This is a genomic window from Pseudomonas sp. NY15364, from assembly GCF_048068235.1.
In the GTDB taxonomy this organism is placed as follows: domain Bacteria; phylum Pseudomonadota; class Gammaproteobacteria; order Pseudomonadales; family Pseudomonadaceae; genus Aquipseudomonas; species Aquipseudomonas mendocina_D.
This window is the reverse complement of record NZ_JBLUPX010000025.1, coordinates 1-56,180: the sequence shown is the minus strand read 5'-3', so window position 1 is coordinate 56,180 and position 56,180 is coordinate 1. Positions and strand designations below refer to the sequence as shown.

At 62.4% G+C, this 56,180-nt stretch carries 52 protein-coding genes, 1 other RNA gene and 2 pseudogenes (1 of these 55 running past the window's edge); 17 read left to right on the top strand and 38 right to left on the bottom strand.

The genetic code is table 11. The features are described 5' to 3' along the window. Positions 1–719, top strand: partial view of a pilus assembly protein gene (locus tag ACNFCJ_RS18685; protein ID WP_416772966.1) — the 3' portion only. Its footprint begins 3,112 nt before the window's first position; only the last 719 of its 3,831 coding nucleotides appear in the window; the start codon falls outside the window, past its left edge; the stop codon is at positions 717–719. A gap of 39 nt (positions 720–758) precedes the next feature. Then, positions 759–1,175 (top strand): type IV pilin protein, encoded by a 417-nt coding sequence (locus ACNFCJ_RS18680; protein WP_003459398.1) that lies wholly within the window; start codon positions 759–761, stop codon positions 1,173–1,175. A gap of 133 nt (positions 1,176–1,308) precedes the next feature. Here ACNFCJ_RS18680 and ispH read toward each other — a convergent pair whose 3' ends face one another. The 8 genes from ispH to murJ all read right to left on the bottom strand — a co-directional run bounded on the left by ispH (position 1,309) and on the right by murJ (position 9,148). Then, positions 1,309–2,253, bottom strand: a complete 945-nt coding sequence (ispH, locus tag ACNFCJ_RS18675) for a 4-hydroxy-3-methylbut-2-enyl diphosphate reductase (RefSeq protein WP_416772964.1) — start codon at positions 2,251–2,253, stop codon at positions 1,309–1,311. Positions 2,254–2,304: 51 nt separating this feature from the next. Further along, entirely contained in the window at positions 2,305–2,580 is a 276-nt protein-coding gene (locus tag ACNFCJ_RS18670; protein WP_084341184.1) for a type II toxin-antitoxin system mRNA interferase toxin, RelE/StbE family, read from the bottom strand. Then, positions 2,580–2,774: a hypothetical protein gene (locus ACNFCJ_RS18665; protein WP_003459395.1), complete on the bottom strand. Its 195-nt coding sequence runs from the start codon at positions 2,772–2,774 to the stop codon at positions 2,580–2,582. Before ACNFCJ_RS18665 ends, ACNFCJ_RS18670 begins: the two co-directional genes overlap by 1 nt. 29 nt (positions 2,775–2,803) lie before the next feature. Next, positions 2,804–3,250: an FKBP-type peptidyl-prolyl cis-trans isomerase gene (locus ACNFCJ_RS18660; RefSeq protein ID WP_416772961.1), complete on the bottom strand. Its 447-nt coding sequence runs from the start codon at positions 3,248–3,250 to the stop codon at positions 2,804–2,806. Further along, complete coding sequence (lspA, locus tag ACNFCJ_RS18655; RefSeq protein WP_416772959.1) at positions 3,247–3,756, bottom strand: signal peptidase II; 510 nt, start codon at positions 3,754–3,756, stop codon at positions 3,247–3,249. The genes ACNFCJ_RS18660 and lspA overlap by 4 nt, the downstream gene beginning before the upstream one ends. Then, on the bottom strand, positions 3,749–6,580 hold the full coding sequence (gene ileS / locus ACNFCJ_RS18650; protein ID WP_416772957.1) for an isoleucine--tRNA ligase: 2,832 nt from the start codon (positions 6,578–6,580) through the stop codon (positions 3,749–3,751). Before ileS ends, lspA begins: the two co-directional genes overlap by 8 nt. Then, a complete protein-coding gene (gene ribF / locus ACNFCJ_RS18645) occupies positions 6,577–7,527 on the bottom strand; it encodes a bifunctional riboflavin kinase/FAD synthetase (protein ID WP_416772955.1) in 951 nt (316 codons plus the stop codon). Before ribF ends, ileS begins: the two co-directional genes overlap by 4 nt. 79 nt (positions 7,528–7,606) lie before the next feature. Beyond that, positions 7,607–9,148, bottom strand: a complete 1,542-nt coding sequence (gene murJ / locus ACNFCJ_RS18640) for a murein biosynthesis integral membrane protein MurJ (protein ID WP_416772954.1) — start codon at positions 9,146–9,148, stop codon at positions 7,607–7,609. Positions 9,149–9,339: 191 nt separating this feature from the next. On the opposite strand from murJ, the gene rpsT reads away from it, so the two are divergent. After that, on the top strand, positions 9,340–9,618 hold the full coding sequence (rpsT, locus tag ACNFCJ_RS18635; protein WP_003243036.1) for a 30S ribosomal protein S20: 279 nt from the start codon (positions 9,340–9,342) through the stop codon (positions 9,616–9,618). A gap of 133 nt (positions 9,619–9,751) precedes the next feature. On the opposite strand, the gene ACNFCJ_RS18630 is transcribed toward rpsT, so the two are convergent. Then, complete coding sequence (locus ACNFCJ_RS18630) at positions 9,752–10,039, bottom strand: PA4642 family protein (RefSeq protein ID WP_092380120.1); 288 nt, start codon at positions 10,037–10,039, stop codon at positions 9,752–9,754. Between the two features lie 172 nt (positions 10,040–10,211). Here ACNFCJ_RS18630 and dauA point away from each other — a divergent pair, with 172 nt between their 5' ends. Then, positions 10,212–11,951, top strand: coding sequence for a C4-dicarboxylic acid transporter DauA (gene dauA, locus ACNFCJ_RS18625; RefSeq protein ID WP_416772952.1), 1,740 nt, complete (start codon positions 10,212–10,214; stop codon positions 11,949–11,951). Positions 11,952–12,011: 60 nt separating this feature from the next. Here the strand turns inward: dauA and ACNFCJ_RS18620 are convergent, their stop codons facing one another. Further along, on the bottom strand, positions 12,012–12,569 hold the full coding sequence (locus ACNFCJ_RS18620; protein WP_179575653.1) for a hypoxanthine-guanine phosphoribosyltransferase: 558 nt from the start codon (positions 12,567–12,569) through the stop codon (positions 12,012–12,014). 238 nt (positions 12,570–12,807) lie between these two features. On the opposite strand from ACNFCJ_RS18620, the gene upp reads away from it, so the two are divergent. Beyond that, the gene (gene upp / locus ACNFCJ_RS18615) at positions 12,808–13,446 is read left to right on the top strand and encodes a uracil phosphoribosyltransferase (RefSeq protein ID WP_041977009.1); all 639 of its coding nucleotides are present in this window, start codon (positions 12,808–12,810) and stop codon (positions 13,444–13,446) included. A gap of 1 nt (position 13,447) precedes the next feature. Next, complete coding sequence (locus tag ACNFCJ_RS18610) at positions 13,448–14,710, top strand: uracil-xanthine permease family protein (protein ID WP_416772949.1); 1,263 nt, start codon at positions 13,448–13,450, stop codon at positions 14,708–14,710. Positions 14,711–14,771: 61 nt separating this feature from the next. On the opposite strand, the gene ACNFCJ_RS18605 is transcribed toward ACNFCJ_RS18610, so the two are convergent. Next, complete coding sequence (locus ACNFCJ_RS18605; protein ID WP_416772947.1) at positions 14,772–15,785, bottom strand: DUF481 domain-containing protein; 1,014 nt, start codon at positions 15,783–15,785, stop codon at positions 14,772–14,774. A 129-nt stretch (positions 15,786–15,914) separates the two neighbouring features. Continuing rightward, complete coding sequence (locus ACNFCJ_RS18600; RefSeq protein WP_416772945.1) at positions 15,915–16,907, bottom strand: DUF481 domain-containing protein; 993 nt, start codon at positions 16,905–16,907, stop codon at positions 15,915–15,917. A gap of 17 nt (positions 16,908–16,924) precedes the next feature. Here ACNFCJ_RS18600 and ACNFCJ_RS18595 point away from each other — a divergent pair, with 17 nt between their 5' ends. Both ACNFCJ_RS18595 and ACNFCJ_RS18590 read left to right on the top strand, forming a co-directional pair. Then, on the top strand, positions 16,925–17,299 hold the full coding sequence (locus ACNFCJ_RS18595) for an MGMT family protein (RefSeq protein WP_100548086.1): 375 nt from the start codon (positions 16,925–16,927) through the stop codon (positions 17,297–17,299). A gap of 40 nt (positions 17,300–17,339) precedes the next feature. Beyond that, entirely contained in the window at positions 17,340–19,136 is a 1,797-nt protein-coding gene (locus tag ACNFCJ_RS18590; protein WP_416772943.1) for an AmpG family muropeptide MFS transporter, read from the top strand. A gap of 55 nt (positions 19,137–19,191) precedes the next feature. Here ACNFCJ_RS18590 and ACNFCJ_RS18585 read toward each other — a convergent pair whose 3' ends face one another. Then, the gene (locus ACNFCJ_RS18585; protein WP_416772942.1) at positions 19,192–20,019 is read right to left on the bottom strand and encodes a mechanosensitive ion channel family protein; all 828 of its coding nucleotides are present in this window, start codon (positions 20,017–20,019) and stop codon (positions 19,192–19,194) included. A gap of 103 nt (positions 20,020–20,122) precedes the next feature. After that, a complete protein-coding gene (locus ACNFCJ_RS18580) occupies positions 20,123–20,602 on the bottom strand; it encodes a YajQ family cyclic di-GMP-binding protein (RefSeq protein WP_013714167.1) in 480 nt (159 codons plus the stop codon). A gap of 135 nt (positions 20,603–20,737) precedes the next feature. Here ACNFCJ_RS18580 and ACNFCJ_RS18575 point away from each other — a divergent pair. The 4 genes and pseudogenes from ACNFCJ_RS18575 to ACNFCJ_RS18560 all read left to right on the top strand — a co-directional run. Further along, a pseudogene (locus ACNFCJ_RS18575) lies at positions 20,738–21,703 on the top strand (response regulator); the annotation flags it as partial. Continuing rightward, entirely contained in the window at positions 21,700–22,611 is a 912-nt protein-coding gene (locus tag ACNFCJ_RS18570; protein WP_416772940.1) for a putative 2-dehydropantoate 2-reductase, read from the top strand. The pseudogene ACNFCJ_RS18575 and the gene ACNFCJ_RS18570, both read left to right, overlap by 4 nt. Before the next feature lie 71 nt (positions 22,612–22,682). Beyond that, a complete protein-coding gene (locus ACNFCJ_RS18565) occupies positions 22,683–24,701 on the top strand; it encodes an ATP-binding protein (protein ID WP_416772938.1) in 2,019 nt (672 codons plus the stop codon). Positions 24,702–24,704: 3 nt separating this feature from the next. After that, positions 24,705–25,280: a cob(I)yrinic acid a,c-diamide adenosyltransferase gene (locus ACNFCJ_RS18560; protein WP_416772936.1), complete on the top strand. Its 576-nt coding sequence runs from the start codon at positions 24,705–24,707 to the stop codon at positions 25,278–25,280. A gap of 68 nt (positions 25,281–25,348) precedes the next feature. On the opposite strand, the gene ACNFCJ_RS18555 is transcribed toward ACNFCJ_RS18560, so the two are convergent. From ACNFCJ_RS18555 to ACNFCJ_RS18535, 5 genes are all read right to left on the bottom strand, one after another. Further along, on the bottom strand, positions 25,349–26,290 hold the full coding sequence (locus ACNFCJ_RS18555) for a Nudix family hydrolase (RefSeq protein ID WP_416772935.1): 942 nt from the start codon (positions 26,288–26,290) through the stop codon (positions 25,349–25,351). Next, positions 26,287–26,919, bottom strand: a complete 633-nt coding sequence (locus ACNFCJ_RS18550; RefSeq protein ID WP_416772934.1) for a glutathione S-transferase family protein — start codon at positions 26,917–26,919, stop codon at positions 26,287–26,289. Before ACNFCJ_RS18550 ends, ACNFCJ_RS18555 begins: the two co-directional genes overlap by 4 nt. Before the next feature lie 131 nt (positions 26,920–27,050). Then, positions 27,051–28,268, bottom strand: coding sequence for a bifunctional glutamate N-acetyltransferase/amino-acid acetyltransferase ArgJ (argJ, locus tag ACNFCJ_RS18545; protein WP_416772932.1), 1,218 nt, complete (start codon positions 28,266–28,268; stop codon positions 27,051–27,053). 140 nt (positions 28,269–28,408) lie between these two features. Then, the gene (gene secA, locus ACNFCJ_RS18540; protein WP_416772930.1) at positions 28,409–31,144 is read right to left on the bottom strand and encodes a preprotein translocase subunit SecA; all 2,736 of its coding nucleotides are present in this window, start codon (positions 31,142–31,144) and stop codon (positions 28,409–28,411) included. A 238-nt stretch (positions 31,145–31,382) separates the two neighbouring features. Then, complete coding sequence (locus ACNFCJ_RS18535; RefSeq protein ID WP_416772929.1) at positions 31,383–32,303, bottom strand: M23 family metallopeptidase; 921 nt, start codon at positions 32,301–32,303, stop codon at positions 31,383–31,385. A gap of 78 nt (positions 32,304–32,381) precedes the next feature. Between ACNFCJ_RS18535 and ACNFCJ_RS18530 the strand changes: the two genes are divergently transcribed. Beyond that, positions 32,382–32,837, top strand: coding sequence for a DUF721 domain-containing protein (locus ACNFCJ_RS18530; RefSeq protein ID WP_125873812.1), 456 nt, complete (start codon positions 32,382–32,384; stop codon positions 32,835–32,837). Positions 32,838–32,991: 154 nt separating this feature from the next. Here the strand turns inward: ACNFCJ_RS18530 and lpxC are convergent, their stop codons facing one another. From lpxC to rsmI, 18 genes are all read right to left on the bottom strand, one after another. Continuing rightward, on the bottom strand, positions 32,992–33,903 hold the full coding sequence (gene lpxC / locus ACNFCJ_RS18525) for a UDP-3-O-acyl-N-acetylglucosamine deacetylase (protein ID WP_108233555.1): 912 nt from the start codon (positions 33,901–33,903) through the stop codon (positions 32,992–32,994). Between the two features lie 111 nt (positions 33,904–34,014). Further along, complete coding sequence (gene ftsZ, locus ACNFCJ_RS18520) at positions 34,015–35,208, bottom strand: cell division protein FtsZ (protein WP_084341757.1); 1,194 nt, start codon at positions 35,206–35,208, stop codon at positions 34,015–34,017. 42 nt (positions 35,209–35,250) lie between these two features. Continuing rightward, complete coding sequence (ftsA, locus tag ACNFCJ_RS18515; protein WP_084341758.1) at positions 35,251–36,498, bottom strand: cell division protein FtsA; 1,248 nt, start codon at positions 36,496–36,498, stop codon at positions 35,251–35,253. A gap of 15 nt (positions 36,499–36,513) precedes the next feature. Continuing rightward, positions 36,514–37,380, bottom strand: a complete 867-nt coding sequence (locus ACNFCJ_RS18510; protein WP_092380089.1) for a cell division protein FtsQ/DivIB — start codon at positions 37,378–37,380, stop codon at positions 36,514–36,516. Between the two features lie 3 nt (positions 37,381–37,383). After that, positions 37,384–38,325: a D-alanine--D-alanine ligase gene (locus ACNFCJ_RS18505; RefSeq protein ID WP_416772926.1), complete on the bottom strand. Its 942-nt coding sequence runs from the start codon at positions 38,323–38,325 to the stop codon at positions 37,384–37,386. Next, positions 38,322–39,722: a UDP-N-acetylmuramate--L-alanine ligase gene (gene murC / locus ACNFCJ_RS18500; protein ID WP_416772977.1), complete on the bottom strand. Its 1,401-nt coding sequence runs from the start codon at positions 39,720–39,722 to the stop codon at positions 38,322–38,324. Before murC ends, ACNFCJ_RS18505 begins: the two co-directional genes overlap by 4 nt. Before the next feature lie 34 nt (positions 39,723–39,756). Further along, positions 39,757–40,827, bottom strand: a complete 1,071-nt coding sequence (gene murG / locus ACNFCJ_RS18495) for an undecaprenyldiphospho-muramoylpentapeptide beta-N-acetylglucosaminyltransferase (protein WP_179575639.1) — start codon at positions 40,825–40,827, stop codon at positions 39,757–39,759. Further along, the gene (gene ftsW, locus ACNFCJ_RS18490; protein ID WP_099522447.1) at positions 40,817–42,034 is read right to left on the bottom strand and encodes a putative lipid II flippase FtsW; all 1,218 of its coding nucleotides are present in this window, start codon (positions 42,032–42,034) and stop codon (positions 40,817–40,819) included. The genes murG and ftsW overlap by 11 nt, the downstream gene beginning before the upstream one ends. Then, positions 42,034–43,380, bottom strand: coding sequence for a UDP-N-acetylmuramoyl-L-alanine--D-glutamate ligase (murD, locus tag ACNFCJ_RS18485; protein WP_416772975.1), 1,347 nt, complete (start codon positions 43,378–43,380; stop codon positions 42,034–42,036). Before murD ends, ftsW begins: the two co-directional genes overlap by 1 nt. Positions 43,381–43,385: 5 nt before the next feature. Then, the gene (gene mraY, locus ACNFCJ_RS18480) at positions 43,386–44,468 is read right to left on the bottom strand and encodes a phospho-N-acetylmuramoyl-pentapeptide-transferase (RefSeq protein WP_416772924.1); all 1,083 of its coding nucleotides are present in this window, start codon (positions 44,466–44,468) and stop codon (positions 43,386–43,388) included. Further along, the gene (locus ACNFCJ_RS18475) at positions 44,469–45,839 is read right to left on the bottom strand and encodes a UDP-N-acetylmuramoyl-tripeptide--D-alanyl-D-alanine ligase (protein WP_416772923.1); all 1,371 of its coding nucleotides are present in this window, start codon (positions 45,837–45,839) and stop codon (positions 44,469–44,471) included. Continuing rightward, entirely contained in the window at positions 45,832–47,295 is a 1,464-nt protein-coding gene (locus ACNFCJ_RS18470; RefSeq protein ID WP_416772922.1) for a UDP-N-acetylmuramoyl-L-alanyl-D-glutamate--2,6-diaminopimelate ligase, read from the bottom strand. Before ACNFCJ_RS18470 ends, ACNFCJ_RS18475 begins: the two co-directional genes overlap by 8 nt. Next, positions 47,295–49,022 (bottom strand): penicillin-binding protein 2, encoded by a 1,728-nt coding sequence (locus ACNFCJ_RS18465; protein WP_316913796.1) that lies wholly within the window; start codon positions 49,020–49,022, stop codon positions 47,295–47,297. The genes ACNFCJ_RS18470 and ACNFCJ_RS18465 overlap by 1 nt, the downstream gene beginning before the upstream one ends. Next, entirely contained in the window at positions 49,019–49,312 is a 294-nt protein-coding gene (gene ftsL / locus ACNFCJ_RS18460) for a cell division protein FtsL (protein WP_099522452.1), read from the bottom strand. The genes ACNFCJ_RS18465 and ftsL overlap by 4 nt, the downstream gene beginning before the upstream one ends. After that, positions 49,309–50,253, bottom strand: a complete 945-nt coding sequence (rsmH, locus tag ACNFCJ_RS18455; RefSeq protein WP_099522453.1) for a 16S rRNA (cytosine(1402)-N(4))-methyltransferase RsmH — start codon at positions 50,251–50,253, stop codon at positions 49,309–49,311. The genes ftsL and rsmH overlap by 4 nt, the downstream gene beginning before the upstream one ends. A gap of 2 nt (positions 50,254–50,255) precedes the next feature. Continuing rightward, positions 50,256–50,711, bottom strand: a complete 456-nt coding sequence (gene mraZ, locus ACNFCJ_RS18450; protein ID WP_003459315.1) for a division/cell wall cluster transcriptional repressor MraZ — start codon at positions 50,709–50,711, stop codon at positions 50,256–50,258. 308 nt (positions 50,712–51,019) lie between these two features. Further along, positions 51,020–51,367: RNase P RNA component class A (rnpB, locus tag ACNFCJ_RS18445), an RNA gene on the bottom strand. A gap of 233 nt (positions 51,368–51,600) precedes the next feature. Then, a complete protein-coding gene (gene rsmI, locus ACNFCJ_RS18440) occupies positions 51,601–52,500 on the bottom strand; it encodes a 16S rRNA (cytidine(1402)-2'-O)-methyltransferase (protein ID WP_416772918.1) in 900 nt (299 codons plus the stop codon). A gap of 89 nt (positions 52,501–52,589) precedes the next feature. Between rsmI and ACNFCJ_RS18435 the strand changes: the two genes are divergently transcribed. Genes ACNFCJ_RS18435 through ACNFCJ_RS18420 form a run of 4 tightly spaced genes read left to right on the top strand, consistent with a single transcriptional unit; the run spans position 52,590 to position 55,903 of the window. After that, positions 52,590–54,398 (top strand): penicillin-binding protein activator, encoded by a 1,809-nt coding sequence (locus tag ACNFCJ_RS18435; protein WP_416772917.1) that lies wholly within the window; start codon positions 52,590–52,592, stop codon positions 54,396–54,398. Next, positions 54,395–54,754: a YraN family protein gene (locus tag ACNFCJ_RS18430; protein ID WP_099522456.1), complete on the top strand. Its 360-nt coding sequence runs from the start codon at positions 54,395–54,397 to the stop codon at positions 54,752–54,754. The genes ACNFCJ_RS18435 and ACNFCJ_RS18430 overlap by 4 nt, the downstream gene beginning before the upstream one ends. A 25-nt stretch (positions 54,755–54,779) precedes the next feature. Then, entirely contained in the window at positions 54,780–55,373 is a 594-nt protein-coding gene (locus ACNFCJ_RS18425; protein ID WP_099522457.1) for a phosphoheptose isomerase, read from the top strand. After that, positions 55,370–55,903 (top strand): BON domain-containing protein, encoded by a 534-nt coding sequence (locus tag ACNFCJ_RS18420; protein WP_416772915.1) that lies wholly within the window; start codon positions 55,370–55,372, stop codon positions 55,901–55,903. The genes ACNFCJ_RS18425 and ACNFCJ_RS18420 overlap by 4 nt, the downstream gene beginning before the upstream one ends. 127 nt (positions 55,904–56,030) lie before the next feature. Here the strand turns inward: ACNFCJ_RS18420 and ACNFCJ_RS18415 are convergent. After that, positions 56,031–56,180 (bottom strand): annotated as a pseudogene (locus ACNFCJ_RS18415) (IS5/IS1182 family transposase); the annotation flags it as partial.

The window sequence follows — 56,180 nt, the reverse complement described above, 5'->3', positions numbered from 1 at the left end:
TCTTTGTTGCCACTGACGGCAGCACCCGACAACCGATAACAGCCCCACTGGCATCGACCTTCAATGAAAAAGGTCAACACATGGTGCTGTTCGGCACAGGTTCCTACATGAACGTTGGCGACAATGAAATTTCCGACTCGCCGCCCATGCAGAGCTTCTACGCGATCATTGATGACGGCACCACCGTAACCAGATCCCAATTGCTCGCTCAGGAGATTCTCTCGGAAGTCCAAGCCAATAACTTCCAGGGGCGCGCGCTCAGCAACAACAACCTGACCAACCAGAAAGGCTGGTATTTGGATTTGGCATGGAAAGCTAGCCGTGGCGGCGCAGGGGCTAAAGGTGAGCGGGTAATTTCCAAGGCCACATTGCGTTCGGACAGGGTCATCTTCACCAGCATGACGCCGTCGCGAGACCCCTGTAAGGCAGGTGGTACAAGCTGGGTCATGGCGCTGAATCTCTCCAGCGGGTCTCGGCTCAATTACACCTACTTCGATACCAACAACGACGGCAGCCTGAGTGAGGCTGACAACATCACCATAGGAGATGAGAAAATTCCTGTTTCCGGGATCTCTGACCCTGATATCGGCGTGATCAAAGGCGCTACCCCTCTCTACCGATGGCTGTGCTATGCAGGCTCAGCGGGAGCCGCACCGCAATGCATTATGGTTGCAGGGTCACAACGCTATGGACGCCATGCCTGGCAGGAATCGCGATGACAGCTACTCAACCTCGTACGCACACAAGAGATAAGTGCAATGAACAGGAATAAAGGGTTCACCTTAATCGAACTGATGATCGCGGTTGCCGTCATTGGCATTCTCGCGGCGATCGCGTACCCGTCTTACCAAGAACATGTGCGCAAAGGCAAAAGGGCCGATGCGCAGGCTGCCCTTATGGAGCTCTCCCATTTTATGGAGCGCTACTACACAGCCAACGGTAAATATCTTAAAGCTGACGGCACTAAACCAGACTTGCCTTTTACAAAAGCCCCGAAAGACGGTGCAGCAGAAAATTACGGGCTCACTTTGAGCGCGGTGGATGCATTCAGCTACACGCTCACAGCTACCGCAAAAAACTCAATGGCAGACGACAAATGCGGAAATCTAACGCTGACAAACACCGGCGTCAAAAACAGCAGCAAAGGAAATATGGCAGACTGTTGGCGACGCTAGAGCAAAACAATCACCCATATCGTGGCAACCAGATTGAGCCGTAGGACCTACTGCTTGCCTGTTACTGCGTCTCGCAGCTTCTTCAGCTTGGCTGAAGAAGCTGTTCGTGTCGTTCCTAATCATGAGGCACGATCTAAACTTGCTTCACCCGCAACTCCTTCGGCATGGAGAACGTAATGTTCTCTGGCCTACCGTCCAGCTCCGTCTCTCCTTCTGCGCCCCAAGCACGTAACTGATCGACAACCCCGAGCACCAGCACTTCCGGCGCGGAAGCACCCGCAGTAATGCCGATACCTTTCACCCCCTCGAACCACTCGAGTTTGAGGTCTTCGGCGCCATCGATCAGGTAAGCCGGAGTCCCCATGCGTTCGGCCAGCTCACGCAGGCGGTTGGAGTTGGAGCTGTTCGGGCTGCCGACCACCAGCAGTACATCGCACTCGCTGGCCAATTGTTTGACCGCGTCCTGGCGGTTTTGCGTGGCGTAGCAGATATCGTCCTTGCGCGGGCCGCCAATGGCGGGGAACTTGGCGCGCAGGGCGTCGATCACTTTGCTGGTGTCATCCATGGACAAGGTGGTCTGGGTGACGAATGCCAGGTTCTCGGGGTTGCGCACCTGCAGTTCGGCGACGTCGGCCTCATCCTCGACCAGGTATATGGCGCCGCCATTACTGGCGTCATACTGCCCCATGGTGCCTTCGACTTCCGGGTGGCCCTCGTGACCGATCAGGATGCACTCGCGCCCTTCCCGGCTGTAGCGCACCACTTCCATATGCACCTTGGTCACCAGCGGGCAGGTGGCGTCGAATACCTTGAGGCCACGCCTGGCCGCCTCGTCGCGCACGGCCTTGGAGACGCCGTGAGCACTGAAGATGACGATGACGTCATCCGGCACCTGATCCAGCTCTTCGACGAATACCGCGCCGCGGGCGCGCAGGTCCTCGACCACGAACTTGTTGTGCACCACTTCATGGCGCACGTAGATCGGCGGACCGAAGACTTCCAGCGCGCGGTTGACGATTTCGATGGCGCGATCGACGCCGGCGCAGAAGCCACGGGGATTGGCGAGTTTGATAAGCATGTTGATTGTCTCGATTTACACCGCACATTGAATGCAGAGTGATTCAAAGGCTCAAGGATATTCTTGGCGAGAATGAAGGACGCTGACCACTTCTATGCACTCGGCCGCCACCCTGTAGACCAAGACATAGTTGGGATGGGCGACCAGCTCGCGAGTGCCGGGAACCCGACCGGAACGATACAGATAGGGGTGTTCAGCCAACGGCAAGACGGCAGATTCAAGGTAATTCTTAAGCTGCCTGGCAGCCTGTGGGGCTTCATCAGCGATATAACGGATGATTTCCGCCAAGTCGGCTCTGGCGCTATCGCGCCAGATGATTGGCAACATCAGCCACGGCCTCGCTGCCGAGCTTCAGCCTGAACAATGATGGCTTCCATTTCTGCCATCACTTGGTCATGCGGAACACCAGGACGCGAGTCATCCAAAGACTCCTTTACCTTGCGGCGAAACCAGCGATCATGACTATCCGCCTGCTCCTGCGTCTCGAACTCCGACACGATAGGGGAAAGTTGCACACTCATAAGGGCGGCCTCCGTGTTAGAGGTTCAGTCTACACCGCATCCAGCGCCTTGACCTCGATGATTTCCACATCGAACTGCAGCGTCTTGCCGGCCAACGGATGGTTGAAGTCGATGGTGACCTGCTTGTCGTCGAACGCCTTGACCACGCCCGGCAGCTCGGCATTGGCGGCGTCGTTGAAGATCACCAGCAGGCCTTCGGAAAGCTCCATGCCGTCGAACTGGCTGCGCGGCATGATCTGCACGTTCTGTGGATTGGGCTGGCCGAAGCCCTGCTCCGGCTGCACCTGCACGCTGCGCTTGTCGCCGGCCTTGAAGCCGTAAAGCGCCTGTTCGAAACCGGGCAGCAGGTTGCCGTCGCCGACCCTGAAGGTTGCCGGTTGCTTGTCGAAGGTACTGTCGACCACATCGCCGTTTTCCAGCTTGAGGGCGAAATGCAGGGTCACTTCCCTGTCCGGACCGATGCGTACGTCTGTCATTGCGCAGCCTCCTTCGCGGACTTGTCGCTCTTGAACATATCCAGCGCCAGCAGGATGGCGCCGATGGTGATGAAGGTGTCGGCCAGGTTGAACGCCGGGAAGAACCAGCGGCTCTGCCAGTGCACCAGGATGAAGTCGACCACGTGGCCCAGCACCACGCGGTCATAAAGGTTACCCAGCGCGCCGCCCAGAACCATAGCCAGCGCCACGGCCAGCAACGTCTCGTGACGCTTGAGACGCTTGAGCCAGACCACTAGCACGACGCTGACGACGATGGCGATGGCGGCGAAGAACCAACGCTGCCAGCCGGCGGCATCGGCCAGGAAGCTGAATGCCGCGCCGGTGTTGTAGGCCAGGGTCCAGTCGAAGTAACCCGGTATGACTTCGATACGCTGATACATGCTCAGCGTGCCCTCGAAGATGTCCTTGGTCACCCGGTCGACCACCAGGATCAGCACGCTCAGCACCAACCAGGGCAGATGCCCGAAACGCGAGGACTCAGGCATGCTTGCGCACCTCTCCCTCGCCTTCGATGTTGCTCACGCAACGGCCGCACAGCTCCGGATGTTCAGCATGGCTGCCGACGTCGGCGCGGAAGTGCCAGCAACGGCCGCACTTGGCGTGGGCGGACTTGAGAATCTTCAGCTTCAGGCCCTCGACCTCGGTCACCACCGCATCGGCCGGCGCATCGGCCAGCGGCGCGGTCTGCGCCGCCGAGGTGATCAGGGCGAAACGCAGCTCGTCGCCGAGCCTGGCCAGGTCGGCCTGCTTGGCGTCGTCGCAGAACAGGGTGACCTCGGCCTGCAGGCTGGCACCGATGGCCTTGGCTGTGCGCAGGTTCTCCAGCTCCTTGTTGACCGCAGCCTTGACCTCCATGACCCGGTCCCAGTAGGCACGATCCAGCTCGAAGCCTTCCGGCAGACGCTGCAGACCGGCGTACCAGGTGTTGAGCATCACTGATTCGTTGCGCTCGCCCGGCAGGAACTGCCAGATTTCCTCGGCGGTAAAGGCCAGGATCGGCGCAATCCAGCGCACAAGCGCCTCGCTGATATGGAACAGCGCGCTCTGGCAGGAGCGACGCGCCACGCTGTCGGCGGCGGTGGTGTACTGGCGGTCCTTGATGATGTCCAGGTAGAAGCCGCCCAGCTCCTGCACGCAGAAGTTGTGCACCTTGGAGTAGACGTTCCAGAAGCGGTAGTCGGCGTAGGCCTCGATGATCTCTTCCTGCAGGCGCAGCGCCGCGTCGACGGCCCAGCGGTCGAGGTCGAGCATCTGCTCGGGCTGCAGCAGGTCCTTGGCCGGATCGAAACCGTTGAGGTTGGCCAGCATGAAGCGCGCAGTGTTGCGGATGCGGCGGTAGGCATCGGCGCTGCGCTGCAGGATCACCTTGGACACCGCCATCTCGCCGGAGTAGTCGGTGGACGCGACCCACAGGCGCATGATGTCGGCGCCCAGGCTGTCGTTGACCTCCTGCGGCGCAACCACGTTACCCAGCGACTTGGACATCTTGCGGCCGTTCTCGTCGACCACGAAGCCATGGGTCAGCAGTGCCTTGTACGGCGCGTGACCGTCGATGGCGCTGCCGGTCAGCAGGGACGAGTGGAACCAGCCGCGGTGCTGGTCCGAACCTTCCAGGTACAGGTCGGCGCGCGGGCCGGTGGTGTGGCCGAGGCCGTGCGAGCCACGCAGCACATGCCAGTGGGTGGTACCGGAGTCGAACCAGACGTCGAGAGTGTCGTTGATCTTGTCGTAGTCAGCTGCCTCAGCGCCCAGCAGGTCGGCAGCGTCGAGTTTGAACCAGGCTTCGATGCCCTCTTGCTCGACACGCTTGGCGACTTCCTCCATCAGCTCGACGGTGCGCGGGTGCAGCTCGCCGGTGGCCTTGTGCAGGAAGAACGGGATCGGCACGCCCCAGTTGCGCTGACGCGAGATGCACCAGTCCGGCCGGCCGGCGATCATGCTGTGCAGGCGCGCCTGGCCCCAGGCCGGGACGAACTGGGTCTGCTCGATGGCGGCCAGCGCACGCTCACGCAGGGGCGCACCTTGCTTCGGCTGGGTATCCATGCCGACGAACCATTGTGCGGTGGCGCGGTAGATCAGCGGCGTCTTGTGGCGCCAGCAGTGCATGTAGCTGTGCTGGATCGGCTGGTGCTTGAGCAGCGCGCCGACTTCGGCCAGCTTCTCGACGATGGCCGGGTTGGCCTTCCAGATGAACTGGCCGCCGAAGAACGGCAGATCCGCGGTGTACACGCCATTGCTCTGCACCGGGCTGAGAATGTCGTCGTTGCTCATGCCGTAAGCTTTGCAGGTGCGGAAGTCGTCCTCACCATAAGCCGGCGCCGAGTGGACGATACCGGTACCGGCGCCCAGCTCGACGTACTCGGCCAGGTACACCGGCGAGAAACGCTCGTAGAACGGATGGCGGAAGCGGATCAGATCCAGTGCGGCGCCCTGCGCGGTGGCGATTACTTGACCTTGCAGGCCGTAACGCTGCAGGCAGGATTCAACCAGTTCTTCAGCCAGCAGCAGCAGGCGCTCGCCGGTGTCGACCAGGGCATAGGTAAATTCCGGGTGGACGTTGAGCGCCTGGTTGGCCGGGATGGTCCAGGGCGTAGTGGTCCAGATGACGATGGCGGTCGGCTTGCTCAGCTCGCTGAGGCCAAAGGCGGCGGCCAGCTTGTCTGCATCTTCGATGGGGAAGGCAACGTCGATGGCATCGGACTTCTTGTCCTGATACTCCACCTCGGCTTCGGCCAACGCCGAGCCGCAGTCGAAGCACCAGTTCACCGGCTTCAGGCCCTTGAACACGAAGCCCTGCTTGACCATCTCGGCCAGGGCGCGGATCTCGCCGGCCTCGTTGGCAAAGTCCATGGTCTTGTACGGATTGTCCCAGTCACCCAGCACACCGAGGCGGATGAAGTCGGCCTTCTGCCCTTCGATCTGCTCGCTGGCGTAGGTGCGGCAGCGCTCGCGGGTCAGGTCCGCCGGCTGGTTCTTGCCGAAGGTGGTTTCGACCTTGTGCTCGATCGGCAGGCCGTGGCAGTCCCAACCCGGCACGTAGGGCGCGTCGAAGCCGGCCAGGGTCTTGGAGCGGGTGATGATGTCCTTGAGGATCTTGTTCACCGCATGACCGATGTGGATGCTGCCGTTGGCATAGGGCGGGCCGTCGTGCAGGACGAACTTCGGCCGATTTTCGCCAATCTTGCGCAGCTTGCTATACAGGCCAATCTCGTTCCAACGCTGCAGGGTCTGCGGCTCGCGTTGCGGCAGGCCGGCCTTCATCGGGAACTGGGTATCGGGCAGGTTCAGCGTGGCTTTGTAGTCGGTCATTTCGGGCTCTTCATCAGCGGGTGGCTCTGCCAATATTCACGGGCAGCGGCGATATCGGCGGCAATCGCCGCCTTCAAGGCCTCCAGCGAGGCGAAACGCTGCTCATCACGCAGCTTGTGGTGGAAAGCCACCGAGAGACGCCGGCCATACAGATCGCCGGCAAAATCCAGAAGGTGCACTTCCAGATGGGCGCTGCCGTCACCGGCAACGCTGGGGCGCACGCCGATATTGGCGACGCCCGGTTGAATCACGCCATCGATTTCGCAGCTCACCAGATACACGCCGGTCAGCGGCACCTTGCGCCGCTTGAGCTGGATGTTGGCAGTGGGCGCATCGAGCTGGCGGCCGAGCTTCTGCCCGTGCAACACCCGCCCGGCGATGCGAAACGGCCGGCCGAGCAAGGCTTCAGCAAGTTTGAAATCGCCATCGGCCAGCGCCTGGCGCACGCGTGTGCTGCTGACCCGGCCACCGAGCACTTCGACGGTGGTCGAGGCATCGACGCTGAAGCCGTAACGCTGGCCGGCGGCCTGGAGAAATTCGAAATCCCCTGCACGGTCGCAGCCGAAGCGGAAATCGTCGCCGATCTCCAGATCCTTCACGCCCAGGCCTTCGACCAGCACACGCTGGACGAACTCGGCGGCCGACAACTCGCGCAGGCGGCGGTTGAAGGCCAGGCACAGCACCAGGTCGACGCCTTCGCCGGCCAGCAGGGCAAGCTTGTCACGCAGGCGAGTCAGACGCGCCGGCGCCGTGTCCGGGCCGAAGAACTCACGCGGCTGCGGCTCGAAAATCACCACGCAGCTGGGCACGGCCAACTCCGCCGCGCGCTCACGCAAGCGCGCCAGGATGGCCTGGTGCCCACGATGAACGCCGTCGAAATTACCGATGGTGACCACACAGCCCCGCGCCTGGGGCTGCAGGTTATGAAGACCTCGAACCAGCTGCATAGCACGCTTCTTGTTCACAAAGTGGCCGATTATACGCACAGCACGCCATGCACAACAGGCATCGTGACGCCTGGAACCGCTACAAGGCCCGCCGGGCAAAATCGCGCGGACGAAAGCCCAATATCAGCAGCATGCCGAAGTAGGCGACCAGCCCAGCCGCTACCAACGCGCCGAGACGCAACAGGCGTACGAGCATCTCCCCTTCTGCCCAGGCGGGCATGACCTTCAGCAGCCCCAGCAACACCGCGACCATCACCGCCACCGCGACCACCAGCTTGAGCAGAAACAGTCCCCAGCCCGGCAGCGGCTGGAAGATAGCGGCGCGGCGCAGTTGCCAGTACAGCAGGCCGGCATTCAGGCAAGCCGCCAGACTGATCGCCAGCGCCAGGCCGACGTGCGCCATGCCCAGGCCAAAGACGAACAGCGCATTCATCACCTGGGTCGCCAGCAGGCTGACCACGGCGATGCGTACCGGTGTCTTGATGTTCTGCTGGGCATAAAAGCCTGGCGCGAGGATCTTGATCAGAATCAACGCCAGCAAGCCGACCGAGTAAGCTACCAGCGCCCGCTGGGTCATCAGCGCATCCTCTGCACCGAACTTGCCATACTGGAACAGCGACACCACCAGCGGCTCGGCGAGAATCGCCAGCGCCAACGTGCAGGGCAGCACCAACAGAAAGCACAGGCGCAGCCCCCAATCGAGCAGACGACGGTACTCGTCGCGATTCTTGCTGGCATAGGTCTTGGAGAGTGCCGGCAGCAAGATGGTGCCCAGCGCCACGCCCAGCACACCTGAGGGCAGCTCCATCAGACGGTCGGCGTAATACATCCAGGACACAGAGCCAGCTACCAGGAAGGAGGCGAATATCGTGTTGATGATCAGCGAAATCTGGCTCACCGAGACGCCGAAGATCGCTGGCCCCATCTGCTTGAGCACGCGCCAGACCCCCAGATCACCGAAACTCAGGCGCGGCAGCACCAGCATGCCGATCTTTTTAAGGTGCGGCAGTTGCCAGAGCAATTGCGCCAGGCCGCCGACCAGCACCGCCCAGCCCAGCGCCATGATCGGCGGGTCGAAATAAGGTGTCAGAAACAACGCGAAAACGATCATGCTGACGTTGAGCAGCGTCGGCACGAACGCCGGCACCGAAAAACGGTTCCAGGTGTTGAGAATGGCGCCCGCCAGCGATGACAGGGAGATCAGCAATATATAAGGAAAGGTCACCCGCAGCAGATCGACGGTCAGCTCGAAGCGCTCGGCCTCATCGGCAAAACCCGGCGCCGTGGCCCAGACTATCCAGGGCGCTGCGAGCACGCCGATGGCCGTGACCAGCGCCAGCACCAGGGTCAGCAACCCTGATACATAAGCAATGAAGGTGCGCGTAGCCTCCTCGCCCTGCTGCATCTTGTACTCAGCCAGAATCGGTACGAAGGCCTGAGAGAATGCCCCTTCGGCAAAAATACGGCGCAGCAGATTGGGCAGCTTGAAGGCCACCACGAAGGCGTCCGACGCCACTCCAGCCCCGAAGGTGCGGGCGATGATGGTGTCGCGCACGAACCCCAGCACGCGCGAAACCATGGTCAGTGAACTGACGGCAGCCAGGGACTTGAGGAGATTCATGGGGTATTTCGGCTTCCATAAAGAGGTGCAGTAGCGGACAATCCGCCGCCCAACGAAGGCGTCGAGTGTAGCGAGCCACCACTGGTCAGGCCAGCACAGGAAAGCGTCATCAGACTTGACAGCAGGCAGATGGATCGGCATGATTCGCGGCCTTATTTGTCGTAACCCCCCAGTTTTCGAGGAGCTTGACGGTGGCCAACTCACCTTCTGCCAAAAAACGCGCCAAACAGGCTGAGAAGCGCCGTAGCCATAACGCCAGCCTGCGCTCGATGGTTCGTACTTACATCAAGAACGTAGTCAAGGCTATTGCTGCCAAAGATCTCGAGCTTGCCAAAACCGCTTACACTGCAGCTGTTCCGGTCATCGACCGCATGGCTGACAAAGGCATCATCCACAAGAACAAAGCCGCTCGTCACAAGAGCCGCCTGAACGCGCACATCAAGGCGCTGGGTGAAGCTGCTGCCGCTTAATCGCGACAGGTTCTTGAAAAACCGGCCCTGGTGGCCGGTTTTTTATTGCCCTAAATTCAAGTCCGCAGCCGTGCAGCCATGAAAAATGCCCGCCTCCTTGCGGAATGCGGGCATTTCTCGAAAACAGCGAAAATCAGCCGCGAGCAGCCTTGATCACCTCGATGTAAGGCTCGGCATTGCGCTGATCCTGAATCAGCGCGATGAAATCATTACCCTGTGCATCGGTGGCCGAGAGATCGTAGCCTTCGGCGACGAAGAAACCCACGAAACGCTCGAAGTCATCGATACGCAGACCGCGATAAGCCTTGACCAGCTTGTGCAGCGAAGGCGGCGTGGCGTCCGCTGGCTCCACCGCAAGGAACAGCTTGATCGAGTCGTCGCTGATTTCTTCACCAATCACCTGCTTCTTGTCTTTACGCATCGCCCGCTCCCGCCAGCATTACAGAGGGCCGGCAGTCTAACGCCGAGCCGCGCGCGGCTCAACGCGCAGCCGGGCAGGCTAACACGCGATCAATCGACACAACAGCCGACCTAGGTCATGCCGCGCCCGACGAACTGGCTCCTATAATGCGCCAAGCCATTAGGGAGCCAGCATGTCACGTCTATCGTTGCCGCTGTTCGCCGCCTGGCGCCAGACCCTGCGCGCGGGCTACTCCTGGAAGGCCCTACGCGGCGACCTGAGCGCCGGCCTGACGGTGGGCATCATTGCCATTCCACTGGCCATGGCGCTGGCTATTGCCGTGGGCGTGGCACCGCAGCACGGCCTCTACACCGTGCTGATCGCTGCACCACTGATCGCCCTGTGCGGCGGCTCGCGCTTCAATATTTCCGGCCCCACCGCCGCCTTCGTGGTGATCCTGCTGCCGATCACCCAGCAGTACGGTCTCGGCGGCTTGCTGCTTTGTACGCTGATGGCTGGCGTGATCCTGATCACCCTGGGGCTGCTACGCGCCGGACGCCTGATCGAGTTTGTGCCTTATCCGGTAACACTGGGCTTTACCGCCGGCATTGGCATCGTCATTGCCGTTCTGCAGATCAAGGATCTGTTCGGCCTGCACCTGGCCGGCACATCCCAGCATCTTCTGGAACAGGTGAACCTGCTGATCCGCGCCTTGCCCAGCCTGCAGCCGGGCGACACGCTGGTCGGTATCGCTTGCCTGGCAACATTGCTGCTCTGGCCGCGCCTGGTGCCGAAGGTCCCCGCGCACCTGGTAGCCCTGGCGATGGGCGCGCTGCTAGCACTGGCCCTGGAGCGCCTGGGGCTGCCCGTGGCGACATTGGGCGAGCGCTTCAGCTATCAGCTCGACGGCATCGAATATCCCGGTATCCCGTCCTTCTTGCCGGATCTGGCGTTACCCTGGAACCTGCCGGGCGCCGACGGCCAACCCCTTGTATTGTCATTCGAGCTGATCCGCCGACTGCTGGCGCCGGCATTCGCCATCGCCATGCTCGGCGCCATCGAGTCATTGTTGTGCGCCGTCGTCGCCGACGGCATGACCGGCAGCAAGCATGACCCTAACGCCGAACTGATCGGCCAGGGCCTCGGCAACCTGGCCGCGCCGTTCTTTGGCGGCATCACCGCCACCGCTGCCATCGCCCGCACCGCCGCCAACGTCCGCGCCGGCGCTTTTTCCCCGCTGGCGGCATTGATTCACGCGGGCGTGGTGCTAGCGGCGATTCTGTTGCTCGCGCCGCTGTTCAGCTATCTGCCCATGGCCGCCCTGGCAGCACTGCTGCTGATGGTGGCGTGGAACATGAGCGAACCCCACCACGTCGTCCACACCCTGCGCATCGCCCCACGCAGCGATGTGCTGGTGCTGCTCACTTGCCTGGTACTAACGGTGCTGTTCGACATGGTGCTGGCCGTGGCCGTGGGCCTGCTGCTGGCGGCCGGCTTGTTCATCAAGCGCATGAGCGAGCTGACCGACACCGCGGCGCTGAATCGGCAGCAACGTCAGGCCTTGCTGGATCTGCCCGAGCACGTGCTGGCTTACGCCATTCGCGGCCCGCTGTTCTTTGGCGCGGCAGAAAAGGCGTTGAGCGTGCTGCGGCGTTTCACGCCGGGGGTGAAGATAGTCATCGTCGATATCAGCGCCGTGCCACTGCTGGACATGACGGCCATTGCCGCGCTGGACAACGTGCTGCGTGACTATCGCCAGCAGAATGTGGCACTGATTCTGAGCGGGCCAACGGCGCAGGTACGGCTGCAACTACGCCGCGCCGGCATTCACCGACGCGCCGGGCAATTGGCCTACGTGCACGATCTACCACAAGCGCGGGAGAAAGCCTTGCGCTGGCTGGATGACACAGCGCCAAAACCGCTAGCCGAATAGGCTCGCCTTGCGCACCGAGGAAATCAGGTGCGCGTAGCGCACCCTACGCGTTACAAGCGCTTACAGCCCCTTGACCGCGTAGATGCCAGCGGCGTTGCGCCAGTAGCCCTTGTAGTCCATGCCATAACCGAAGATGTAACGGTCAATGCACTGCAGGCCCACGTAATTGGCTTTCAGATCCGGACGCGCCTTGCGGTCATGCTCCTTGTCGATCAACACCGCGGTATGCACGGCACGTGCACCGGCATGGCGGCAGAAATCGATGATCGCACCGAGGGTGTGCCCTTCATCGAGGATGTCGTCGACGATCAGCACATCGCGGTCGATGAAGGAAACTTCCGGCTTGGCCTTCCAGAACAGTTCGCCACCGCTGGTTTCATTGCGATAACGGGTCGCGTGTAGATAGGACGCCTCGAGCGGGAAGTTCAGCTTGGTCAGCAGTTTGCCGGAGAAGATCAGGCCGCCGTTCATCACGCAGAACACCACCGGATTGCGCTCGGCCAGCTCGGCGTTGATCTGGCTGGCAACCCTGTCGATGGCCGCTTCCACCTCGGCTTCGGTGAACAGGCAGTCGGCTTCCGCCATGATTTGGCGAATGTGCGCGAGATCGGCGGACATGGTGTGCTCTCTCTTGATCGGACTGATGAATGGCGGCGAACAGCCTGAAAGCTGATCGAGCCGTCAAATAAAAGCGGGCAAAGGTACAGACCCGTGCAGCACTTGCCAAGTATCGACTGACCAGCGTAGCCGATGCACAGCGCAGGGCATCGTGACTCATCAGTCACCCACCACTTGGCATGAGCAATGCTTTAATCTAACGCGATTTTTCCCAGAGCCCCGTTGGAGATCCCAGCCCATGCCCACTCGCGAGATCCGCCACCCGCTGATCCGTCACAAGATCGGCCTGATGCGCCGCGCCGATATCAGCACCAAGAATTTCCGTGAGCTGGCCCAGGAAGTGGGCGCCCTGCTGACTTATGAGGCCACCAACGACTTGCCTCTGGAAGCCTACGACATCGAAGGCTGGGCGGGCACCGTTCAGGTAGAGAAGATCGCCGGCAAGAAGATCACCGTAGTCCCCATCCTGCGTGCCGGCATAGGCATGCTCGACGGCGTGCTCAGCCTGATTCCCGGTGCCAAGGTCAGCGCAGTGGGCGTGGCGCGCAACGAAGAGACGCTCGAAGCACACACCTATCTGGAAAAGCTCGCTCCGGAAATCGACTCGCGCCTGGCCCTGATCATCGACCCGATGCTGGCCACCGGTGGCTCGATGGTCGCCACCATCGACCTGCTGAAGAAGGCCGGCTGCAAGGACATTCGCGCCATGGTCCTGGTTGCCGCTCCCGAAGGCATCAAGGCAGTCGAGCAGGCTCATCCGGACGTGACCATCTTCACCGCCTCAATCGATCAGTGTCTGAACGAACACGGCTACATCATTCCGGGCCTGGGCGATGCCGGCGACAAGATCTTCGGCACCAAGCAAAAGGACGCCTGACATGTCGCAAACGGAATTCAACGATCCACTGTGGCGCCAGGGCATCTCCGGCGCACAGATGCTGTTCGTGGCCTTCGGCGCGCTGGTACTGATGCCGCTGATCACAGGCATGGACCCCAACGTCGCGCTGTTCACTGCCGGCATCGGTACCCTGCTGTTCCAACTGGTCACCAAGCGTCAGGTACCGGTGTTCCTGGCTTCGAGTTTTGCCTTCATCGCGCCGATCCTGGCAGCCAAGGGCGAGTTCGGCCTACCCGCCGTGATGGGGGGCGTGATCGCCGCCGGCCTGGTCTACATCCTGCTGTCAGCGCTGGTCAAACTGCGCGGCCCCAACTTCATCGACCGCCTGCTACCCCCCGTAGTGATCGCGCCCGTGATCATTTCCATCGGCCTGGCGCTGTCGCCGGTCGCGGTCAACATGGCCATGGGCAAGGCCGGTGATGGCAGTGTCGAGCTGGTGCCCTACAGCACCGCGATGATGATCTCGATGCCCGCTCTGATCACCACCCTGCTGGTCGCCGTGCTGGGCCGTGGCATCTTCCGCCTGGTGCCGATCCTGGCCGGCATCGCGGTCGGCTGCGCCATCGCTGCCGTGCTCGGGGTGATCGACACCAGCGCCGTTGAACAAGCCGCCTGGCTCGCCGTACCCAACTTCATCGCACCGGAACTGCACTGGGGCGCGATCCTGTACATGGTACCGGTCGCTCTGGCGCCAGCCATCGAGCACATCGGCGGCGTGGTCGCCATCGGCAACGTCACCGGCAAGAACTTCGTCAAGCAGCCCGGGCTGCACCGCACCCTGCTTGGCGATGGCCTCGCCACGTCGGCAGCCGGCCTGTTCGGCGGCCCACCCAACACCACCTACGCCGAAGTCACCGGTGCGGTGATGCTGACCAAGAGCTACAACCCGAAGATCATGACCTGGGCTGCGGTATTCGCCATCGCCCTGGCCTTCATCGGCAAGTTCGGCGTGGCCCTGCAGAGTATTCCGGTCCCGGTAATGGGCGGCATTCTGTGCCTCCTGTTCGGCTCCATCGCCGTGGTCGGCCTCAACACCCTGATTCGCCACCAGGTCGACCTTTCCGAAGCGCGCAACCTGATCATCGTTTCGGTGACCCTGGTATTCGGCATCGGCGGCATGGTCATCGGCGGCAAGGAATTCGCCCTGTCGGGGATTTCCCTGTGCGCCATAAGCGCGCTGCTGCTCAACCTGGTGCTGCCAGGTGGCGCAGGCTGGAAGAAGCGGGACGCGGAAGAAGCCTGATTACGCCGACCAATAAAAAGCCCGCGAGCAGATCGCGGGCTTTTTCGTTTACCGGGGGCGGTTACCAGCCGACACCGAAGCCAAGGGTATAACGGGTTTCGTCCAGATCCCCCTCGGCACCGCTGACCATATCCTTCTCGGCCTTCATGTTCAGCGACGCCCAATCGGTCACCTTGTAACGCAGACCAACTTCGGCATCCAGGGTGTAATCGGCAACCCCTTCGAGGGGTTTACCCAGCTCACCGACACTGAACAGCTCGACGGTCTTGCCGATCAGGTAGCGGTTGTAGTCCCACTTCACGCTCATCGCATAGAAGCGGTCCTGCTCACCATTGCTATAGCGGTAATCGCTACGGTTGACCAGGGTGGCGATGGAGAACGCGCCCAGCTCGTCATCCCAGAACTGGTAACCGGGACCGGTACCGAGGGTACGCTGACGCTGCACTTCCTCAATGCGGTCGCGCTTGTACTCGAAGCGTCCCTGCCAGAACCATTTCTCGGTAAGGAAACGGTCGAGCGCGTATTCGGCGCTCCAGTTGTCGGTGCTGACCACGTCGTTCTTCAGCTCGCGGTTATAGTCGGCAATTGCGTTATGCCGCCAAAGACCGTGACGGGCCTGGGTCTTGATATCGACGTCGTAGTCGTCGGAGTCACGCTCGCCGCGCTTGTAGTCCAGACCAAGGTCGATATTACCCTTCCAGGTGAAATCCTCCACCAGCGGTTTGGGCTTCATGATCTGTTCGATCTGCGTCAGCTCGATGGTCTTCGGCGCTTCGCCATTGGCCAGGGTCACCTTGCCAGGTTCGGCAGCCAGCAGCGACTTGGCGCGCTCGCCATCCACCGGACCTAGCTTGACCAGCAGCTCGTGATCACTTTCCAGGGTGGCGATTTTCTTCCAGTCCAGCGGAATGGAGCCGCCATAGTCGGTTTCCAGCAGCAGCTTACTGCCGTCGAAGAAGCGGATGGTGCCGGAGAGACGGTCTCCATTCTTCAGCCAGACGGTATCGGCGAAGGCGGCGGAACTGCACAGAGCGATGCTCAGGCCTAGCAGGGACAGCGATATAGAGCGCGACATAAGTTGGGCAACGGCGTTGGTGGACGAAAGCCGGGCATTATCCGCAACCCCGGCGCCAGAGCAACAGCTGACCGGGCCTGATTCGCAGAGTTCAGCTTTTTCCGTCGAGCGGTGCTCTGTAGAGGGGCGTCACCAACCGACGCCCACACCGATCAGGTAATGCCGGTCCGACACCGTACGCCCCTGTCCACGCAACTGGTCCAGTTCATACAAAAGAGAAAGGCGCGTCCACTGATTGAGCCGATAGCGCAAGCCGAACTCACTATCAAGCACGTAGTCGATCTCATCGATTTGCGGAACCTGCAATTCGGCATTGGCGTAGAACTCCAGTCGCGTGCCCCACAGCAGGCGCTTGTAATCCAGTTCCAGCGACGTCGTGTTGAAGGCCAGGTCGGCTATATCAGACTCAAGGCGTACACGGTTGAACTGGCCGATCAGGTCAAAACGCCCCAGCTCGTCATCCCAGAAACGATAACCCGGGCCAGTACCGACGATGCGCTGACGGTCGATGGCTTCGAACTCGTCCTCGGCCTGCTCCACGCCAACCCGCCAGAACCAATGCTCGGAGAGAAAACGATCGAGGTCGTATTCCAGCTCCCAATTGTCCTCGACCTTCCTGTCGTTCTTGGTTTCGCGCTCCAGTTCGCCACTGAGCACATGGCGCCAGCGCCCGTGTTCGATCCGGGTGTCACCCTTGAGCTTCCATTCATCGACATCGTTCTGGTTGCGCTTCATATCCAGCTTGGCGTCGAGGTTGCCCTCCCAGAGGCGGTCTTCCAGCACTGGCCGCGGCGGAATCAGCCGTTTGATCTGCGCCAGCGGCAGGGTGTACTCGCGCTCCCCCTGCACTCGGACCATGCCCGCCCCGGCTGCTGCCAACCTTTCGCTGCGTTCGTTGTCGAAACCGCTGCGGCGCACCAGCAGGGGTTTGTCCGAGCTGAGGGTATCGATATCCTTCCAGTCGATCAGCACCTGGCCGGCATACTTGGTCTTGAGCGCCAGCTTGCCGCCATCGAGCAGGATAATCTCACCGCTGAGACGGTCACCGTTGTTCAGCCAGACGGTATCGGCCCAGATCGGGGCTGCCAGGGTAGAAAGGAACAAGGCGAGTAGTACGCGCATGATGAAGGACGAACCCTATGGGCAAGACGAAACCGCCAGAGTCTGCATGGCCGGCACCACCACCGGCAAGCGTGGAAGCGCGTCGCGAGGCGCTGTATCTGGTACTGGCACAGGTGCCTGAGGGCAAGGTCGTCAGCTATGGTGAACTGGCACAGCTCGCCGGCCTTGGCCGCGCCGCACGTTGGGTCGGCCGCACGCTGAGCCAGTTGCCGGATGGCACCACACTCCCCTGGCATCGTGTGATCGCCGCTGGCGGACGCCTCAGCCTGGCTGCCGGCAGCCCCTCTGGTAACGAACAACGGGCACGTCTGCGCGCGGAGGGCATCAACATCCTGAACGAACGTGTGGATATGCGTCGTCACGGCTGGCGCCCGATGGAGCACAGCAGTTAGAGTGCGCCCTACGAACCACCCCTGCCCAGATTCGAGCCTGATGCCACGCAAATCCTGGCGAGACGCCCTCGCCACCTACGCCAACCCCGCCACACTGGCTCTGCTGCTTCTGGGTTTCGCCGCCGGCCTACCCTACATGCTGGTGTTCTCGACCCTTTCGGTATGGCTGCGCGAAGCCGGAGTAGCACGCGAGACCATCGGTTTCGCCAGCCTCATTGGCCTGGCCTACGCCTTCAAATGGGTGTGGGCGCCAATGCTCGACCAGTGGTGCCTGCCGCTACTGGGCAAACTTGGCCGGCGCCGCTCCTGGCTGGTGCTGTCGCAAGGCCTGGTCGCCATCGGCTTGATCGGCATGGCCTATTACGATCCGCAGACGCATCTGTCGACGCTGATCGCCCTCGCCGTGCTGGTGGCCTTCGCATCGGCCACCCAGGACATTGCCATCGACGCCTACCGCCTGGAAATTCTCGGCGATGAGCATCAGGCTGCGCTGGCCGCCGCTTACATGACCGGCTACCGCGTCGCCGCGCTGCTGGCAACAGCCGGTGCGCTGTACTTTGCCGAAGGCTTCGGCTCGACCGCCAAGAACTACCAGTTCAGCGCCTGGACCGGTACCTATATGCTTTTCGCCCTGCTGATGCTGCCAGGCCTGCTCACCTCCATTTGGATGCGCGAGCCGCCAGCACCACCGCACATCCATGCCGCACCGCCCAAGCACGGATTTTTCCACCAGTTGCTGGCGATCAGCGCGGTCATCATGCTGATCATCGCCGTGCCGACCATGTTCATCCAGTTCTACCAGAGCGATCTGATGCTCATGCTGCTCGGCGACGTCAGCATGCACGAGTTGCTCTACAACGACCGCGCCTTCCTGCGTGCGCTGCTCTACAGCACTCTGGCCTGCGTCTGCGCATCCGGGCTGTTCTGGGGCGGGCTGGCGCCGGTGCTGAAAACGGCTGCCGCCAGGTACGGGTTCTTCCACCAGCTGCTTTCCGTACTGCTGCTGATCATTCTGCTGATCGCCATCCCGGCCATGGTCACCCAGTTCTACGAAAGTGACCTGATGCTGGTGTTCCAGGGCCAGATAAGCCTGCAGGAGCTGCTCTACTACGACCGCGCCTTCCTGCGTGCACTGCTCTATACCCTGCTCACCGGCCTGTCCATCTCCAGCCTGTTCTGGGGCGGCATGGCCCCGGTGCTCACGCCGGTCAATGACTTTATCGTGCGCTATCGCTGGCAGGCGCTGCTGCTGCTAAGCCTGATCGCCACCTATCGCCTGTCCGATACGGTAATGGGCGTGATGGCCAACGTGTTCTACATCGACCAGGGCTTCACCAAGGAACAGATTGCCAGCGTCAGCAAGATTTTCGGCCTGGTGATGACCCTGCTCGGCGCCGGTGTCGGCGGTCTGTTGATCGTGCGCTTCGGCATCATGCCGATTCTGCTGATCGGTGCTGCCGCATCGGCGGCCACCAACTTGATGTTCATGCTGTTGGTGGGCATGGGTCCGCACCTGAACATGCTGATCGTCACCATCAGCTGCGACAATTTCAGCGCAGGCCTGGCTACCTCGGCGTTCGTGGCCTATCTGTCGAGTCTGACCAACCTGAAGTTCTCCGCCACCCAGTACGCCCTGCTCAGTTCCATCATGTTGCTGCTGCCGCGCCTGATCGGCGGCTATTCCGGGGTGATGGTGGAAAGCCTGGGCTACGCGCACTTCTTCCTGGCCACAGCGCTGATGGGAATACCGACACTGCTGCTGATCATCGTCCAGTGGCGGCGTGACAAGCGCCAGCCGTTGCCGGATGCGACGCCACCTGCGCTCGACAAGGCCTGATTGGCAGACAGAAAAAAGCCCCGGATCGACCGGGGCTTTTTCATTTCAGCGCGCCTCACTCGGCCTTGGCTAAATGCACCACCCGCTGTGGGAAGGGAATTCCGATACCCGCCTCGGTCAGACGCTCCTTGGCCAGCTCGGTAAAGGCGAAGGTCACCGGCCAGAAGTCGCCAGTGGCCACCCACACGCGCAGCGACAGGTTCACCGCACTGTCACCCAGCCCGGTCACGAACACAACCGGCGCAGGATCGACATGTACACGCGGGTCCTGGGCGATTTCCAGCAGCACCTCGCGCGCTTTTTTGATGTCGCTGGAGTAATCGATACCGATATTGATATCGGCGCGCCGACGCGGCTCACGCGAGTAGTTGGTGATGTGGCCGTTGGACAGGCTGCCATTGGGCACGATGACGACCTTGTTATCGCCGGTTTTCAGCGTGGTATGGAAGATCTGGATGCTATCGACGCTACCGGAGACACCCTGTGCCTCGATCCAATCACCAGCCCGAAACGGACGGAACAGCATGATCAGCACGCCACCGGCGAAGTTGGCCAGGCTGCCCTGCAACGCCAGGCCGATGGCCAGACCCGCGGCACCGATCATGGCGATGAACGAAGTGGTCTCCACACCGATCATCGAAGCCACGCTGATCAGCAGCAGAATACGCAGCACGATGCTGACCAGGCTGCCAATGAAGCTGCTCAACGCGCGGTCCACCTTACGCGCTGCGAGCATGCTCTCGATGCTCGACGTCAGCCGGCTGACCAGCCACCAGCCGATCAGCAGAGTGATCACTGCCAGGGTCAGCTTGCCGCTGTACTCCAACACCACCGGCAGCCAGGCCTCGGATATTTTCACCAGTTCCTCGACGTTCATCTCCATAGGGTGCTCCTGTTTTCCCGTACATGAAACGAAACCGCCATGGCAAGCCATGGCGGTCAGAATGCTATCAACCTAGCCTGCGACGCCTCAGCATCACAAAGGTTCAATCGCGGAAGTTGTTGTACTGTAGCGGCATGCCGAACTCGTGACCGCGCAGCAGGGCGATGGCTTCCTGCAGATCGTCACGTTTCTTGCCGGTCACGCGTACCTGCTCGCCCTGGATAGCGGCCTGCACCTTGAGCTTGGCGTCCTTGATGTGAGCGACGATCTTCTTCGCCAGCTCCTTGTCGATGCCCTCACGGAAGGTGACCTCCTGCTTCATCACCTTGCCCGAGGCATAGGGCTCCTTGGTTTCCATGCACTGGCAGTCGATCTTGCGCTTGACCAGACTGCTGCGCACGATGTCGAGCATCTGCTCGAGCATGAATTCGGCTTCGGCGGTCAAGGTCAGCGCCTTGTCCTTGCTCTCGATGCTGCACTTGCCGCGCAGGTCGAAACGGCGGTCGAGTTCCTTGATGGCGTTATCGACCGCATTGGTCAGTTCGTGTTTATCCAGTTCGGACACGACGTCGAACGAAGGCATGAGTGGGCTCCTGATGGACGGCGCGATCCTCTTCACGGAGTGAACGCGCCTGACTTGACGATAACTATGGCGGCCTCATTATAACCAGTCTGATAAACGCCGTTTGGCGTCCTTCCCTCCTGCCTGCGAGCCAGTACCATGCCCAACCCCCATCTCAGCATCCTGGTGGTGGACGACGCCAAGTTCTCCAGCGCCATGATTGGCCGTGCACTGAGCCAGGCTGGCTACCAGGACGTGCGCTTTGCCAGCAGCGCCAGCGAAGCCCTGCAGCAGCTGGAGCAGCGCCCGGCCAGCGTATTGCTGGCCGACTGGCTGATGCCCGAGATCGACGGCCTGGAACTGACCGCGCGGGTACGCCAGCTGGACGAGACCGCCGACCACTACACCTACATCATCCTGCTGACCGGCAAGGAAGGCGAAAACGTGCTGGGCGAAGCCTTCGATCGTGGCGTCGATGACTTCATCAGCAAGGCGGCCATGAACGAGCAGCTGGTGCCACGTGTGTACGCCGCCGACCGGTTGTGCAATACCCTGCAGCGCCTGCTGCACGAAAACCGCATGCTCACGCAGAATGTCGCCAGCCTGGAGCGCCGCAACCTGGTCGACCCGCTGACGGGGCTGGGCAACCCGCGCTATTTGCGGCAGAAGCTCTCCGACAGCTTGCGCCAGATCGAATCACGCGGCGGCGCCGTCTGCTACCTGTTGATAGGCCTGCCCGAAGCCACGCAGCTGCGTAGCCAGTATGGAGAACGCTTCTTCAACGAGCTGCTGCGCAGTGCCGCCCGCCGCCTGCAGCAGCTGGTCAGGCCGCTGGATGTGCTGACCCGTCTGGATGACAACCATTTTGGCCTGATCACGCTGCTCGAGGATCTGCAGGAATGCTCGCCGAGCAGTTTCAAGCGTCTGCACGAGGGGCTGAACCTCAAGGCATTCAAGACCAGTGAAGGCTTCATCACCCTGAAGGCGGGCATCAGCCTGGTCGGCATCGATGCAAAGGCACTGCCCAACGACCCCGAGCAACTGATCCTGCATGCACAAAAGCTGCTGGCCGAGTCCTACGCCAGCGGTCGCGTCGCAGCCATGCGCCTGCCTCTGCCGTGACCTGGCACATCCTCGGCGCCGGTAGCCTCGGCAGCCTGTGGGCTACACGCCTGGCCCGTGCCGGTCTGCCGGTCAGGTTGATTCTGCGCAACCGGCAACGCCTCGCGGCCTACCAGCAGGCCGGCGGCCTGACCCTGATCGAAGCGGGCCAGGCCCAGCAGTACGCCATTGCCGCGGAGTTACCACAGGCCGACGCGCCCATCCATCGTCTGCTGCTGGCTTGCAAGGCCTATGACGCGCAAAGCGCGGTGGCGACCATCGCCGAGCGTCTGGCCCCGGGCGCCGAACTGCTGCTGTTGCAGAACGGACTGGGCAGCCAGGATGAAGTCGCCCAACGCCTACCCGGACAGCGTTGCCTGTTCGTCTCCAGCACCGAAGGGGCCTTTCGCCCTGCCGACTTTCAGGTGGTGTTCGCCGGCAACGGCTACAACTGGCTGGGCGACCCGAACAATCCCCAGCCGCCAGCCTGGCTGGACGACCTGCAGCGCGCCGGCATCGCCCACCAGTGGAGCACGGATATCCTCGCGCGCCTGTGGCGCAAGCTGGCGCTCAATTGCGCGATCAACCCGCTCACTGTGCTGCACGACTGTCGCAATGGCGGCCTGAGCGAACACCCGGCCGAAGTCGCCATCCTGTGCACTGAACTCACGGAGCTGCTGCAGCTCTGTGGCCAACCGGCTGCGGCGGACAACCTGCACGAGGAAGTGCAACGGGTGATTCATGCCACCGCGGCAAACTACTCCTCCATGCACCAGGATGTAGCCCTGGGTCGCCGCACCGAGATCAGTTATCTGCTTGGCTACGCCTGTGCCGCTGCGCAGCGCCATGGGTTGCAGTTGCCGCACCTGCAGCATGTGCAACAGCGCTTGCTTGAGCATCTGCAAGCACGTGGCCTGCCAGTGAACTAGCGGGCCAGGCCGTGGCAATGACAGCCCTGGCGCGCTAACCTGCCCGCTCTACTCGCCACAGCGATAAGCTCATGAGATTGCGTCAGCGCCTCGAAAACCTGCCGGTTGGCCGCAAACTGCTTGCCGCGCTGCTGGTGCTGCTCGCCGCGGTGATGCTGGTGGCCAACCTGGCGTTCATCAGCGCAGCCTACTGGATCACCCAGGAGAGCATGGCGCCACAGGCCCTGCACACTCTGGGTCGACTCATCGCCAGTCCGACACTGAGCAAGGAGGCCCTGCACTCATCAGCCTCGGCCGAGGCGGTGCTCAAGCGCCTGGACGATTATGCGCCGCTGCGTGCAGCGGTCATCTATGACAGCAACGGCAACAGCCTGGCACAACTGCAGCGAGGGGAAAAACTGCAGCTGCCACAACAGCTCGGCCAGCTGCAGAACTGGCGTGACACCGCCTTTCGCACCAACCTGCTGGTTGACCTGCCGCACCCCAGCGGTCGCCCCGGAGCGCTGCTGCTGGTCGCGTCCAGCGAGCTGCCCAGTGTCTTCTATACCGGCACCCTGACCGCCAGCCTGGTAATCCTGGCGTTCAGTGTGCTGCTCTGGCTGCTGGTGGCCAAACAGATCAAACGCCTGGTAACCAAGCCCATCCGCCGCCTGGAGGAACTGTCCCGCCAGGTTACCCGCGAAGAAAACTATGCGCTGCGCGCCAACCGCGGTCACCAGGATGAAATCGGTAGCCTGGCCGACGCCTTCAATACCATGCTGATGCGCATGGAAGCGCGTGAACAGCAACTCAAACGCGCGCGCGACGACGCCCAGCAGGCCTTTGACCAGGCACAGAGCCTGGCCGAGGAAACCCGCCACTCCAACCGCAAGCTGGAGCTGGAAGTCCAGGTGCGCAGCAAGATCGAGAAGAAGCTCACCGGCTTCCAGAATTACCTCAACAGCATCATCGACTCCATGCCTTCGGCGCTGATTGCCCTCGACGAGCAGCTGTACGTAACGCAGTGGAATCAGGAGGCCAGCACGCTATCCGGCACGCGCCTGGAAGAGGCTCTGAACCAGCCAGTGTTCCTCGCCTTTCCACCACTCAAGCCGTTCCTCCCCCAACTCAAGCGCACCGCCGAACAGCACCGGGTGGAAAAGATCGAGCGCGTAACCTGGCACAAGGACGAAGAGCCCCATCACTACGCCCTGACCTTCTACCCACTGATGGGTGGTGCCGGGCGCGGTGTGGTGATCCGCATCGACGACATCACCCAGCGCCTGGCTCTCGAAGAAATGATGGTGCAGTCGGAAAAGATGCTCTCGGTCGGCGGCCTGGCCGCAGGCATGGCACACGAGATCAACAACCCGCTCGGCGCCATCCTGCACAACGTGCAGAACATTCGCCGACGTCTGTCACCGGACCTGGAGAAGAATCTCGAACAGGCCGAGCAGGCCGGCATCAGTCTGGATGCCATCCAGCAGTACATGGCCGCGCGCGAGATACCACGCCTGCTCGACGGCATCCAGCAGGCCGGCCAGCGCGCGGCCAAGATCGTCAGCCACATGCTCAGTTTCAGCCGCCGTAGCAACCGCCAGCTATCGCCTTGCGATCTGCCGGCGCTGATCGATCAGGCCCTGGAGATCGCCGGCAATGACTTCGATCTGACCGATAGTTTCGACTTCAAGACCCTGGAGATCGTGCGTCAGTTCGACCCGTTGCTAGGCCCGGTGGCAGGCACCGCCAACGAGCTTGAGCAGGTACTGCTTAACCTGCTGAAGAACGCTGCCCAAGCCATTCACCAGCGCGATGAGGGGGCCGAATCAGGCCGCATCACCCTGCGCACGAGGCAGGTCGGCAGTTGGGCAGAAGTACAGGTGGAGGACAACGGCACCGGCATGAGCGAGGCGGTACGCAAGCGCATCTTCGAGCCTTTCTTCACCACCAAGGAGGTCGGTCAGGGCACCGGGCTCGGCCTGGCGGTCTCCTACTTCATCATCACCAACAATCACAAAGGGCAGATGGAGGTGCACTCCACGCCAGGCCAGGGCACCTGTTTCACCCTGCGCCTACCGCTCGCCTCGCTGCCCGCCCACACAGGACTCTGAGCCATGGGCTTTCGCCTCTCGAAGATCTATACCCGCACCGGCGACAAGGGTGAAACCGGTCTGGCCGACGGCCGCCGGGTCGGCAAGGACCACCCACGTATCGAGGCCATCGGCGAGCTGGACACACTCAACAGTCAGCTCGGCCTGCTACTCGCCGAACTCGACGAGGCGGCCACGACCTGGCCAGGGCTCAAGGAAATCAGCGAAGTGCTGAGCCCCTGCCAGCACCGCCTGTTCGACCTCGGTGGCGAACTGGCGATGCCCGAGTATCAGGCCCTGCAACAGGGGGAAGTGCAGCGCCTGGAGGCCGCCATCGACAGTTGGAACGAAGAGGTCGGGCCTCTTGAGAACTTCATCCTGCCTGGCGGCTCTAGGCTGATCGCCCAGGCCCACGTGTGTCGTAGTCTCGCGCGCAGCAGTGAGCGCCGCTGCCAACACATCAATGCCGTCGAGCCGCTACGCGCCGAGGGCCTGGCCTACGTCAACCGCCTCTCTGATCTGCTGTTCGTCGCCGCCCGCCTGATCGCCAAGCGCCAGGGCATTGCCGAAGTTCTGTGGAAAGCTGCGGACAAGCCTTGATCACTCGGTAAGCCGTAGGGTGCGCCGTGCGCACCGGGAAAATACCGCGCTGAATGCTAGGCACGCCCCTACCGCGGCCAGAACGCGCGGATGCCCGCCACACCCTGGGCGCCAATCTGCCAGGCGCGCTCGATATCGGCCGGGCCGACGCCGCCCAACAGGTAAGCCGGCAGGTTGAAATGGGTCAGCATCTCGCTTGCTGCCTCCCAGCCCAGCGGCAGTGCTTCGGGATGCGTTGCGGTCGCCTGCAGCGGCGACAAGGTGACGAAATCCACACCCATCTGCGCTGCCAACACCAGCTCCTCGGCATTGTGGCAGGACGCTGCCAGCCAGCGATGCTCCGGGAAAGGCCGGCCGCCAGCGGCATGCTTGCGCAGCTGCTCGGCAGTCAGATGCCAGCCTGCCGCCGGAAAGTCGCCCAGCCATTCCAGCGGTCCTTTGAGCATCAGTTGCGCCTTGCCGGCGCACAGGCCCTGCACGTCGACTGCCAGGTCGCGGTACTGCGGGTCGAACATGTTCGGCGCACGCAGCTGAATCAACCGGACACCTTGCGCCAGGGCACTGCGGATGCCGGCGAGCAGCTCGCTCGGTTCCAGGCCGTCAGGGGTGATCAGGTAACGATCCGGCAGGCGCGCGGCGGCGACGATGGGCTTGTTGGCAGCGGGAAACTCGTACTCCAGCAGTTGCCGCTCGCTGACCCAGGCCAGCGGCTGGCCTTCGGCGCCATGGGGCTCACCGCTGAAAGTCGAGACTTCCCAGACGTCCAGCAACACCTGCTTGTCCGGGTAATCGTGGCGAATCTGAATCAGCGCACGCGCCGCTTGCGGACGGATGCCCAGCTCTTCCTGCAACTCACGGTCGAGGGCGACGCGCACTGCCTCGCCCTCTTCCACCTTGCCGCCGGGAAACTCCCACAGACCACCCTGGTGCTTATCCTGCGGGCGCTTGGCAATCAGGATGCGTCCATCGACACCCCGAATCACCGCTGCGGCGACATGAACACGCTTCACCCCTTCACCTCCTGCAATGCTGCCTGATACCAGCGTTGGAACGCCGGCCAACGATAGATGGTTTCGACATAGGCCGCTGCCGCTGTCGGTAGCGCCACACGATAGCTGCGCAGTCGCGCGGCGACCGGCGCGTAGAAGGCATCGGCGATGCTGGCCTGGCCGAACAGATAGTTGCCGGTACTGGCGTAACGCTCACGGCAGCCAGCCCAGATCGCGCAGATGCGATCGATATCGGCCTGCGCCTCGTCAGGCAGTTCGGCCAGCGCCTTGTCCCGCGCCAGGTCCATGGGCAGATGACTGCGCAGCGCCGTGAAGCCGCTGTGCATCTCCGCACAGATACTGCGCGCCAGCGCGCGAGCCTGCTGCTCCTGCGGCCACAGCTGCGCTTCTGGATAGCATTCGGCCAGGTACTCGGCAATCGCTAGGGAGTCCCACACCGCACCCTGCTCGGTCAGCAGAACCGGCACCTTGCCGGTGGGCGAATAGCGCAACAGTTGTGCGCGACTGTCTGGCTGAAACAAACGCACCCGCAGCTCTTCGCAGTCGGCACCGGCCAGATCGACCGCCAGCGCCGCACGCAGAGACCAGGAGGAATAGTTCCTGTCACCAATCACCAGTTGCAGTGCCATCTCGCGTGTCCTCGCCTACGTTCCTGGAAATACCCCGAAGTCGATCGACGTTAAAAGCCCGCCCCCCGAATAGCAAATTCCCGCGCGTCATGGGGTCATGAGGCGCGGGAATAATGGACGGCCGGGACTGATCAGGTGCGGTATTCGGCGTTGATCTTGACGTACTCGTGGGACAGGTCGGTGGTCCAGATGGTCTCGCTGCAGCTGCCGCGACCCAGCTCGATACGGATGGTGATCTCCTCACGCGCCATCACTGCTGCGCCCTGCTCTTCGGTATAGGTGGTCGCACGGCAACCCTTGCTGGCGATGCAGACTTCGCCGAGGAAAACGTCGATCTTGCTCACATCCAGTTGCGGTACGCCGGCATAGCCGACAGCAGCGAGGATACGCCCCCAGTTGGGATCGGAGGCGAACAGCGCGGTCTTGATCAGCGGCGAATGGGCCACGGCATAAGCCACGTCCAGGCACTCCTGATGGGTGCCACCGCCGTTGACCTGCACGGTAACAAACTTGGTCGCGCCTTCACCGTCACGGACGATGGCCTGCGCCACTTCCATGAACACTTCGAACACCGCCTGCTTGAGCTTGGCGAACAGCTCACCGGAGGCGTCGCTGATCTCAGGCAGTGCGACCTGGCCGGTAGCGATCAGCATGCAGCAGTCGTTGGTCGAGGTGTCGCCGTCGATGGTGATGCGGTTGAACGACTTGTTGGCCGCGTCGCGCACCAGATCCTGCAGCACACCCTGGGCGACCTTGGCGTCGGTGGCGATATAGCCGAGCATGGTAGCCATGTTCGGACGAATCATGCCGGCGCCCTTGCTGATGCCGGTAACGGTGACGGTCACGCCATCGTGCTGGAACTGGCGGCTGGCACCCTTGGGCAGGGTGTCGGTGGTCATGATGCCGGTGGCGGCAGCTTCCCAGTTGTCGGTCTTGAGATCGTCCAGTGCAGCCTGCAGCGCGGATTCGATCTTCTCCACCGGCAGCGGCTCACCGATCACCCCGGTGGAAAACGGCAGCACGGCGCTTTCGGCCACACCGGTCAGCTCGGCCAGGCGGGCACAGGCGCGGCGCGCACGAGCCAGGCCATCGGCACCGGTACCGGCATTGGCGTTGCCGGTGTTGGTCAGCAGGTAACGCACCTCGCCACCCAGGCGCTCGCGCGTGATCAGCACAGGTGCCGCGCAGAAGGCGTTGGTGGTGGTCACCCCGGCGATACGCGAGCCTTCGGCACAGCGCATCACCACCACATCCTTGCGCCCAGGACGCTTGATGCCGGCCGAGGCGATACCGAGCTCGAAACCAGGAACCGGGTGCAGGGTAGACAGCGGGCCAAGACCAACAGCCATGAGATGCGCTCCTTCAGATATACGGTGATCGCTTCGGCGACCGAATGAGATGGTAAAACGCCGCGAGCGGCTGGGCCGTTCGCGGCGTTGTCAGGGCGCTGGCAGCATAGCCGAAGCGCCCGCCACTGCAAGCGGTCCGATCAGCCGATCTGACCGTGGCAGTGCTTGTACTTCTTACCCGAACCGCAAGGGCACGGCTCGTTACGGCCAACCTTCTGCTCGGCACGTACCGGAGCGGCGGCCATCGCAACGTCGCCTTCTGCGCCATCGTTCTCTTCAGCCGCCAGTGCCGAGGCCTCGGCGTGCTGGAACTGCATGCGCTCGGCCATGGCTTCGGCTTCGCGGCGCAGACGAGCTTCTTCTTCGGCCGGATCTTCGCGCCGCACCTGAACGTGGCTGAGTACACGGATGGTGTCGCGCTTGATCGACTCCAGCAGTTCCTGGAACAGGGCGAAGGACTCGCGCTTGTATTCCTGCTTGGGGTTCTTCTGCGCATAGCCACGCAGGTGAATGCCGTGACGCAGGTGATCCATGGTCGACAGGTGGTCTTTCCACAGATCGTCGAGCACGCGCAGCAGAATCTGCTTCTCGAAGGTGCGCAGGGCCTCGGCGCTGGCCTGGGTTTCCTTCTCGTTGTAAGCCGCCAGCAGCTCGGCGAGGATGCGCTCGCGCAGGGTTTCCTCGTACAGCTTGTCGTCTTCGTCCAGCCACTGCTGGATCGGCAACTTCAGGCCGAAATCGCTCTGCAGGGTGGACTCCAGACCGGCGACATCCCACTGTTCCGGCATCGACTGCGGCGGAATATGGTTATTGATGGCGGCGGTCAGCACTTCCTCGCGGAACTCGGCGATGGTGTCGCCGACGTTCTCGGCAGCCAGCAGGCTGTTGCGCATGTGGTAGATCACCTTGCGCTGCTCGTTGGCCACGTCGTCGAATTCGAGCAGTTGCTTGCGCATGTCGAAGTTGCGACCTTCGACCTTGCGCTGGGCCTTCTCGATGGCATTGGTGACCATGCGGTGCTCGATGGCCTCGCCGGACTGCATGCCCAGAGCCTTCATGAAGTTCTTCACCCGATCCGAAGCGAAGATGCGCATCAGGTTGTCTTCCAGCGACAGGTAGAAGCGGCTGGAACCCGGGTCACCCTGACGGCCGGCACGGCCACGCAGCTGGTTGTCGATACGGCGCGATTCGTGACGTTCGGAAGCGATCACGTGCAGGCCGCCGGCTTCGATCACTTGCTGATGACGCTTCTGCCATTCGGCCTTGATCTGCGCGATCTGCTCGTCGGTCGGGTTTTCCAGCGCAGCAACTTCCACTTCCCAGTTGCCACCGAGGAGGATGTCGGTACCGCGACCGGCCATGTTGGTAGCGATGGTCAGCGCCCCCGGACGACCGGCCTGGGCGATGATCTCGGCCTCCTTGTCGTGGAACTTGGCGTTGAGCACCTTGTGCTCGATGCCTTCCTTGCTTAGCAGCTGGCTGACGTACTCGGAGGTTTCGATGGTGGCGGTACCGACCAGAATCGGCCGGCCCTGGGCCTGGCATTCCTTGATGTCGGCGATGATCGCCTGGTACTTCTCTTCCTGGGTCAGATAGACCAGGTCGTTGAAGTCCTTACGCGCAATCGGCTTGTTGGTCGGGATGACCATCACGTCCAGACCGTAGATCTGACGGAACTCGAAGGCCTCGGTGTCGGCGGTACCGGTCATGCCGGACAGCTTGTTGTAGAGACGGAAGTAGTTCTGGAAGGTGGTCGAGGCGAGGGTCTGGCTCTCGGCCTGGATATTCACCCCTTCCTTCGCTTCGATGGCCTGGTGCAGGCCCTCGGAGAGGCGGCGGCCCGGCATCGTACGGCCGGTGTGCTCGTCGATCAGGATCACCTGACCGTTCTGCACGATGTACTCGACATTGCGATTGAACAGCTTGTGCGCGCGCAGGCCGGCGTAAACATGGGTCAGCAAGCCAAGGTTGTGCGCGGAATAGAGGCTCTCGCCTTCAGCCAGCAGGCCAGCTGCGGTAAGCATCTCTTCGACATACTGGTGGCCAGCTTCGTTGAGCTCGACCTGGCGGGTTTTCTCGTCGACCTTGTAGTGACCTTCCTGAGTCACCACGCCTTCCTCTTCCTCGATGTGCTGCTTGAGGCGCGGGATCAGCTTGTTGATCTCGATGTACAGCTTGGAGCTGTCTTCAGCCTGACCAGAGATGATCAGCGGGGTACGGGCTTCGTCGATGAGGATGGAGTCGACTTCGTCGATCACGGCGAAATTCAGCTCGCGCTGGAATTTGTCTTCCAGGCTGAAGGCCATGTTGTCACGCAGGTAATCGAAACCGAATTCGTTGTTGGTGCCATAGGTGATGTCGGCGGCGTAAGCAGCACGTTTCTCTTCAGGCGGCTGGAAGGGGGTAACGATGCCCACCGACAAGCCCAGGAATTCATACAGCGGACGCATCCAGTTGGCGTCGCGGCGAGCCAGGTATTCGTTGACCGTGACCACGTGCACGCCCTTGCCGGACAGCGCATTGAGGTAGACCGCCAGGGTACCTACCAGGGTCTTGCCCTCACCGGTACGCATCTCGGCAATCTTGCCTTCATGCAGGGCCATGCCGCCGATCAGCTGCACATCGAAGTGGCGCATGCCCATCACTCGCTTACCGGCCTCACGGGCCACAGCAAAGGCTTCGGGAAGCAGCTTATCGAGGGTTTCGCCCTGAGCCAAACGGCCCTTGAACTCTTCGGTCTTGCTACGCAGTTGCTCGTCCGACAGGGCGATCATCTGCTCTTCGAGGACGTTGACGGACTGCACCGCCTTGACCAAGCGTTTGACTTCACGCTCATTCTTGCTTCCGAAAAGTTTTTTAAACAGAGGCGCAAACATATCGACAGGATCTTCCGGCGAATGGATGGAGGTCGGCGCAAATCGCGACCTGGCAGCCAGCATGGCTGCGGGCAAAGGAGGCATTCTACCCGGAAAACTCAGGGAGGAAAGTGACGTTGTCAGCCCGTTGCTGCCGCATAATGGCGCAGGCCACGCATCCCCGGTCAGCCAGGGGCGCGGCGTGAAACTTTATATGGGGATCAATGCTGGCAATTCAAGGTCAGCCTGTTGCCCCGACTCACTCGACGCCGTTGGCGCGCGCGATATAAAGGGCAGGATTGACCTGTCGGCCATCCTTGCTGACTTCGAAATGCACGTGATAACCGGTGGAGCGACCACTGCGACCGACCTTGGCGATGGTCTCGCCGCGCTGCACCAGATCACCGATCTGCACAGTGTTGCTCTGATTGTGGGCATAGAGGGTGACGTAGCCATCGGCGTGACTGATCTCAACCACGTTGCCATAACCGTTCTTCTTGCCGGAGAAGGTGACGATACCCGCCGCCACCGACACCACATCGCTCCCCGGCTTGGAGGCAAAGTCGACGCCCTTGTGGACACTTACACGACCGGTCAGCGGGTGCACGCGACGCCCGAAAGGCGACGACACATAACCTTGCAAAACCGGGCGACCAGAAAGTGTTTCAGCTTCACTCAGGCGACGCTCGCCAAGCAGCTGCTCCAGCACTTCCAACTGCTGCTCGCGGCTTTCCACTCGCAGCGCAAGGCTGTCAAGCGCGTTCATGAAAGGTGGCGGTGCATAGGCCGAAGCGCCCAGCGCATCTTCCGCGCCACCCTGCCCGACACTAAGGGAAAAATCGAACTCGCCTGCGTCCAGCTCCGCCAATTCGGTCAGGCGCTCGCCCAGAGCATCGAGCCGCGTGAGGCGCGCCTGCAGCTCCGCGACATGCACGGCAAAGGCGTCGAGCTGACGTTGTGCGTCCTGGCGTACCACGCCAACCTGTTCACGCTGCAGATCGAGTGCTTCGGCCAGCGAGGTGTCGACCACCGGCTCGGCAGTCAACCACTTGGCGCCCATTGCAGCACCGGCACCCAGGCTCAGGACCAGCAGCAGGACAACCGACAGCAGCAACCAGCGCAGGTTTAGATGGATTGTTCGCGCCGAACCGTGACGGCTATTTAGCAGAATGATATGCATGGCTTCCCCTTTTCGCAGAGCACAGGCCGGTAGCACGCTCTGCTACCATGACGGCTCTGCAACTTAAGGCTTCCTGCCATGACGTTTCGTCCCTTGCCGGCTCAGGCACCCGCTAAGCTGTTACGCGAAGCCAAGCCCCTGAAAGCGCTGTTCGGTCAGGCGCAACGCCTTACTCACCTACAGCGTCTTGTCGATAGCCAGCTACAGCCTGCCGCCCGGGAACACTGTCATGTAGCGTCCTGGCGAGACGGCTGCTTGCTATTGATCGTGACCGATGGCCACTGGGCAACACGCCTGCGTTATCAGCAAAGAAGACTGCAACGACAACTACAGGCACTCGAAGAGTTCGCGACCTTAACGAAAATCATGTTCAAGGTGCAACCTCAAGGGGGCCAGAATCGTGGAACCGTTCGCACCCTGCACCTGTCCAATAGCGCCGCACAAAGCATCCAGGCGACAGCCGAAGGCATCAGCGACCCCAGGTTACGCGCCGCGCTTGAGCGCCTGGCCAGCCATACGCAGAAAGACGAATGACCCCTCATTCCGTTCGTCGGTAAACGTCTTTTTTGCCGCTTTCGCCAGATGATTGGCGCCATGAATCGTTGCAGCACTCACCACCGACTTAACCACGCGCCATAAAAAAGGCCACCCGAAGGTGGCCTCAATTGAAGCTGGAAAGAGAGTGTATTTACACCGCCGCAACCGGGCGCATGTAAGAGATCGGTGCGAGTTTGGCGTCCTCGAAGGTCACCATTTCCCAGGCATCAGTCTGCTCAATCAACGTGCGCAGCAAACGATTGTTGAGCGCGTGACCAGACTTGAGGCCCTTGAACTCGCCGATCAGGCTGTTACCCAGCAGGTACAGGTCACCGATGGCATCGAGAATCTTGTGTTTGACGAATTCGTCCTCGTAACGCAGGCCGTCTTCATTGAGCACACGATGTTCGTCGACCACGATGGCGTTCTCCACACTGCCACCGAGCGCCAGGTTCTGCGATCGCAGGAACTCGATGTCACGCATGAAACCGAAGGTGCGGGCCCGGCTGACTTCCTTGACGAAAGACGTACTGGAGAAATCCACACTGGCGCTCTGCGTGCGATTGCGGAACACGGGGTGATCGAAGTCGATCTCGAAGCTCACCTTGAAACCGTCGAAAGGTACGAAGGTAGCGCGCTTATCGCCCTCCTCCACAGTCACCTCACGCAGGATGCGGATGAACTTCTTCGGCGCTTCCTGCTCCTGTAGGCCAGCGGATTGAATCAGGAACACAAAGGGACCAGCACTGCCATCCATGATCGGTACTTCGGACGCGGAGAGCTCGACGTAGGCGTTATCGATGCCCAGGCCTGCCATGGCCGAAAGCAGATGCTCTACCGTATCCACCTTGACATCACCATTGATCAATGTGGTCGACATGGTGGTTTCACCGACATTCCCGGCCAGCGCGCGGATTTCCACCACGGGGTCGAGGTCGGTACGACGAAACACGATACCGGTATCCACCGGAGCCGGCTTCAGGGTCAGGTAAACCTTCTCCCCCGAATGCAGGCCAACGCCGGTGGCACGGATGATGTTTTTCAGGGTGCGTTGTCTGATCATGGCTTGGCCGCTATATCGCTAGTTGCGAATTGTTTTCAACAATGGCCGGAAATAATAGCAGAACCGACCTTTGCTGAACACCAATCACCCATATGCTCCTGATAAATTCCATCAATCAGCCTGGCGACGCAGGAAAGCCGGGATATCCAGGTAATCGAGATCATCCTGGGTATTGAGCTTGGCTGCAGTGGCGGCGCCACCGTGGCTCTGGCGCTGCACAGTCGGACGCTCGTAGTCCTTGTAGTTGACCGACTGCTCGCTGCGCGGCTGCGCGGCAGGCTGCTGGGCAACCGGCTGGCTGACGGCGACCTGAACGGTGTTGTCGACCACCTTGACCGGCTTCTCCATGCGCGCGCCGAGGCCGGTAGCGACCACGGTGACGTGCAGTTCGTCGCGCATGTCGGCGTCGATCACGGTGCCGACCTTGACGGTGGCGTGCTCGGAAGCGAACTGCTCGATGATGCTACCCACGTCGGAGTACTCGCCCAGGGACAGGTCAGGACCGGCGGTGATATTCACCAGGATGCCGCGAGCGCCCTGCAGATTAACGTCTTCCAGCAGCGGGTTGCGGATGGCCGCTTCGGTGGCTTCACGCGCACGGTTCGGACCGCTGGCGCAGCCAGTGCCCATCATCGCCATGCCCATTTCGCTCATCACGGTTTTCACGTCGGCGAAGTCGACGTTGATCATGCCCGGACGCTTGATGATGTCGGAGATACCGCGCACGGCACCGGCCAGCACGTCGTCAGCCTTGGCGAAGGCGGACAGCAGGCTGGCGTCCTTGCCGAGGATGGTCAGCAGTTTTTCGTTAGGGATGGTGATCAGCGAGTCGACGCTCTCGGACAGCGCGCGAATGCCTTCATCGGCGATGACCATGCGCTTCTTGCCTTCGAACGGGAATGGGCGGGTGACCACGGCCACGGTGAGGATGCCCAGTTCCTTGGCTACCTCGGCGATGACCGGCGCAGCACCGGTACCAGTACCGCCACCCATGCCGGTGGTGATGAACACCATGTCGGTGCCTTGCAGCACTTCAGCGATGCGCTCGCGATCTTCCAGCGCGGCCTGACGACCGACTTCCGGATTGGCGCCAGCGCCCAGGCCTTTGGTCACGCCCGGGCCGAGCTGCAGCACGGTACGTGCGCCGATGTTCTTCAGCGCCTGCGCATCGGTGTTGGCGCAGATGAACTCGACACCCTCAATGTTACTGACCGCCATGTGATTGACTGCGTTACCGCCGCCACCACCGACACCGATTACTTTGATAACCGCGCTTTGCGGAATGTTATCTACTAGTTCGAACATGATCCCTCTCCTTCCTTTCTAGTTGTAACGCCTACTGCAAATTTAGAAATTGCCTTGCACCCAACGCTTGATGCGTTCGAGTACCGGGGTTTTGTTTTCGTCCTGGTAAGGACTGCCCACCGACATGGAAATGCCGTCGTTCTGCTTCTGCAGCCCGTACAACAGCAAACCCACACCGGTGGAATAAATCGGGTTGCGCACCACGTCGCCCATACCCTTGACGCTGTGCGGTACGCCCAGTCGAACCGGCATGTGGAAAATTTCCTCGGCCAGTTCCACCGCGCCTTCCATCTTCGCCGTGCCGCCAGTCATGACGATGCCGGCGGGAATCAGGTCTTCGTAGCCGCTGCGGCGCAGCTCGGCCTGCACCAGGGTGAACAGCTCGTCGTAACGCGGCTCGACCACTTCAGCCAGGGACTGACGTGAGAGGTCACGCGGCGGACGATCACCGACGCTAGGCACCTTGATGGTTTCACCAGCACCGGCCAGCTTGGCCAAGGCGCAGGCGTAGCGAATCTTGATTTCCTCGGCGTACTGGGTCGGCGTACGCAGGGCCATGGCGATATCGTTGGTAACCTGGTCACCAGCAATCGGAATCACCGCGGTGTGACGAATCGCGCCCTCGGTGAAGATGGCAATATCGGTAGTGCCACCGCCGATATCCACCAGGCACACGCCCAGCTCCTTCTCGTCCTCGGTCAGTACCGAATAAGCGGATGCAAGCTGCTCGAGGATGATGTCGTCGACCTCCAGACCGCAGCGGCGCACGCACTTCTCGATGTTCTGTGCGGCATTCACGGCGCAGGTGACCACGTGCACCTTGGCCTCCAGGCGCACGCCGGACATACCCAGCGGCTCGCGCACGCCTTCCTGGTTATCGATCACGTAATCCTGGGCCAGGGTGTGCAGCACGCGCTGGTCCGCGGGAATCGCCACGGCCTGCGCGGCGTCGAGCACGCGCTCAATGTCGGCCGGGCTCACTTCACGATCACGGATGGCGACGATACCGTGGCTGTTGAGGCTGCGGATGTGATTGCCGGCGAGGCCGACGAAGGCCGAATGGATGCGGCAGCCGGCCATCAGCTGGGCTTCTTCAACGGCGCGCTGGATCGAGGCCACGGTGGACTCGATATTGACCACCACGCCCTTCTTCAGCCCGCGCGACGGATGAGTGCCGATACCGACGATTTCCAGCTGGCCGTCGGCCGTCACCTCGCCCACCAGCGCCACCACCTTGGAGGTGCCGATGTCCAGGCCAACGATCATCTTGCCGCTCTGCGCGCTATTCATTAGTCCTGCCTCTCCTCAATTCACTTTCTGCTCGGCCGCAGCCGGCTCCACCGGCTCACGCCAGGCCACGGCCAGGCCGTTGGCATAACGCAGGTCGATGCGCGCGATGTTCGCGCTCTGTTCTTTCAGCTCCCGCTCATAGATAGCGGCGAACCGACGCATTTTTTCCACCACGTGATCACGTCCCAGCAGAATGTCGATACGCTGCCCGCTGGCGTTCTCGGTGGCCGAGAGGAACCAGCTGCCGCGCTCGCGCAATTGCAGCCCGACCACGGTGAAGCCCATCGGCCGCAGCAATTGGCTGAGCATCTGATACTGCTGCATCACCTTCGGCTGCGCCCGCTTCGGGCCGGATAGCTGCGGCAGGTGCTGGTAGTTGTCCAGCTCCTGCGGCGCGAACGCCTGGCCCTGGTTGTTGAGCAGCGCTTCGTCACCCCAACGGGCGATAGGCAACTGCTCTTCGAGGCGCACGTCGATCTGATCCGGCCAGACGCGACGCACTTCGGCATGAGCGATCCAGGGCATGCGTTCGAGTTCTTCGCGCATGCCGCGCAGGTCAGCGCTGAAGAAGTTAGCCTCGATGAACGGCGCGATCCGCCGCTGTACCGCCTGCTGGCTGACGTAAGCCAGATCGCCCTGCACGCTGATGCGCGCGATCGGGCGGTCGGCGTAGGGCAGCAGACGCTGTGCACCCTCGTAGGCAGCAAAACCGAGACCGACCAGCGCCAGCGGCCAGAGCAAGCGGCCCACCCAGGAGAAATCCGGCTTGGGCAGACGCAGGCGCATCGGCTCCTTGGTCACCAGACGGCTGGCGCCACGCGGCGCGGGCTTGCCGCGTTGCGGAGCCCTCAGCGAGTCTTGATGGCGCAGAGCGATGCTCATCGCTTAACCCCTCGCCTCGACGCTGTCAGCCAGGATCACCAGCACCAGTTGCTGGAAATCCAGGCCGGCAGCACGCGCGGCCATTGGCACCAGGCTGTGATCGGTCATGCCCGGTACGGTGTTCACTTCCAGCAGCCAGAACTGGCCGTTGGCATCTTGCATCACATCGGCGCGCGCCCAGCCCTGAGTGCCCACAGCCTCGCAAGCGCGTGCGGTCAGCGCTTTCAGCTCTGCTTCCTTCTCAGGGGACAGGCCGCAGGGAATGCGGTACTGGGTGTCATCGGCCAAGTACTTGGCGTCGTAGTCGTAGAAAGTGTGCGGGGTGCCGAGCCCAATGGGCGGCAGCACTTCGCCACGCAGCACGGCGATGGTGTACTCGGGGCCAGCGATCCACTGTTCGACCAGCACCTGGCTGTCGTAGCGCGCGGCATCCTGCCAGGCAGCGATCAGCGCCTCGACGCTTTCGACCTTCGCCATGCCGATGCTCGAGCCTTCATGGGCTGGTTTGACGATCAGCGGGAAGCCCAGCTCAGCAGCCGCAGCCTCGCAGTCGGCCTGCGAGGTCAGCACGGCATGGCGCGGCGTCGGCAGGCCGAGGCTGTGCCAGACCTGCTTGGTACGCAGCTTGTCCATGGCCAGCGCCGAGGCGAGGATGCCGCTGCCGGTGTAGGGAATGCCGGCGCACTCGAGCAGGCCCTGCATGGAGCCGTCCTCGCCACCGCGACCGTGCAGTACGATGAAAGCGCGATCAATCTTCTCGCTGTTCAGGCGGTGCAGGAAATCATCCCCCACGTCGATGCCGAAGGCGTCCACGCCAGCTGCCTGCAGGGCGCTGAGCACCGCGTTGCCGGATTTCAGCGACACCTCGCGCTCGGCACTCTTGCCGCCGAACAGCACGGCGACGCGACCGAAAGCCTTGGGATCGAGGGTACTGTGCAAACTCATTTCGACTCCCCCACGAACAGTGGGTGCTTGATCAGTTGCGGCGCCACTGCGCCGATATCACCAGCGCCCTGGCACAGCAGGATGTCGCCGGCACGCAGCAGCGGTTTGAGCAACGGCGCCAGGTCGGCACCGCGCTCGACATAGATCGGGTCGAGCTGGCCGCGCTGACGGATGCTGTGGCACAGCTGACGGCTGTCGGCACCTGGAATCGGCTCCTCGCCGGCCGGATAGACCTCGACCAGCAGCAGCACATTGGCCTCGCCGAGTACCTGCACGAAATCGTCGTACAGATCACGGGTACGGCTGTAGCGGTGCGGCTGGTAAACCATCACCAGGCGCCGCTCGGGCCAGCCACCACGCACGGCCTTGATCACCGCAGCCACTTCACGCGGGTGATGGCCGTAGTCGTCGACCAGCATCACGCTGCCGCCGTTGACCGGGAGCTCGCCATAGACCTGGAAGCGCCGGCCAACACCCTGGAAGCCCGCCAGGCCGCTGACGATGGCTGCATCATCGATGCCTTCGTCGGTAGCAATGGCGATGGTCGCCAGCGCGTTGAGCACGTTGTGATTGCCGGGCATGTTGACCGACACGTCGAGCGGCTCGCAGTCCGGCCGCAGCACGGTGAAGTAAGTGCGCATGCCATCCTGACGCACATTAATGGCGCGCACGTCGGCATCTTCCGAGAAACCGTAGGTGACGGTCGGGCGGCCGATCTGCGGCAGCAGCTCACGCACTACCGGGTCATCCACGCAAAGTACCGCCAAACCGTAGAACGGCAGGTTGTGCAGGAATTCGATGAAGGTCTTCTTCAATACATTGAAGTCGCCACCATAGGTGCTCATATGGTCGGCATCGATATTGGTGACCACCGAGACCATCGGCTGCAGATGCAGGAAGCTGGCGTCGCTCTCGTCCGCCTCGGCGATCAGGAAGCGGCTGGAGCCGAGCTGGGCGTTGGTACCGGCAGCATTCAAGCGACCGCCGATGACGAATGTCGGATCCAGGCCACCAGCGGCGAATACCGACGCCAGAAGGCTAGTGGTGGTGGTCTTGCCGTGGGTGCCGGCGACGGCGATGCCGTGACGGTAGCGCATCAGCTCGGCGAGCATCTCGGCACGCGGCACCACCGGGATACGCCGTTCCAGAGCAGTGGCGACTTCCGGGTTGCTGGTGTTGACGGCGCTGGATACCACCAGCACGTCGGCTTGTTCGGCATTCTCTGCGGCGTGACCGATGAAAATCTGCGCGCCGAAGCTCTTCAGACGCTCGGTCACCGCCGAAGCCTTGAGATCGGAGCCGGATACTTCATAACCCAGGTTCAGCAGCACCTCGGCGATGCCGCACATGCCCACACCACCAATCCCGACGAAATGGATGCGGCGGATACGGCGCATGCGCCGCACTTCTGCCTTGACCGCAGCGGGAGACTTAGCCACGCATCACCTCCTGGCAGATATCGACCACCGTGCGGGTTGCATCGGGCTTGGCCAGGCGACGCGCGGTGGCGCCCATGACATTGAGTTTTTCCAGGTGCATCAGAACCTCGGTGAGCTGCGCGGCAAGCGTGTCCGCGTCAGTGGCATGTTGCGCAAGAAGGACAGCGGCGCCCTCCTTCGCCAGGTATTCGGCATTGCGGCTCTGGTGGTCGTCGATCGCGTGCGGCAACGGCACCAGAAACGATGGCAGCCCTGCTGCCGCCAGTTCGCTGACGGTCAGCGCGCCAGCGCGGCACACCACCAGATCGGCCCAGCCATAGGCACGTGCCATGTCCTTGATGAAGGGCGCGACCTCGGCTTCGACCGCGGCATCGCGATAACGCTCCGCAGTGATTTCGGCATGTTGTTTACCGGCCTGGTGGAACACCTGCGGACGGACGTCGGCGGGGATTTTCTCCAGTGCAGCCGGCAGCAATTTGTTCAGCGGCTCGGCACCCAGGCTACCGCCCAGTACCAGCAGTTTCGGCTTGCGGCCTACCAGCGGCTCGCGCGGCGTTTCCAGGAACAGCTCCTCACGCACCGGGTTGCCGGTGGTGCGCCGCTTGTCGGATGCACCGAAGGTGTTCGGGAAGGCTTCACAGATACGCGTGGCAATACGCGACAGCAGGCGGTTGGCGGTACCGGCCACGGCGTTCTGCTCGTGGATCACCAGCGGTACGCCGGCCAGACGCGCAGCCAGGCCGCCAGGGCCAGTGACGTAACCGCCCATGCCCAGTACGCACACCGGCTGCAACTCACGCACGATGCGGCGCGCCTGCAGCAACGAACGCAGCAATTGGAACGGCGCCTTGAGCAGCGCCAGCTTGCTCTTGCCACGCAGACCGCTGACGTTGATCAGGTGCAGAGGCAGGCCGGCTTGCGGCACCAGCTCGTTCTCGATGCCACGCGGCGTCCCCAGCCAATGCACGCTGTAACCACGCGCCTGGAACTCACGAGCACAGGCCAGCGCCGGGAACACGTGGCCGCCGGTGCCGCCAGCCATGATCAGGACATTACCGCGCATGGGCGACCTCCTTGTTCGGCTCGGCGAAATCCTCTTCGCTGAACTCGATATCCTCGTTGCCCAGTACGTTGCGCCGCTCCCATTCGATACGCAGCAGGACTGCCAGGCTGACGCAGCAGATCACCAGCGACGAGCCGCCGTAGCTGAGGAAAGGCAGAGTCAGGCCCTTGGTTGGCAGCAGGCCGGTGTTCACGCCGATGTTAATCAGGAACTGGCCGATCCACAGGAAGGACAGGCCGTAGGCCACGTAGGCGGAGAAGAACTGCTTGGCCTTCTCGGCCCACAGGCCGATGTACAGGCCGCGCACGCAGACGAAGACGAACAGCGCCAGGGTCGCCAGCGCGCCGACGAAGCCCAGTTCCTCGGCCAGGACCGAGAAGACGAAGTCGGTGTGCGCTTCGGGCAAGTAGAACTGCTTCTGGATGCTGTTACCCAAGCCCACGCCGAACCACTCGCCACGACCGAAGGCGATCAGCGCCTGAGTCAGCTGGTAGCCCGAGCCATACTGGTCGGCCCAGGGATCGGTGAAGGTGATCAAACGCTGCAGGCGGTATTCCTGAGTCTGCACCAGTACGAACACGGCGCCGACTGCCAGGGCCACCATCAGGCCGAAGCGCAGCATGCCGACACCACCGAGAAACAGCATGGCCATGGCCGAGCCCATCATCACCACGGTGGCGCCGAAGTCCGGCTCCAGCAGCAGCAGACCAGCCATCGGCAGCAGTACCACGAACGGCTTGAAGAAGCCCATCCAGCTTTCGCGCACCTCCTCCTGACGGCGCACCAGGTAGCCGGCCAGGTAGACGACGACGAAGACCTTGGCGATTTCCGAGGGCTGCACGTTGAACGCGCCAAAGCCGATCCAGCGCCGCGCACCGTTGACCTCGCGACCAATGCCGGGAATCAGCACCAACACCAGCAGACCGAACGCCGCCAGCAGCAGCATCCAGCCATAGCGCTGCCAGAAGCTCATCGGAATCATCAGCACGATGCCGGCGGCGCCAAGACCGATGACCAGATAAATCAGGTGGCGAATCATGTGATACAGCGGGTTGCCGGACAGCGCCGCTGCGACTTCCGACGACGCCGAGGTGATCATCACCAGGCCCAGGCCTAGCAGGCCCAGGCAGCCCGCGAGCATCGGGAAATCGACATCTAAACCGCGACCGAACAGCGGCGAGGGACGCACGCGCAGGAAGCCAAGCATCAGCGCAGCCCTCCCACGGCCTGGGCGAACAGCCGCCCGCGTTCTTCGAAATTCTTGAACATGTCGAGGCTGGCGCACGCTGGCGACAACAGCACGGCGTCGCCGGCCTCTGCCAATTCGCTGCAACGCTGCACGGCTTCGTCGAGGGTCTCGACCCGCACCAGCGGCGCCGCATCGCCCAACGCATCGGCAAGGCGCCCAGCATCACGACCAAGCAGGACCACGGCGCGGCAGAAGCGCGCGACTGGATTTTTCAGCGCAGAGAAATCAGCGCCTTTGCCGTCACCGCCAGCGATCAGTACCAGCTTACCGGCGATATCCGCGCCCAGGCCTTCGATGGCTGCCAGCGCCGCACCGACGTTAGTGGCCTTGGAGTCGTCGTAGTAACTCACGCCGCCGCGCTCACCGACCCACTGGCAGCGGTGCGGCAAACCAGCGAACTGGCGCAGGGTGGCGAGCATCGCCTCCATCGGCAGGCCGACAGCATGGCCGAGCGCAAGCGCCGCCAGTGCGTTGGACTGATTGTGCGCGCCACGGATCTTCAGCTCGCTCACCGGCAGCAATGCATCGAAGCGAAACGCCAGGGACTTCCCTCCGTTCTCTTCGAGCAGGCCGAAGCGCTTGAAGTCCGGTTTACCCAGGCCGAATTCCCAGCAGGTCACTTGGTCGGCGATCAGCGGACGCGACAGTGCGTCGTCACGGTTGATCACCACCTGACGGGCGCCGCGGAAGATTCGATGCTTGGCCAGGTGATAGGCAGGCAGACCGCTGTAGCGGTCCATGTGGTCTTCGCTGATGTTCAGGCAAATCGCCACTTCAGCGTTGAGCTGATCGGTGGTTTCCAGCTGGAAGCTGGACAGTTCCAGCACATACAGCTCGACGTCATCCGCCAGCAGGTCCAGCGCTGGCGTACCGAGATTGCCGCCCACCGCCACGCGCTTGCCAGCCGCAGCCGCCATCTCGCCGACCAGGGTGGTGACGGTGCTCTTGGCGTTGGAACCGGTGATAGCGATGATCGGCGCCTTGGCATGGCGGGCGAACAGGTCGATATCGCCGGACAGTTTCACCCCACGCGCCGCCGCTTCGGCCAGCGCCGGAGTCGCCACCGCCAGGCCGGGGCTCACGTACAGCTCCGAGGCGCGGCAGAGGAAGTCCACATCCAGCTCGCCGCAACGTACTTCCACCTGCGGGTAATCACGCTTGAGCGTCTCCAGCTCCGGCGGGTTCGCGCGCGTATCGACCACGGCAAAGCGCACGCCCTGCTGCGCGAGGAAGCGCACCAGGGACATGCCGCTCTTGCCGAGGCCGACAACGATGCGGAACTGGTCGGAAGCGATCAATGACACGCTCATTACCTCAGTTTCAGGGTGGCCAGGCCGATCAGCACGAGAATCACGGTGATGATCCAGAAACGGACGATCACACGCGGCTCAGGCCAGCCCTTGAGTTCGAAATGGTGATGGATCGGCGCCATGCGGAACACGCGCTTGCCGGTCAGCTTGAAGCTGGCGACCTGGATGATCACCGACAGGGTCTCCATCACGAACACCCCGCCCATGATGAACAGCACGATTTCCTGGCGGACGATCACGGCGATGGTGCCCAGCGCGGCGCCCAGGGCCAGCGCACCGACGTCGCCCATGAACACCTGTGCCGGGTAGGTGTTGAACCACAGAAAGCCCAGACCGGCACCCACCAGTGCGGCGCAGAACACGATCAACTCACCGGAACCCGGCACGTAAGGGATCAGCAGGTACTCGGCGAAATTCACGTTGCCCGACAGGTAGCAGAAGATGCCCAGAGCGCCGCCGACCATGACAGTGGGCAGAATGGCCAGGCCGTCGAGGCCGTCGGTAAGGTTCACCGCATTGCTGGTACCGACGATGACGAAGTAAGTCAGCACCACGAAGCCGGCACCCAGGGGAATAGCGACGTCCTTCAGCAGCGGCAGGATCAGGGTGGTTTCCACCGGGCTCTGCGCAGTCATATAAAGGAAGGCGGCTGCAGCGAGACCGAACACCGACTGCCAGAAGTATTTCCAACGGCTCGGCAGGCCACGCGAGTTCTTCTCGATCACCTTGCGGTAGTCATCGACCCAGCCGATGGCACCGAACGCCAGGGTCACGGCCAGCACCACCCAGACGTAACGGTTGGACAGATCAGCCCAAAGCAGGGTGCTGACGGCAATGGCGGTAAGGATCAGCGCGCCACCCATGGTCGGCGTGCCTTTCTTCGAAAGGTGCGACTGCGGGCCATCGTTGCGCACGGCCTGACCGATCTGACGCACCTGCAGGGTGCGGATCATCCACGGGCCGAGCCACAGCGACAGCGCCAGGGCGGTGAGCACGCCGAGGATGCCGCGCAGGGTCAGGTACTGAAAGACCGCGAAGCCCTTGTGGAACTGTTGCAGGTACTCCGCCAGCAGCAGCAGCATTTAGTGAATCTCCCCAGATACGCCACACAGCGCCGCCACGACCTTGTCCATGGCAGCGCTGCGTGAACCCTTGATTAGTAGTGTGCTGCCGGCCTGCTCGGCGCGAAGCGCTTCGATCAGCTCGGCTTGATCGACGAAGTGGCGGCCTTTTGAGCCAAACTCCTCGACCGCAAAACGCATCAGCGGGCCGACGGCATACAGCGCATCGACCTTGCCCGCGGCATGGCGGCCGACGTCGCGATGGCCCTGTTCGGCCCATTCGCCCAGCTCGCCCATGTCTCCCAGCACCAGGACGGTGCGACCGGAGAAGCCGGCGAGTATATCCACCGCCGCACACATAGACACCGGGTTGGCGTTGTAACTGTCATCGATGACTCGCACGCCGTTCGGCGCCAGCTGCGCTACGGCGCGGCCTTTGACCGGCTGCAGGTTTTCCAGGCCCTCGACCATGGCGACCAACGGCATACCCAGGGCATGAGCGGCAGCACAGGCAGCCAGCGCATTGGCCACGTTATGCTCGCCCAGCAGGTTGAGTTGAATACGCGCGCTACCGGCCGGGCTACGCAGGGTGAAGCCCTGGCAGCCACGCTCGTCGCGGGCCAGATCGCTGCCATGGAAGTCCGCGCGGGTGTCGCGCAACGCAAAACTCAGCACCTTGCGTCCGGCTGCGCGGCGCTGCCAGGTGACGAAGGCCTTGTCGTCCAGGTTGAGCACGGCCACGCCATCGTTCGGCAGGCCCTCAAGGATCTCGCCCTTGGCCTCGACGATCTTTTCCGGGCCGCCGAACTCGCCGACGTGGGCATTACCGGCATTGGTGATGATCGCTACCTGCGGCCGGGTGAGGCTGACGGTGTAGGCGATTTCACCCACATGGTTGGCGCCCAGTTCGATCATCCCGGCGCGATGCTCCGGCGCCAACTCCAACAGAGTCAATGGCGCACCAAGATCGTTGTTGAGGTTGCCGCGAGTGGCCAGTACCGTACCGTTCAAGCCGGCACGCAGGATGGCGGCGAGCATTTCCTTGACGCTGGTCTTGCCACTGGAACCCGTTACGGCAGCCAGCGGGCCGGTGAAAGCCTGACGATTCAGTGCCCCCAGTTGACCGAGCGCCAGGCGGGTGTCGGCCACCAGCAATTGTGGCAACGGGGCATTCGCCACTTCACGCTCGACCAGCGCGGCGACCGCGCCCTTGGCAGCGACTTCGGCCAGATAGTCATGACCGTCGAAGCGTGGACCGGTCAACGCCACGAACAACTGACCCGCAGCGATGGTGCGACTGTCGCTACCAACGGCGGAGAACGCCACATCGGCGCCGATCACGCGCGCGCTCAGGTCGGCGGCGACTTCGCTGAGCAGCCAAGGCTTAAGCATGAGTCGCCTCCCAGGCCGTCAGAGCCTTGTTCGCTTCGATCAAGTCGGAGAACGGCTGACGCACACCCATGATTTCCTGGTAATCCTCGTGGCCCTTACCAGCCAACACCAGCACGTCGGCGACTTCAGCCTGGGCGATCAGCCGTGCGATGGCATCGCCACGGCCGTGAATGAATTGCACCTGCTCCGGCGCGGCGAAGCCTGCGCGAATATCGGCAACGATCTGCGCCGGCTCTTCCGTACGCGGATTGTCATCGGTCACCCAGACCACATCGGCCAACCGCTCGGCAACCGCGGCCATCAGCGGACGCTTGCCGCGGTCACGATCACCGCCGCAACCGAACAGGCAGACCAGGCGACCTTCGACGTGTGGGCGCATGGCTTCGAGAACTTTTTCCAGCGCATCCGGGGTGTGCGCGTAGTCGACCACCACCAGGGGCTTGTCGCCGCCACCGAGGCGTTGCATGCGGCCAGCCGGCCCCTGCAGTTGCGGTAGAACCTTGAGAATCTCGTCGAGGGCGTAATCCAGGCCCAGCAGCGCACCGACCACTGCCAACAGATTACTGAGGTTGAAGCGGCCGAGCAGATTGCTACGCAGCACGCCTTCTCCACGCGGCGTGACCAGACGTGCGCGTACGCCGTGATCGTCGAAGTGCGCCTCGCTGCAATAAAGGAAGGCGCCGGCATCATTCAGGCTGTAGCCGATCAGTCGCGACTCGTGCGCTTGCCCGGCCAACTCACGACCGAAGGCGTCATCGAGGTTGATCACCCGGCAACACAGATTTGGCCAGGCGAACAGCTTGGCCTTGGCCGCGCCATAAGCCTCCATGCTGCCGTGATAATCGAGGTGATCACGCGACAGATTGGTGAACACCGCAACATCGAATTCCAGCGCCGCGACACGGCCCTGGTCCAGGCCATGAGAAGAAACTTCCATCGCTACAGCGCGAGCGCCGGCCTGCTTGAGCGAGGCCAGGGTGGCCTGCACGCCGACCGGATCGGGGGTGGTGTGTTTGCCCTGCTCCAGCGCGCCATAGAATCCAGTGCCCAGGGTACCGACGATGCCGCAGGGCTGACCGAGCAGATCCAATGCCTGGGCCAGCAATTGGCTGACGCTGGTCTTGCCATTGGTGCCGGTAACGCCTACCAGATGCAGGGCACGGCTCGGTTCGCCATAGAAGCGCCCGGCGATGGCAGACAGCTGTCCAGCTAGCCCCTTGACCGGCACCAGCACGGCACTGTCGGCATGCATGGGCGCAGCGCCTTCGGCCTCGAAGGCTACTGCCGCCGCACCGCGGGCGATGGCATCGGCGATGTGTACGCGGCCATCCTGCTGGGTGCCCGGCACAGCCAGGAACAGATCGCCCGGGCGCACCTTGCGGCTGTCCAGGGTCAGTTCACGAATCAGCACGCTGCCCTCGGCAGCTGGCAACAATTGATTGAGCGGCATGGGCATCAGTTGCGCCCTCCCTGGCCAACAACGGCCATTTTCTGCTCGGGTGGCGGCAGATTGTCTGGCGCAATGTTCATCAGGCGCAGCGAACCCGCCATCACCCGACTGAACACCGGCGCGGAAATCAGGCCGCCGTAGTAAGCGCCCTTGCCGGGCTCATCGATGACGACGACCAGAGCAATGCGCGGATCCTGCGCTGGGGCGAAGCCGGCGAACAGAGAACGGTAGGAATTACTCTGGTAGCCCTTGGCACCAGCATTGGTCTTACGCGCGGTACCACTCTTACCAGCCACGTGGTAACCGGGCACCTGAGCACGGAACACGCCGCGCGGCGCCTCGACCACCTGCTGCAGCATGCCCTGCAGGGTCTTGGCCACGTCGGGCGACATGACCTGCATGGCGCTCGGCTTACTGTCCACGCGAATCATCGACAGCGGAGTCATGCCGCCGCCATTGGCCAGCGCCGCGTAGGCGTGCGCCAACTGCACGGCAGTCACCGAGAGGCCGTAGCCATACGACAGCGTGGCGGTCTCCGCCTCACGCCATTTGCGATGATTGGGCAGATTGCCGACACGTTCACCCGGGAAACCCAGGCCGGTATCGCGACCGAAGCCCAGATTGCTCAGCACGTGATGGATATTCTCTCCACCCACGTCGAACGCGATCTTGCTCATGCCGACGTTGCTGGAGTTGATCAGGATGCCGGTCAGGTCCAACGCGGGGCCTTGCGTGCGGGAAACGTCACGAATGCTGTAGCGACCGATCTGCAGAGTGCCGTTGCCGACCTGAACGATGTCGCTGGGCTTCCAGCGACCGGTCTCCAGCGCAGCGGACATCGACAGCGGCTTGATGGTAGAGCCGGGCTCGAACACGTCGATCATGGCGCGATTGCGCATGGCAGCCGGGGTCAGGTTGCGGCGATTGTTCGGGTTGTAGGTGGGATGGTTGACCATCGCCAGCACTTCGCCGGTCTTCACGTCGACCATCACCAGACTGCCGGCCTTGGCATCGTTTTCCAACAGCGCATTGCGCAGCTCACGATGGGCCAGATACTGCAAACGCAGGTCAATGGACAACGCCAAGGCTTTGCCAGCCTTGGCGTTCTGCGCAACCTGCACGTCCTTGATCAACTTGCCACGGCGATCCTTGAGCACCTGACGCTTACCTGGCACACCGGCCAGCCAGTCTTCGTAAGCCAGCTCCATGCCTTCACGACCGCGATCATCGATATCAGTGAAGCCGACGACATGCGCCGCCACTTCGCCAGCCGGATAGAAGCGGCGGAATTCTTCGATGGCATAAACGCCCGGCACTTTCAGGTCCAGCACGCGCTGACCGTTCTCCGGGGTCAGGCCACGCACCAGATACATGAACTCGCGTTCTTTGTTCTGCTCCAGACGTGCGGCGAAGTTGGCCGGGTCCTGCCCCAGGGCAGCAGCCAACGCTGGCCACTGCTCACGACCAGCCTGCAGTTCCTTGCCATTGGCCCAGAGCGTGGTGACAGGGGTACTGACGGCCAGCGGCTCACCATTGCGGTCGGTGATCAGACCGCGGTGCGCAGGAATCGGGATATGCCGGACGCTGCGGGCATCGCCATGCGCTTTGAGGAAGTCATGATCGAGCACCTGCAGATCGAGCATGCGCCAGGCGATGGCGCCGACCATCAGCGCCAGCAACACCAGCACCAGACGGAAGCGCCACGGGTAGAGTGCGCCTTCGAGCCCGATCATGGACGCACCATGCGCACGGCGGCAGGGTCGGGGATGTGCATTTTCAGCTGCTCGCTGGCCAGCGCTTCGATGCGGTTGTGTGCGGTCCAGGTACTTTGTTCGAGAATCAGTCGCCCCCACTCGGCCTGCGTCTTGTCGCGCACGCTCAGCTCGCCGTACAGGTCATTGAGCAGCTGACGATTCCAATGCGCGCTGTAAGACACCGCCACTGCGGAAACCAGGATGGCGATGAACAACAGCAGCATCAGGAAGCTGCCGTTGGGCATGGACTTGATCAGCCGACGGCTCACCGCAACTTCTCCGCGATGCGCATCACCGCGCTGCGCGAGCGCGGGTTGGCTTTGAGTTCGGCCTCAGCGGCGTAGACCGGCTTGCCGATCAGCTTCAGACGCGGCTCGAAGGCTTTCGGAATGATTGGCAGGTCACGCGGCAGCTTGTCCGCCTCGCCCTTGGCCTGACGCTTCATGAACTGTTTGACGATGCGATCTTCCAGCGAGTGGAAACTGATCACTACCAGACGGCCGCCTACTTCCAGCGTCTCGAGCGCTGCTTCGAGGCCGCGCTCGAGATCACCGAGCTCGTTGTTGACGTAAATGCGGATACCCTGGAAGGCGCGAGTCGCTGGATTCTTGCCCTTTTCCCAGGCCGGATTGGCAACGGTCAGCACCTGCGCCAGATCAGCGGTGCGGGTGAACGGCTGCTCGGCGCGGCGCTGCACCACGGCACGCGCCATACGCTTGGCGAAGCGTTCCTCGCCATAGTCCTTGAGCACACGGGCGATTTCGTCTTCGTCCGCCGTGGCGATCCAGTCAGCGGCACTGACGCCGACGTCCGGATTCATGCGCATGTCCAGCGGGCCGTCATTAAGGAAGCTGAAGCCACGCTCAGGGTCATCCAGTTGCGGCGACGACACACCGAGATCGAGAAGAATGCCGGAGACCTGACCACTGATGCCGCGGACAACAGCTTCCTCGCCAAGTTCCGCAAAACTGCGCTGCACAACGACAAAGCGGCCGTCTTCGGCCGCCAATGCTTCCCCGGTGGCTATCGCCAGGGGATCCTTGTCGAACCCCAAGAGCCGCCCATCTGGCCCGAGCTTCTGCAGGATCAGCCGACTGTGCCCGCCACGGCCGAAGGTGCCATCCATATAACGACCATCACCGCGCACAGCCAGCCCCTCGACGGCCTCGTCGAGCAGCACGGTGATATGGCGGAAGTTGCTATCGGTCATGGTCACAGGATCAGGTCACGCAGGTCATCGGAAAGGGCGCCCGGCTGTTTGATGGCAGCGAGGTCGGCTTCGGCTACGGCATTCCAGGAATCTTCATCCCAGAGTTGAAACTTGTTCAGCTGACCGACGAGCATCGCTCGCTTGTCCAGCTTGGCGTATTCACGCAAACGCGGCGGCACCAGAAAGCGGCCACTGGCATCCAGTTCGAGATCGACGGCATTACCGATCAGCAGACGCTGCAGGCGGCGGTTCTCTTCACGAAAGGAAGCCAACTCACGCAGCTTGTTCTCGATCAGCTCCCACTCGGCCAGTGGATAAACGCAAAGACAGGGGTCAACGGCGTCGATGGTCACGATGAGCTGGCCACTGCAACGCGCAACGAGCTCGTCACGATACCGACTCGGCATCGCGAGGCGCCCTTTGGCGTCGAGACTGATGGCGTTAGCTCCGCGAAACACGGCTGCGCTTCCCCTGTAATTAGCTTTCCATGCCCAAAAAAACCCACTTCGTGCCACTTCTTACCACTTGCGCACACTATAGGAACGCGCACGCCCCACCGTCAAGGCGCTCCAGAAGGGAAAAATCCTTACAGGACGGAGATTTAGCGAACAAAAGCGAGGGGAAAAGGGATGCCGGAACCGGCTTTTTACAGATAAATCTCAACCATTCCAGCCAGCTGAAATTCGAACTTAAAGTAATTTGTTAAGAGTAAGAATTTTTCGGTATCAAACAGGAGGGAGATAGAAGCACAACACGAGAAAGGAAGGAGGAGAGTCGATCTGTAAGCCGGGTTCTGTCGAGGACAGTCATTCCTCTACGACGTACATCACTGCACGCCTTTAGCAACCTACCCGATTCCAGCGCGGGCCACGCCGATGGAACCCTATTTGGTCTTGCTCCGAGTGGGGTTTACCTAGCCACGGACTGTTGCCAGCCGTGCGGTGCGCTCTTACCGCACCTTTTCACCCTTACCGGCGCCGAAGCGCTTAGGCGGTTATTTTCTGTGGCACTTTCCGTAGGCTCACGCCCCCCAGGCGTTACCTGGCACTCCGCCCTATGGAGCCCGGACTTTCCTCCCCCTTCTTGCGAAGGCAGCGACTGTCCGATCGACTCTCCGCCGGCAAGGGTACCGGGCGTGATGGCAAGCTGCAAGCTAGACCGATGGCGAACGCCCTAGGGTCTGTACGAAAAGTCGCCGAGCGAAGGTCAGGCGATACCGATGGCGGCCCCGCAAAAACGGGTGAGGAAAGGACTGGGCTCGCATTCGAGTTTACGAGATGTAAATGAGCATTCCGAACCCGCTTTTAACGAAGCATCACCGATGCGCAGGCACTTTTCGCATAGAGCCTAGGCCTTGCGCTCCAAGGCAACTTGATAAAGCAGATTCTTGCGCACTCCGGTGATCTCCGCCGCCAGCGCCGCGGCACGCTTGAGGGGCATCTCCGCCATCAGCAGATCAAGCACGCGCAAGGCTTCGGCGCTGACAGCCTCCTCGCCTTCCGGCGCCTGCCAGCCTGCCACCAGCACCACGCACTCGCCGCGCTGCTGATTGCTGTCTGCAGCCACCCACTCGCTCAGCTGGGCCAGCGGCAGCCCCTGCAGGGTCTCGAAGGTCTTGGTCAGCTCGCGCGCCAGCAGTGCAGGGCGATCACCACCAAACACATCACGCATATCCTGCAGACATTCGAGAATACGGTGCGGCGCCTCATAGAAGATCAGCGTACGTGGTTCTTCCCGCACTTGCTCTAGACGCGCACGGCGCCCCGCCGCCTTGGCCGGCAGAAAGCCCTCGAAGATAAAGCGATCCGACGGCAGACCAGCCGCCGACAGCGCCGCGATCAAGGCACAGGCACCGGGCACCGGCACCACCGCGACGCCTGCGGCACGCGCCTGACGCACCAGGTGATAACCCGGATCGGAGATCAGCGGCGTGCCCGCGTCGGAAATCAACGCCACATCCTCGCCTGCCTGCAGCCGCGCCAGAAAGCGGCCACCCTGATCGCGTTCGTTGTGCTCATGACAGGCAGCCAGAGGCGTCTCGATGCCGAAATGCTGCAGCAGGCGCGCCGAGTGCCGGGTATCCTCCGCCGCGATCAGCGCGACCTCACGCAGAATCCGCAAGGCCCGCGCGCTGATGTCATCCAGATTGCCAATGGGCGTGGCGACCACATATAGGCTGCCTGGCTGGACGCTTGCGACTGCGGGCTGACTCACTGGAAACACCTCGTTAATTGAAAGAGCGCTCATTCTAGCCGGTTCCGCCCCAGTGGCATCGCACGGATGTCGCCCCTTGGGTACAATCGCCGCTCGTTTTGCTCAAGTATCAGGATGACCCGATGATCGCTAGCCTGCGCCCTCTGTCTGCTCTTTTTCTGGCCGGCCTGCTCGCCGCCTGCGCCAGCTCGCCCTCCAACAATCTGGGCCAACTTCCGCGCACGCCACAAGCCAGCATCGAGCAGATGCTTCAGCAAGCCGCCGAGAGCAAACCGGAGCAGGCTGCCCTGCTACGCCTGTCGGCAGCTGACCAGAGTTACCAGCAGAATGACGTGGCGCGCGCCACCCGTATTCTCGAGCAGGTCGACATCGCCAACCTGCAACCCGCTCAACAGATCTTCGCCAGCACCCTCAAGGCCGAACTGGCGATGGCCCGCAAGCAACCCAAGAGCGCGCTGAAAGCCCTGCAACACCCCAGCTTCGAACGCCTGGCTGAGCTGCCGGTCGAGCAGCAGATCCGCACCCAGCTGGTCCGTGCCCGCGCCCTCGAAGCCGACGGCCAGACCCTGGCCGCCGCCCGCGAACGCGTATTCATCGCCCCCCTGTTGAGCGGCCAGGCCGCCCACGACAACCACGAGAATATCTGGGCTCTGGTCTCCACCCTGCCAGCGCAAACCTCCGCCGGGCCCGACAGTGACCTGGCTGGCTGGCTGGAGCTGGCCCAAGCGACCAAAAGCAGCGCCACACTGGAGCAGCAGCAAGCAGCCATCGACCAGTGGGTAGCACAGAACCCGCAGCACCCGGCTGCCGAACAACTGCCTGAGGCCCTCGGCAAACTGCGCGAACTGGCCAGCCAGCCACTGACCCGCATCGCCCTGCTGCTGCCACAGGAAGGCCAACTGGCCAGCGTTGCCCGCGCCCTGCGCGACGGCTTCCTCGCCGCGCATTACGAAGCCCAGCAAGCTGGACAGAATCCGCCAGACATCAAACTGTACGACAGCTCCCGCATCGGCGCGCTGGACGCTTTCTACCAGCAGGCACAAGCCGACGGCGTGCAGCTGGTAGTCGGCCCGTTGGAAAAACCACTGGTCAAGCAGCTCAGCGACCGCGAGCAACTGCCAATCACCACTCTTGCCCTGAACTACAGCGATGCAGGCCAGGAAGGCCCGGCACAACTGTTCCAGTTTGGCCTGGCCGCCGAGGACGAAGCCCGCGAAGTGGCTCGCCGCGCCTGGAACGACGGCATGCGCCGTGCAGTGGCACTGGTGCCGCGCGGCGACTGGGGCGACCGAGTGCTGGATGCCTTCCGCCAGAGCTGGCAGGCGCAGGGCGGCACACTGATCGCCGCCGAGCACGTCGATCAACCGGTCGAGCTGGCCCGACAGATCGCCGATCTGTTCCAGCTGCGTGAGAGCGAAGCCCGCGCCCGCCGCCTGCAAAACACCCTGGGCACCAACCTGGATGCACAGCCGGCGCGCCGCCAGGACATCGATTTCATCTTCCTCGCCGCCACCCCGCAACAGGCCCAGCAGATCAAACCGACCCTGGCCTTCCAGTACGCCGGCGACGTGCCGGTCTACGCCACCTCGCACCTGTTCACCGGTGCTCATAGCCAGGCCCAGTATCAGGACCTGGAAGGCATCCGCTTCTGCGAAACCCCCTGGCTGCTCGATACCCACGCGCCGCTGCGTCAGGAGGTCAGCAACCAGTGGCCGCAGGCCGGCGGCAGCCTCGGCCGCCTATATGCCATGGGGGTCGACGCCTACCGCCTGGCACCACGTCTGGCCCAGCTCAAGGCACTGCCGGAGTCGCGTATCGACGGCCTGTCCGGCAGCCTCAGCCTAAACGCCACCCAGCGCATCGAGCGCCAGCTGCCCTGGGCCGAGTTCCGTGGCGGCCAAGTGCAACGCCTCCCCGACAGCATCAATTGAGCGCACACAACGATCTGGGACGAGCCGCCGAACAGGCGGCTCGCCAGCATCTGGAACGTAACGGCCTGCAACTGATCGAACAGAACTGGAGCTGTCGGCGTGGCGAGCTCGATCTGGTCATGCTCGACGGCGATACAGTAGTATTCGTCGAGGTCCGCGCCCGTCGCCACAGCGCCTGGGGCGGCGCCCTGGAGAGCATCGATGCGCGCAAGCGTGGCAAGCTGGTCATCGCCGCCGAACTCTTCCTTCAGCAACACTCACGCTGGGCCCGCTACCCCTGCCGCTTCGATGTGGTCGCCATCAGCACTGGCGGCGCCACTCGCCTCGACTGGATCAAAAACGCCTTCGATGCCTGACGGCCGTACATTCAAGGTTTAACCGATGGACATGCAATCCCGAATCCGCCAGCTGTTCCAAGCCAGCATCGACACCAAGCAACAGGCCATGGACGTCCTGGCACCCTATATCGAGCACGCCAGTCTGGTGATGGTCCAGGCCCTGCTCAACGAGGGCAAGATTCTCACCTGCGGCAACGGCGGCTCTGCCGGTGATGCCCAACATTTCTCCTCCGAACTGCTCAACCGCTTCGAGCGTGAACGCCCGAGCCTGCCGGCCATCGCTCTAACCACCGACAGCTCGACCATTACCTCGATCGCCAACGACTACAGCTACAACGAGATATTCTCCAAGCAGATCCGCGCACTCGGCCAACCCGGCGATGTGCTGTTGGCGATATCCACCAGCGGCAACTCAGCGAATGTCATCCAGGCCATTCAAGCTGCACATGATCGCGAGATGACCGTGGTCGCCCTCACCGGCCGCGACGGCGGCGGCATGGCCTCGCTATTGCTGCCGGAAGACGTCGAAATCCGTGTTCCAGCCAAAGTCACCGCACGCATTCAGGAAGTCCATCTGCTGACTATCCACTGCCTGTGCGACCTGATCGACAGTCAATTGTTTGGGAGTGAAGAATGAAGCGTTCCGCCCTGATTCTGGCCGCCCTGGCCGTTACCCTGACCCTGGCAGGCTGCGGCAGCCGCAGCATCGGCAACAAGATCGACGACCAGTTCCTAGGCCCGGAGGTCGCCTCGCGCATCAGTAACGCTCATGCCGATCTATCCAGCCCCACTTCGCGCATCGTGGTCACCAGCTACAACGGCGTGATCCTGCTGGCCGGGCAAACCCCGCGCAGCGAGCTCAAGGATCGCGCCGCGCAGACCGCTCGCGGCGTGCAGGGGGTGAAGAAGGTCTACAACGAATTGCAGGTACAGCGCCCCGCGTCCCTGCTGGCGCGTAGCAACGATTCATTGCTGACCACCAAGATCAAGGCCCAGATGGTCGCCGACAGCAGCGTTCCGAGCGCACGAGTCAAGGTCGTCACCGAGAACGGCATCGTCTACATGCTCGGCCTGGTCACCCGCGAAGAAGCCAACGCCGCTACCCGCGTGGTACAGAGCGTGTCAGGTGTGCAGCGGGTCGTGCGCCTGTTCGAATACACCAACTGATCCAAACGCAGAAACGACAAGGGCGCCCATGCAGAGCGTGTGAAAACGCACTGACGCCAGAATAATCCAACGCCCCGACTGGTTCGGGGCGTTGGTGTTTTTGATGCTTGGAAATGGAAGGCGGGATTTACCCCAACAGCTCGATCAACCGACGGGCACCCATCAAATTGATGGCACGCTTCAGGTTGTAGGCGTTGACCGCCAGGGCCATTTCCGTCCGAGCGCCCTGCAGTTGTCGGAGCAGGAAGCGACCATTACCCAAAATCCATTGCTTCAG

What these genes read in the sequence shown, in the direction of transcription:
- ACNFCJ_RS18680 (WP_003459398.1), top strand. Translation starts at nt 759, where the DNA reads ATGAACAGGAATAAAGGGTTCACCTTAATCGAACTGATGATCGCGGTT.
- ispH (WP_416772964.1), bottom strand. Translation starts at nt 2,253, where the DNA reads ATGCTTATCAAACTCGCCAATCCCCGTGGCTTCTGCGCCGGCGTCGAT.
- ACNFCJ_RS18670 (WP_084341184.1), bottom strand. Translation starts at nt 2,580, where the DNA reads ATGTTGCCAATCATCTGGCGCGATAGCGCCAGAGCCGACTTGGCGGAA.
- ACNFCJ_RS18665 (WP_003459395.1), bottom strand. Translation starts at nt 2,774, where the DNA reads ATGAGTGTGCAACTTTCCCCTATCGTGTCGGAGTTCGAGACGCAGGAG.
- ACNFCJ_RS18660 (WP_416772961.1), bottom strand. Translation starts at nt 3,250, where the DNA reads ATGACAGACGTACGCATCGGTCCGGACAGGGAAGTGACCCTGCATTTC.
- lspA (WP_416772959.1), bottom strand. Translation starts at nt 3,756, where the DNA reads ATGCCTGAGTCCTCGCGTTTCGGGCATCTGCCCTGGTTGGTGCTGAGC.
- ileS (WP_416772957.1), bottom strand. Translation starts at nt 6,580, where the DNA reads ATGACCGACTACAAAGCCACGCTGAACCTGCCCGATACCCAGTTCCCG.
- ribF (WP_416772955.1), bottom strand. Translation starts at nt 7,527, where the DNA reads ATGCAGCTGGTTCGAGGTCTTCATAACCTGCAGCCCCAGGCGCGGGGC.
- murJ (WP_416772954.1), bottom strand. Translation starts at nt 9,148, where the DNA reads ATGAATCTCCTCAAGTCCCTGGCTGCCGTCAGTTCACTGACCATGGTT.
- ACNFCJ_RS18630 (WP_092380120.1), bottom strand. Translation starts at nt 10,039, where the DNA reads ATGCGTAAAGACAAGAAGCAGGTGATTGGTGAAGAAATCAGCGACGAC.
- dauA (WP_416772952.1), top strand. Translation starts at nt 10,212, where the DNA reads ATGTCACGTCTATCGTTGCCGCTGTTCGCCGCCTGGCGCCAGACCCTG.
- ACNFCJ_RS18620 (WP_179575653.1), bottom strand. Translation starts at nt 12,569, where the DNA reads ATGTCCGCCGATCTCGCGCACATTCGCCAAATCATGGCGGAAGCCGAC.
- upp (WP_041977009.1), top strand. Translation starts at nt 12,808, where the DNA reads ATGCCCACTCGCGAGATCCGCCACCCGCTGATCCGTCACAAGATCGGC.
- ACNFCJ_RS18610 (WP_416772949.1), top strand. Translation starts at nt 13,448, where the DNA reads ATGTCGCAAACGGAATTCAACGATCCACTGTGGCGCCAGGGCATCTCC.
- ACNFCJ_RS18605 (WP_416772947.1), bottom strand. Translation starts at nt 15,785, where the DNA reads ATGTCGCGCTCTATATCGCTGTCCCTGCTAGGCCTGAGCATCGCTCTG.
- ACNFCJ_RS18600 (WP_416772945.1), bottom strand. Translation starts at nt 16,907, where the DNA reads ATGCGCGTACTACTCGCCTTGTTCCTTTCTACCCTGGCAGCCCCGATC.
- ACNFCJ_RS18595 (WP_100548086.1), top strand. Translation starts at nt 16,925, where the DNA reads ATGGGCAAGACGAAACCGCCAGAGTCTGCATGGCCGGCACCACCACCG.
- ACNFCJ_RS18590 (WP_416772943.1), top strand. Translation starts at nt 17,340, where the DNA reads ATGCCACGCAAATCCTGGCGAGACGCCCTCGCCACCTACGCCAACCCC.
- ACNFCJ_RS18585 (WP_416772942.1), bottom strand. Translation starts at nt 20,019, where the DNA reads ATGGAGATGAACGTCGAGGAACTGGTGAAAATATCCGAGGCCTGGCTG.
- ACNFCJ_RS18580 (WP_013714167.1), bottom strand. Translation starts at nt 20,602, where the DNA reads ATGCCTTCGTTCGACGTCGTGTCCGAACTGGATAAACACGAACTGACC.
- ACNFCJ_RS18565 (WP_416772938.1), top strand. Translation starts at nt 22,683, where the DNA reads ATGAGATTGCGTCAGCGCCTCGAAAACCTGCCGGTTGGCCGCAAACTG.
- ACNFCJ_RS18560 (WP_416772936.1), top strand. Translation starts at nt 24,705, where the DNA reads ATGGGCTTTCGCCTCTCGAAGATCTATACCCGCACCGGCGACAAGGGT.
- ACNFCJ_RS18550 (WP_416772934.1), bottom strand. Translation starts at nt 26,919, where the DNA reads ATGGCACTGCAACTGGTGATTGGTGACAGGAACTATTCCTCCTGGTCT.
- argJ (WP_416772932.1), bottom strand. Translation starts at nt 28,268, where the DNA reads ATGGCTGTTGGTCTTGGCCCGCTGTCTACCCTGCACCCGGTTCCTGGT.
- secA (WP_416772930.1), bottom strand. Translation starts at nt 31,144, where the DNA reads ATGTTTGCGCCTCTGTTTAAAAAACTTTTCGGAAGCAAGAATGAGCGT.
- ACNFCJ_RS18535 (WP_416772929.1), bottom strand. Translation starts at nt 32,303, where the DNA reads ATGCATATCATTCTGCTAAATAGCCGTCACGGTTCGGCGCGAACAATC.
- ACNFCJ_RS18530 (WP_125873812.1), top strand. Translation starts at nt 32,382, where the DNA reads ATGACGTTTCGTCCCTTGCCGGCTCAGGCACCCGCTAAGCTGTTACGC.
- lpxC (WP_108233555.1), bottom strand. Translation starts at nt 33,903, where the DNA reads ATGATCAGACAACGCACCCTGAAAAACATCATCCGTGCCACCGGCGTT.
- ftsZ (WP_084341757.1), bottom strand. Translation starts at nt 35,208, where the DNA reads ATGTTCGAACTAGTAGATAACATTCCGCAAAGCGCGGTTATCAAAGTA.
- ftsA (WP_084341758.1), bottom strand. Translation starts at nt 36,498, where the DNA reads ATGAATAGCGCGCAGAGCGGCAAGATGATCGTTGGCCTGGACATCGGC.
- ACNFCJ_RS18510 (WP_092380089.1), bottom strand. Translation starts at nt 37,380, where the DNA reads ATGAGCATCGCTCTGCGCCATCAAGACTCGCTGAGGGCTCCGCAACGC.
- ACNFCJ_RS18505 (WP_416772926.1), bottom strand. Translation starts at nt 38,325, where the DNA reads ATGAGTTTGCACAGTACCCTCGATCCCAAGGCTTTCGGTCGCGTCGCC.
- murC (WP_416772977.1), bottom strand. Translation starts at nt 39,722, where the DNA reads ATGCGCCGTATCCGCCGCATCCATTTCGTCGGGATTGGTGGTGTGGGC.
- murG (WP_179575639.1), bottom strand. Translation starts at nt 40,827, where the DNA reads ATGCGCGGTAATGTCCTGATCATGGCTGGCGGCACCGGCGGCCACGTG.
- ftsW (WP_099522447.1), bottom strand. Translation starts at nt 42,034, where the DNA reads ATGCTTGGCTTCCTGCGCGTGCGTCCCTCGCCGCTGTTCGGTCGCGGT.
- mraY (WP_416772924.1), bottom strand. Translation starts at nt 44,468, where the DNA reads ATGCTGCTGCTGCTGGCGGAGTACCTGCAACAGTTCCACAAGGGCTTC.
- ACNFCJ_RS18475 (WP_416772923.1), bottom strand. Translation starts at nt 45,839, where the DNA reads ATGCTTAAGCCTTGGCTGCTCAGCGAAGTCGCCGCCGACCTGAGCGCG.
- ACNFCJ_RS18470 (WP_416772922.1), bottom strand. Translation starts at nt 47,295, where the DNA reads ATGCCCATGCCGCTCAATCAATTGTTGCCAGCTGCCGAGGGCAGCGTG.
- ACNFCJ_RS18465 (WP_316913796.1), bottom strand. Translation starts at nt 49,022, where the DNA reads ATGATCGGGCTCGAAGGCGCACTCTACCCGTGGCGCTTCCGTCTGGTG.
- rsmH (WP_099522453.1), bottom strand. Translation starts at nt 50,253, where the DNA reads ATGACCGATAGCAACTTCCGCCATATCACCGTGCTGCTCGACGAGGCC.
- rsmI (WP_416772918.1), bottom strand. Translation starts at nt 52,500, where the DNA reads ATGAGCGCTCTTTCAATTAACGAGGTGTTTCCAGTGAGTCAGCCCGCA.
- ACNFCJ_RS18435 (WP_416772917.1), top strand. Translation starts at nt 52,590, where the DNA reads ATGATCGCTAGCCTGCGCCCTCTGTCTGCTCTTTTTCTGGCCGGCCTG.
- ACNFCJ_RS18425 (WP_099522457.1), top strand. Translation starts at nt 54,780, where the DNA reads ATGGACATGCAATCCCGAATCCGCCAGCTGTTCCAAGCCAGCATCGAC.
- ACNFCJ_RS18420 (WP_416772915.1), top strand. Translation starts at nt 55,370, where the DNA reads ATGAAGCGTTCCGCCCTGATTCTGGCCGCCCTGGCCGTTACCCTGACC.